This is a genomic window from Streptomyces sp. NPDC054783 (assembly GCF_053611725.1).
Genome location: NZ_JBSHAY010000025.1, coordinates 54,991 through 110,832 on the forward strand (window position 1 = coordinate 54,991; position 55,842 = coordinate 110,832).

The 55,842-nt window shown below is 71.4% G+C and carries 53 protein-coding genes (2 of these 53 cut by a window edge); 17 read left to right on the forward strand and 36 right to left on the reverse strand.

Annotated features, from left to right (window positions below; genetic code table 11):
* A protein-coding gene (locus tag ACWGJ5_RS33360; protein ID WP_453313355.1) for a helix-turn-helix domain-containing protein crosses the window boundary here: on the reverse strand, positions 1–156 show its 5' portion. The gene continues 468 nt to the left of window position 1, outside the view; only the first 156 of its 624 coding nucleotides appear in the window; the start codon lies at positions 154–156; the stop codon falls past the left edge of the window.
* A 128-nt stretch (positions 157–284) separates the two neighbouring features.
* On the opposite strand from ACWGJ5_RS33360, the gene ACWGJ5_RS33365 reads away from it, so the two are divergent.
* Positions 285–584 carry a hypothetical protein gene (locus ACWGJ5_RS33365; protein WP_453313356.1) on the forward strand — a complete coding sequence of 100 codons (300 nt, stop codon included), beginning with the start codon at positions 285–287 and terminating at the stop codon, positions 582–584.
* A 58-nt stretch (positions 585–642) separates the two neighbouring features.
* Here ACWGJ5_RS33365 and ACWGJ5_RS33370 read toward each other — a convergent pair whose 3' ends face one another.
* The 18 genes from ACWGJ5_RS33370 to ACWGJ5_RS33455 form a co-directional block, all read right to left on the reverse strand.
* A complete protein-coding gene (locus tag ACWGJ5_RS33370; protein WP_453313357.1) occupies positions 643–2,028 on the reverse strand; it encodes an aspartate aminotransferase family protein in 1,386 nt (461 codons plus the stop codon).
* Positions 2,025–3,923, reverse strand: a complete 1,899-nt coding sequence (gene dxs, locus ACWGJ5_RS33375; protein WP_453313358.1) for a 1-deoxy-D-xylulose-5-phosphate synthase — start codon at positions 3,921–3,923, stop codon at positions 2,025–2,027. Before dxs ends, ACWGJ5_RS33370 begins: the two co-directional genes overlap by 4 nt.
* Before the next feature lie 39 nt (positions 3,924–3,962).
* Positions 3,963–5,090: a flavodoxin-dependent (E)-4-hydroxy-3-methylbut-2-enyl-diphosphate synthase gene (gene ispG / locus ACWGJ5_RS33380; protein WP_453313359.1), complete on the reverse strand. Its 1,128-nt coding sequence runs from the start codon at positions 5,088–5,090 to the stop codon at positions 3,963–3,965.
* Positions 5,091–5,094: 4 nt separating this feature from the next.
* Positions 5,095–6,120, reverse strand: coding sequence for an adenosyl-hopene transferase HpnH (gene hpnH / locus ACWGJ5_RS33385; protein ID WP_228619257.1), 1,026 nt, complete (start codon positions 6,118–6,120; stop codon positions 5,095–5,097).
* A gap of 5 nt (positions 6,121–6,125) precedes the next feature.
* Entirely contained in the window at positions 6,126–6,767 is a 642-nt protein-coding gene (locus ACWGJ5_RS33390) for a phosphorylase family protein (RefSeq protein WP_453313360.1), read from the reverse strand.
* A 2-nt stretch (positions 6,768–6,769) separates the two neighbouring features.
* Positions 6,770–8,797 (reverse strand): squalene--hopene cyclase, encoded by a 2,028-nt coding sequence (shc, locus tag ACWGJ5_RS33395; protein ID WP_453313361.1) that lies wholly within the window; start codon positions 8,795–8,797, stop codon positions 6,770–6,772.
* 121 nt (positions 8,798–8,918) lie between these two features.
* Complete coding sequence (locus ACWGJ5_RS33400) at positions 8,919–9,983, reverse strand: polyprenyl synthetase family protein (RefSeq protein WP_228619747.1); 1,065 nt, start codon at positions 9,981–9,983, stop codon at positions 8,919–8,921.
* 71 nt (positions 9,984–10,054) lie between these two features.
* Positions 10,055–11,488, reverse strand: coding sequence for a hydroxysqualene dehydroxylase HpnE (gene hpnE, locus ACWGJ5_RS33405; protein ID WP_453313362.1), 1,434 nt, complete (start codon positions 11,486–11,488; stop codon positions 10,055–10,057).
* The gene (locus tag ACWGJ5_RS33410) at positions 11,485–11,613 is read right to left on the reverse strand and encodes a DUF6380 family protein (protein WP_453313363.1); all 129 of its coding nucleotides are present in this window, start codon (positions 11,611–11,613) and stop codon (positions 11,485–11,487) included. Before ACWGJ5_RS33410 ends, hpnE begins: the two co-directional genes overlap by 4 nt.
* On the reverse strand, positions 11,613–12,575 hold the full coding sequence (hpnD, locus tag ACWGJ5_RS33415; RefSeq protein ID WP_453313364.1) for a presqualene diphosphate synthase HpnD: 963 nt from the start codon (positions 12,573–12,575) through the stop codon (positions 11,613–11,615). Before hpnD ends, ACWGJ5_RS33410 begins: the two co-directional genes overlap by 1 nt.
* On the reverse strand, positions 12,572–13,468 hold the full coding sequence (gene hpnC / locus ACWGJ5_RS33420; RefSeq protein WP_453313365.1) for a squalene synthase HpnC: 897 nt from the start codon (positions 13,466–13,468) through the stop codon (positions 12,572–12,574). Before hpnC ends, hpnD begins: the two co-directional genes overlap by 4 nt.
* 360 nt (positions 13,469–13,828) lie before the next feature.
* Complete coding sequence (locus ACWGJ5_RS33425; protein ID WP_228619250.1) at positions 13,829–14,641, reverse strand: ABC transporter ATP-binding protein; 813 nt, start codon at positions 14,639–14,641, stop codon at positions 13,829–13,831.
* Positions 14,634–15,563 (reverse strand): ABC transporter permease, encoded by a 930-nt coding sequence (locus ACWGJ5_RS33430; RefSeq protein WP_453313366.1) that lies wholly within the window; start codon positions 15,561–15,563, stop codon positions 14,634–14,636. The genes ACWGJ5_RS33425 and ACWGJ5_RS33430 overlap by 8 nt, the downstream gene beginning before the upstream one ends.
* A gap of 92 nt (positions 15,564–15,655) precedes the next feature.
* Positions 15,656–16,528, reverse strand: a complete 873-nt coding sequence (locus tag ACWGJ5_RS33435; protein ID WP_453313428.1) for a glycosyltransferase family 2 protein — start codon at positions 16,526–16,528, stop codon at positions 15,656–15,658.
* Positions 16,529–16,536: 8 nt separating this feature from the next.
* Complete coding sequence (locus ACWGJ5_RS33440) at positions 16,537–17,316, reverse strand: CDP-alcohol phosphatidyltransferase family protein (protein WP_385317483.1); 780 nt, start codon at positions 17,314–17,316, stop codon at positions 16,537–16,539.
* A complete protein-coding gene (locus tag ACWGJ5_RS33445; RefSeq protein WP_453313367.1) occupies positions 17,294–18,355 on the reverse strand; it encodes an iron-containing alcohol dehydrogenase family protein in 1,062 nt (353 codons plus the stop codon). Before ACWGJ5_RS33445 ends, ACWGJ5_RS33440 begins: the two co-directional genes overlap by 23 nt.
* The gene (locus ACWGJ5_RS33450; protein WP_453313368.1) at positions 18,343–19,095 is read right to left on the reverse strand and encodes a phosphocholine cytidylyltransferase family protein; all 753 of its coding nucleotides are present in this window, start codon (positions 19,093–19,095) and stop codon (positions 18,343–18,345) included. The genes ACWGJ5_RS33445 and ACWGJ5_RS33450 overlap by 13 nt, the downstream gene beginning before the upstream one ends.
* Positions 19,092–20,897, reverse strand: a complete 1,806-nt coding sequence (locus tag ACWGJ5_RS33455; protein ID WP_453313369.1) for a DUF5941 domain-containing protein — start codon at positions 20,895–20,897, stop codon at positions 19,092–19,094. Before ACWGJ5_RS33455 ends, ACWGJ5_RS33450 begins: the two co-directional genes overlap by 4 nt.
* A gap of 359 nt (positions 20,898–21,256) precedes the next feature.
* Between ACWGJ5_RS33455 and galE the strand changes: the two genes are divergently transcribed.
* The 3 genes from galE (at position 21,257) to idi (ending at position 24,132) form a co-directional block, all read left to right on the forward strand.
* A complete protein-coding gene (gene galE, locus ACWGJ5_RS33460; RefSeq protein WP_453313370.1) occupies positions 21,257–22,228 on the forward strand; it encodes a UDP-glucose 4-epimerase GalE in 972 nt (323 codons plus the stop codon).
* Positions 22,229–22,419: 191 nt separating this feature from the next.
* Entirely contained in the window at positions 22,420–23,361 is a 942-nt protein-coding gene (locus ACWGJ5_RS33465; protein ID WP_453313371.1) for a cation diffusion facilitator family transporter, read from the forward strand.
* A 177-nt stretch (positions 23,362–23,538) separates the two neighbouring features.
* A complete protein-coding gene (idi, locus tag ACWGJ5_RS33470; RefSeq protein ID WP_453313372.1) occupies positions 23,539–24,132 on the forward strand; it encodes an isopentenyl-diphosphate Delta-isomerase in 594 nt (197 codons plus the stop codon).
* A gap of 480 nt (positions 24,133–24,612) precedes the next feature.
* Here idi and ACWGJ5_RS33475 read toward each other — a convergent pair whose 3' ends face one another.
* Positions 24,613–25,107 (reverse strand): ATP-binding protein, encoded by a 495-nt coding sequence (locus ACWGJ5_RS33475; protein ID WP_453313429.1) that lies wholly within the window; start codon positions 25,105–25,107, stop codon positions 24,613–24,615.
* A 174-nt stretch (positions 25,108–25,281) separates the two neighbouring features.
* Positions 25,282–25,881, reverse strand: coding sequence for an HdeD family acid-resistance protein (locus ACWGJ5_RS33480; protein ID WP_453313373.1), 600 nt, complete (start codon positions 25,879–25,881; stop codon positions 25,282–25,284).
* Positions 25,882–26,009: 128 nt separating this feature from the next.
* On the opposite strand from ACWGJ5_RS33480, the gene ACWGJ5_RS33485 reads away from it, so the two are divergent.
* On the forward strand, positions 26,010–26,765 hold the full coding sequence (locus ACWGJ5_RS33485) for an enoyl-CoA hydratase/isomerase family protein (RefSeq protein ID WP_453313374.1): 756 nt from the start codon (positions 26,010–26,012) through the stop codon (positions 26,763–26,765).
* Here ACWGJ5_RS33485 and ACWGJ5_RS33490 read toward each other — a convergent pair.
* Entirely contained in the window at positions 26,752–27,387 is a 636-nt protein-coding gene (locus ACWGJ5_RS33490) for a DJ-1/PfpI family protein (protein ID WP_453313375.1), read from the reverse strand. The genes ACWGJ5_RS33485 and ACWGJ5_RS33490 overlap by 14 nt on opposite strands.
* 188 nt (positions 27,388–27,575) lie before the next feature.
* Positions 27,576–28,535 (reverse strand): GlxA family transcriptional regulator, encoded by a 960-nt coding sequence (locus ACWGJ5_RS33495; RefSeq protein ID WP_453313376.1) that lies wholly within the window; start codon positions 28,533–28,535, stop codon positions 27,576–27,578.
* 129 nt (positions 28,536–28,664) lie between these two features.
* Here ACWGJ5_RS33495 and ACWGJ5_RS33500 point away from each other — a divergent pair, with 129 nt between their 5' ends.
* The 4 genes from ACWGJ5_RS33500 to ACWGJ5_RS33515 all read left to right on the forward strand — a co-directional run bounded on the left by ACWGJ5_RS33500 (position 28,665) and on the right by ACWGJ5_RS33515 (position 32,850).
* Positions 28,665–28,796 (forward strand): LPFR motif small protein, encoded by a 132-nt coding sequence (locus ACWGJ5_RS33500; RefSeq protein ID WP_453313377.1) that lies wholly within the window; start codon positions 28,665–28,667, stop codon positions 28,794–28,796.
* A gap of 103 nt (positions 28,797–28,899) precedes the next feature.
* A complete protein-coding gene (locus ACWGJ5_RS33505) occupies positions 28,900–31,296 on the forward strand; it encodes a Tex family protein (RefSeq protein ID WP_453313378.1) in 2,397 nt (798 codons plus the stop codon).
* Positions 31,297–31,387: 91 nt separating this feature from the next.
* Positions 31,388–31,963, forward strand: a complete 576-nt coding sequence (locus ACWGJ5_RS33510) for a DinB family protein (protein ID WP_453313379.1) — start codon at positions 31,388–31,390, stop codon at positions 31,961–31,963.
* Between the two features lie 98 nt (positions 31,964–32,061).
* Positions 32,062–32,850, forward strand: coding sequence for a calcium-binding protein (locus ACWGJ5_RS33515; protein ID WP_453313380.1), 789 nt, complete (start codon positions 32,062–32,064; stop codon positions 32,848–32,850).
* 11 nt (positions 32,851–32,861) lie between these two features.
* Here the strand turns inward: ACWGJ5_RS33515 and ACWGJ5_RS33520 are convergent, their stop codons facing one another.
* Both ACWGJ5_RS33520 and ACWGJ5_RS33525 read right to left on the reverse strand, forming a co-directional pair.
* Positions 32,862–34,502, reverse strand: a complete 1,641-nt coding sequence (locus tag ACWGJ5_RS33520; protein WP_453313381.1) for an ABC-F family ATP-binding cassette domain-containing protein — start codon at positions 34,500–34,502, stop codon at positions 32,862–32,864.
* A gap of 279 nt (positions 34,503–34,781) precedes the next feature.
* A complete protein-coding gene (locus ACWGJ5_RS33525; RefSeq protein ID WP_453313382.1) occupies positions 34,782–35,813 on the reverse strand; it encodes an oxidoreductase in 1,032 nt (343 codons plus the stop codon).
* A 101-nt stretch (positions 35,814–35,914) separates the two neighbouring features.
* Between ACWGJ5_RS33525 and ACWGJ5_RS33530 the strand changes: the two genes are divergently transcribed.
* The gene (locus tag ACWGJ5_RS33530; protein ID WP_453313430.1) at positions 35,915–36,841 is read left to right on the forward strand and encodes an FAD-dependent oxidoreductase; all 927 of its coding nucleotides are present in this window, start codon (positions 35,915–35,917) and stop codon (positions 36,839–36,841) included.
* Between the two features lie 133 nt (positions 36,842–36,974).
* Here ACWGJ5_RS33530 and ACWGJ5_RS33535 read toward each other — a convergent pair whose 3' ends face one another.
* Positions 36,975–38,948 (reverse strand): Xaa-Pro dipeptidyl-peptidase, encoded by a 1,974-nt coding sequence (locus ACWGJ5_RS33535; RefSeq protein WP_453313383.1) that lies wholly within the window; start codon positions 38,946–38,948, stop codon positions 36,975–36,977.
* Positions 38,949–39,147: 199 nt separating this feature from the next.
* On the opposite strand from ACWGJ5_RS33535, the gene ACWGJ5_RS33540 reads away from it, so the two are divergent.
* The gene (locus ACWGJ5_RS33540) at positions 39,148–40,650 is read left to right on the forward strand and encodes a M1 family metallopeptidase (RefSeq protein ID WP_453313384.1); all 1,503 of its coding nucleotides are present in this window, start codon (positions 39,148–39,150) and stop codon (positions 40,648–40,650) included.
* 191 nt (positions 40,651–40,841) lie between these two features.
* On the opposite strand, the gene ACWGJ5_RS33545 is transcribed toward ACWGJ5_RS33540, so the two are convergent.
* From ACWGJ5_RS33545 to ACWGJ5_RS33555, 3 genes are read right to left on the reverse strand one after another with little or no spacing between them, the layout of a single operon-like run.
* Positions 40,842–41,759 carry an adenosine kinase gene (locus ACWGJ5_RS33545; protein WP_453313385.1) on the reverse strand — a complete coding sequence of 306 codons (918 nt, stop codon included), beginning with the start codon at positions 41,757–41,759 and terminating at the stop codon, positions 40,842–40,844.
* On the reverse strand, positions 41,756–42,241 hold the full coding sequence (locus tag ACWGJ5_RS33550; RefSeq protein WP_453313386.1) for a macro domain-containing protein: 486 nt from the start codon (positions 42,239–42,241) through the stop codon (positions 41,756–41,758). Before ACWGJ5_RS33550 ends, ACWGJ5_RS33545 begins: the two co-directional genes overlap by 4 nt.
* A gap of 42 nt (positions 42,242–42,283) precedes the next feature.
* Entirely contained in the window at positions 42,284–43,759 is a 1,476-nt protein-coding gene (locus ACWGJ5_RS33555) for an amino acid permease (protein ID WP_453313387.1), read from the reverse strand.
* A 234-nt stretch (positions 43,760–43,993) separates the two neighbouring features.
* Between ACWGJ5_RS33555 and ACWGJ5_RS33560 the strand changes: the two genes are divergently transcribed.
* Entirely contained in the window at positions 43,994–44,731 is a 738-nt protein-coding gene (locus ACWGJ5_RS33560; RefSeq protein ID WP_453313388.1) for a MerR family transcriptional regulator, read from the forward strand.
* Here the strand turns inward: ACWGJ5_RS33560 and ACWGJ5_RS33565 are convergent.
* From ACWGJ5_RS33565 to ACWGJ5_RS33575, 3 genes are all read right to left on the reverse strand, one after another.
* Positions 44,717–46,900, reverse strand: a complete 2,184-nt coding sequence (locus ACWGJ5_RS33565; RefSeq protein ID WP_453313389.1) for a 3-hydroxyacyl-CoA dehydrogenase NAD-binding domain-containing protein — start codon at positions 46,898–46,900, stop codon at positions 44,717–44,719. The genes ACWGJ5_RS33560 and ACWGJ5_RS33565 overlap by 15 nt on opposite strands.
* Positions 46,901–46,950: 50 nt before the next feature.
* Positions 46,951–48,165 (reverse strand): acetyl-CoA C-acetyltransferase, encoded by a 1,215-nt coding sequence (locus tag ACWGJ5_RS33570; protein ID WP_453313390.1) that lies wholly within the window; start codon positions 48,163–48,165, stop codon positions 46,951–46,953.
* Between the two features lie 72 nt (positions 48,166–48,237).
* The gene (locus ACWGJ5_RS33575) at positions 48,238–49,395 is read right to left on the reverse strand and encodes a CaiB/BaiF CoA transferase family protein (protein WP_453313391.1); all 1,158 of its coding nucleotides are present in this window, start codon (positions 49,393–49,395) and stop codon (positions 48,238–48,240) included.
* Positions 49,396–49,764: 369 nt separating this feature from the next.
* Here ACWGJ5_RS33575 and ACWGJ5_RS33580 point away from each other — a divergent pair, with 369 nt between their 5' ends.
* Together ACWGJ5_RS33580 and ACWGJ5_RS33585 are read left to right on the forward strand one after the other, a co-directional pair.
* Positions 49,765–50,964, forward strand: a complete 1,200-nt coding sequence (locus ACWGJ5_RS33580) for a saccharopine dehydrogenase family protein (protein WP_453313392.1) — start codon at positions 49,765–49,767, stop codon at positions 50,962–50,964.
* A 116-nt stretch (positions 50,965–51,080) separates the two neighbouring features.
* On the forward strand, positions 51,081–51,269 hold the full coding sequence (locus tag ACWGJ5_RS33585) for a hypothetical protein (protein ID WP_453313393.1): 189 nt from the start codon (positions 51,081–51,083) through the stop codon (positions 51,267–51,269).
* On the opposite strand, the gene ACWGJ5_RS33590 is transcribed toward ACWGJ5_RS33585, so the two are convergent.
* Positions 51,233–51,973: an endonuclease V gene (locus tag ACWGJ5_RS33590; protein WP_453313394.1), complete on the reverse strand. Its 741-nt coding sequence runs from the start codon at positions 51,971–51,973 to the stop codon at positions 51,233–51,235. The two genes, ACWGJ5_RS33585 and ACWGJ5_RS33590, sit on opposite strands and share 37 nt — an antisense overlap.
* A 62-nt stretch (positions 51,974–52,035) precedes the next feature.
* Between ACWGJ5_RS33590 and ACWGJ5_RS33595 the strand changes: the two genes are divergently transcribed.
* Complete coding sequence (locus tag ACWGJ5_RS33595) at positions 52,036–52,332, forward strand: YciI family protein (RefSeq protein ID WP_453313395.1); 297 nt, start codon at positions 52,036–52,038, stop codon at positions 52,330–52,332.
* A 10-nt stretch (positions 52,333–52,342) separates the two neighbouring features.
* Here ACWGJ5_RS33595 and ACWGJ5_RS33600 read toward each other — a convergent pair whose 3' ends face one another.
* Positions 52,343–52,681, reverse strand: coding sequence for a plasmid stabilization protein (locus ACWGJ5_RS33600; protein WP_453313396.1), 339 nt, complete (start codon positions 52,679–52,681; stop codon positions 52,343–52,345).
* Between the two features lie 59 nt (positions 52,682–52,740).
* Positions 52,741–53,844, reverse strand: coding sequence for a WD40/YVTN/BNR-like repeat-containing protein (locus tag ACWGJ5_RS33605; protein ID WP_453313397.1), 1,104 nt, complete (start codon positions 53,842–53,844; stop codon positions 52,741–52,743).
* Between the two features lie 207 nt (positions 53,845–54,051).
* Here ACWGJ5_RS33605 and ACWGJ5_RS33610 point away from each other — a divergent pair, with 207 nt between their 5' ends.
* On the forward strand, positions 54,052–54,468 hold the full coding sequence (locus ACWGJ5_RS33610; RefSeq protein WP_453313398.1) for an SsgA family sporulation/cell division regulator: 417 nt from the start codon (positions 54,052–54,054) through the stop codon (positions 54,466–54,468).
* Between the two features lie 316 nt (positions 54,469–54,784).
* Here the strand turns inward: ACWGJ5_RS33610 and ACWGJ5_RS33615 are convergent, their stop codons facing one another.
* Positions 54,785–54,985 (reverse strand): isocitrate lyase/phosphoenolpyruvate mutase family protein, encoded by a 201-nt coding sequence (locus tag ACWGJ5_RS33615; protein ID WP_453313399.1) that lies wholly within the window; start codon positions 54,983–54,985, stop codon positions 54,785–54,787.
* A gap of 431 nt (positions 54,986–55,416) precedes the next feature.
* On the opposite strand from ACWGJ5_RS33615, the gene ACWGJ5_RS33620 reads away from it, so the two are divergent.
* Positions 55,417–55,842, forward strand: partial view of an ABC-F family ATP-binding cassette domain-containing protein gene (locus tag ACWGJ5_RS33620; RefSeq protein WP_453313400.1) — the start only. 1,200 nt of this gene lie beyond the right edge of the window; the window shows 426 of its 1,626 coding nt (coding positions 1–426); its start codon is at positions 55,417–55,419; its stop codon lies off the right edge, out of view.

Here is a 55,842-nt window from a genome sequence, read left to right on the forward strand (position 1 = left end):
CTCCAGGCGGGACAGATGCGCCGGTGAGAGCCCCGCGGCGCGGGCCGCGGCCTCCAGGGTGAGGCCGGCGCTCCGGCGCAGTGCCCGCAATTGCGGTGCGACGGCCGACAGGTCGTCGCCCGGGCCCGCCGGTGGCCCGGCGTCTGAGGCGTTCATGCCTCCATTCAGCCCCAGGCTTGCCCCAACGGCAATTTTTTTGCCTCACAGACAAACCGCGCCGGCCCCTCGACGCCTTGCTACGATCGAGGCGGAATTTTGAACACGTTCAAAACCTGGGGGATCGCATGTCCGGAAGCACCACGCCCGAGCCGGTCGACTCACCCGCGGGCGCCCTGGGCTGCACCGCCCTGTTCCTGGGACTCGCGGCCGCGGCGGACCTGTGGCCGACGCTCACGTTCGGCCTGTTCCCCGTGTCGGTCATCGCCGGCGGGCTCGCCGTTGTCCTCGGCCTCGCGGGCGTCCACTACGCGCGCCGCGGCATCGGCCGGATGTGGATCGCCGTCACGGGAACCGTCCTGGGCGCAATCGGTTTCGCCTGGCCCGTCGCCCTGTTCCTGACGTTGTTCGCGCCGGTCGTCCCCTGAAACGCCGACGTCCCGCACCAGGCCGTGCCGGTGCGGGACGCAGGCGGAGACAGCGGGCTCAGCGGCCCGCCACCGCCTGCTTGATCAGGGTCTTGCCGAAGTCCCACATCAGGCCGCCACCGCTGTGCGCGTCGTCCATCACCGCCGCGAACGCGTCCGCGAACCGCTCGACGTCAGCCTCGTCGATGATCAGTGGCGGGATCAGCTTGATCACCTCCAGGTGGTCGCCGGAGACCTGGGTGAGGATCCGGTGCCGCTGCAGCAGCGGTACGACGACCATCTGGGCGAACAGGCCCTTGCGGGCGGCCTGGAGCATGGTCCAGCGGCTGCGCAGCTTCAGCGAGGAGGGCCGGCCGAACTCGATGCCGATCATCAGGCCCCGGCCGCGGACGTCGGCGAGCAGCTCGTACTTGCCGACCATCGCAGTCAGCCGGGACTTCAGCAGCTCGCCCGTCTTGCGCACGCCCGCGACGATCTGTTCGTTCTCCATGACCGACAGCACGGCGAGCCCGCAGGCCATCGCCTGGGCGCCCGAGCCGAAGCTCGCCGAGTGGACGAGCACCCGGTCCATGGACGAGTAGACCTTCTTGAAGATCCAGTCCCGGCCGAGGGTGGCGCCGACCGGGACGTATCCGCCCGACAGGGCCTTGGCCACGCACACCAGGTCGGGTTCGACGCCGTCCTCGTGCTGGTAGGCGTAGAAGTCGCCGGTGCGGCCGAGGCCGGTCTGCACCTCGTCGGCGATGAGCAGCGCCTTGTGCTTGTGCAGCAGCTCCTGGGCGGCGCGCAGATAGCCGGGCGGGGCCTCGTGCACCCCCTTGCCCTGGATCGGCTCCACGATCAGGGCGGCCACGTCGCCCTTCTTCAGCTCCCGTGCCAGCGCGTCCAGGTCGCCGAGTGGTACGGCAGTGTCGGGCAGCAGTGGGGCGAAGCCGTCGCGGAAGCCGCTCTCGCCGTTGACCGACAGGGAGCCGGTGGTCAGTCCGTGGAAGGCGTGGTCGCAGTAGAGGACGCGGGGCCTGCCGGTGGCGTACCGGGCGAACTTCAGGGCCGTCTCGACGGCCTCCGTGCCGCTGTTTCCGAAGAACACCCGGTCCAGGTGCGGGCTGTGGGCGAGGAGCCGTTCGGCGAGCAGACCGGGCAGCGGCTGGCAGTCGAACCGGGTCAGGTCGGCGAGGTCCAGGTCGAGCACGTCGTGCAGCGCCTTGCGGACGACCGGGTGGTGGCGGCCGAGGCCCATCACCCCGAACCCGGCGAGCATGTCCAGGTAGTCGTTGCCTTCGGCGTCGAAGAAGTGGGCGCCCTCCGCCCGCTCGTAGACCTTGTCGAAGCCGATGGTGTGCAGCATGCGCGGGAGCTGCGGGTTGAGGTACTTCGTGTGCAGCTCGTAGCGTTCGGCTCCGCGCTCGGCGAGCAGGGCGCCGAGGTCGAACTCCGTGCTCATGCACTCTCCTTGGCTGTGCCGCCCGCGTCCTGGACGGCCAGGCTCCCACTGATCCGCCCGGCGATCTCGACGGGCGTGAGACCGATGTCGGCCAGCACCTCACCGCGCTTGGCGTGCGCGAGGAACTGCTCCGGGATGCCGAAGCGCCGCACCGGCACGTCCACGTCGGCGTCGCCGAGGGCGAGGGCCACGGCCGAACCGACGCCCGCCGATCGGCTGTTGTCCTCCACCACGGCCACCAGCCGGTGTTCGGCGGCGAGGCCCGGCAGCAACGGGTCGACGGGCTTGACCCAACGGGGGTCCAGCACCGTGCAGTTGATGCCGCGTGCCTGGAGCAGGTCGGCGGCCTGCAGGCACACCGGGGCCATCACGCCGACGGCCACCAGCAGCACCTCGGGACGTTCGGCGCGGTGCAGGACGTCCATGCCGCCGACCCGGTCGACCGCCGGGATGTCCGGGCCGACCGATTCCTTCGGGAAGCGGACCAGGGTGGGCGCGTCGTCCACGGCGACGGCTTCGCGCAGCTGGGCGCGCAGCCGGCCCGCGTCGCGCGGCGCGGCGATCCTCAGGCCGGGGACGACCTGGAGGACCGACATGTCCCACATCCCGTTGTGGGATGCCCCGTCGACGCCGGTCACGCCGGCCCGGTCCAGGACGAAGGTGACCCCGCAGCGGTGCAGCGCGACGTCCATCAGCAGCTGGTCGAAGGCGCGGTTGAGGAAGGTGGCGTAGACGGCGACGACCGGGTGCAGCCCGCCGGTGGCGAGGCCGGCCGCGGAGACGGCCGCGTGCTGCTCGGCGATGCCCACGTCCCACACGCGGTCGGGGAAGCGCTCGGCGAACCGGCCGAGGCCGACCGGGTGCAGCATGGCCGCGGTGATGGCGACGACGTCGTCCCGTTCCTCGCCGATCTTCACGATCTCGTCGCCGAACACCGAGGTCCAGGAAGGGCCGTTGGACGGTGCGAGGGGCTCGCAGGTCAGCGGGTCCATGACGCCGACGGTGTGGAAGTGGTCCTCCTCGTGGTTGAGGGCGGGCTCGTAGCCGCGGCCCTTCTCGGTGAGGCAGTGGACCAGGACCGGGCCGTGGAAGCGTTTCGCCCGGCGCAGCGCCGACTCGACGGCCTTGACGTCGTGCCCGTCGATCGGGCCGACGTACTTCAGGCCCAGGTCCTCGAACATGCCCTGCGGGGCGAAGGCGTCCTTGAAGCCCTTCTTCGCGCCGTGCAGGGACTCGTAGATCGTGTTCCCCACGACCGGGGTGCGCAGCAGTACGTCCTTGCCCCAGGCGAGGGCCTTCTCGTAGCTGTCGGTGGTGCGCAGGGTGGCCAGGTGGTTGGCAAGGCCGCCGATGGTCGGGGCGTAGGAGCGCTCGTTGTCGTTGACGACGATGATCAGCGGGCGGTCCTTGGCGGCCGCGATGTTGTTCAGCGCCTCCCAGGCCATCCCGCCGGTCAGCGCCCCGTCGCCGATGACCGCGACCACGTGGCCCTTCTCCCCCTGTACCTGGTTGGCCTTGGCGAGGCCGTCGGCCCAGCCGAGCGCGGTGGAGGCGTGGCTGTTCTCGATGACGTCGTGCTCGGACTCCTCGCGCGAGGGGTAGCCGGACAGTCCGCCCTTGCCGCGCAGCTTGGAGAAGTCCTGACGTCCTGTCAGCAACTTGTGGACATAGGACTGGTGCCCGGTGTCCCACAGGATGCGGTCGACCGGCGACTCGAAGACCCGGTGGAGCGCGATGGACAGTTCCACCACCCCCAGATTGGGCCCGAGGTGACCGCCGGTCCTCGATACCGCTTGCACCAGGAACTCGCGTATCTCGTGGGACAGTTCACCGAGTTCCGCCTCGGACAGCGCCTTCAGGTCGCGTGGTGTCCGGATGGTCTCCAGAATGGTCACGCTGGGCCCCCTCTCGGTCCGTGCCGTGCTGTGCTCAACTCATTCGTCTGCGGGGCTCGTCCGTTCTGCGAGCTTCATGGCCTCCTCGATGAGGGTCTCGACGATCTTCGACTCGGGTACGGTCTTGATGACCTCGCCCTTGACGAAGATCTGCCCCTTTCCGTTGCCCGAGGCAACTCCGAGGTCGGCCTCACGGGCTTCGCCCGGACCGTTCACCACGCACCCCATCACCGCGACCCTGAGCGGCACTTCCATGCCGTCCAGGCCCGCCGTGACCTCCTCCGCGAGCTTGTAGACATCCACCTGGGCCCGCCCGCAGGACGGACAGGAGACGATCTCCAGGCGCCGCTGTCGCAGGCCGAGCGACTCCAGGATCTGGATGCCGACCTTGACCTCCTCGGCGGGCGGGGCGCTCAACGACACGCGGATCGTGTCGCCGATCCCCCGGCTGAGCAGCGCCCCGAAGGCCACCGCCGACTTGATCGTGCCCTGGAACGCCGGGCCGGCCTCGGTGACCCCGAGGTGCAGCGGGTAGTCGCAGCTCTCGGCGAGCTGCCGGTAGGCCTCGACCATCACGACCGGGTCGTTGTGCTTGACGGAGATCTTGATGTCCCGGAAGTCGTGCTCCTCGAAGAGCGACGCCTCCCACAGCGCGGACTCGACCAGCGCCTGAGGGGTGGCCCTGCCGTACTTCTGCAGCAGCCGCCGGTCCAGGGAACCGGCGTTGACCCCGATCCGGACCGGCGTGCCGTGGTCCTTGGCGGCGCGCGCGATCTCCTTCACCTGGTCGTCGAACTTCTTGATGTTGCCCGGGTTCACCCGGACCGCCGCGCATCCGGCCTCGATGGCCGCGAAGACGTACTTCGGCTGGAAGTGGATGTCCGCGATCACCGGGATCTGCGACTTGCGCGCAATGGTCGCGAGGGCGTCCGCGTCGTCCTGGGTGGGGCAGGCGACGCGGACGATCTGGCAGCCGGACGCGGTGAGTTCCGCGATCTGCTGCAGGGTGGCGCCGATGTCCGACGTACGGGTCGTCGTCATCGACTGCACCGACACCGGGGCTCCGCCCCCGACCGCCACCGGCCCGACGTGGATCTGCCGCGACTGCCGCCGCGGCGCGACCGGCCGGGCCGGCACCTCGGGAACGCCCAAGGGGACGGCGGTCATCGCGTCAGCCCTGCTTTCCGCTCGTCATCGTCTCGCGCGCGGCCCGCAGGGACTCCTTCAGGGAGCCCATCGTGGCGAGTACGGCGGTCGGCTCGTAGCCGCAGTGCGCCATGCAGTTGGCGCAGCGCGGGTCCTTGCCGCGGCCGTACTTGTCCCAGTCGGTCTCCTCGACGAGTTCGCGGTACGTCGACACGTATCCGTCGCTCATCAGGTAGCAGGGACGCTGCCAGCCGAAGAGGGAGTAGCTCGGGATCGCCCAGGCCGTGCAGGGGAAGTCGACCTTGCCCTCAAGGAAGTCCAGGAAGAGCGGGCTCTGGTTGAGCCGCCACTTCTTGCGGTTGCCGCCCGCGAAGGCCTTCTTGAACAGTTCGCGGGTCTGCTGCACACCGAGGAAGTGCTCCTGGTCGGGGGCCTTTTCGTAGGCGTAGGCGGGCGAGAGCATCATCTCGTCCACCTTCAGGTCGTCGTTGAGGTAGTTCAGCACCTCGATGACGGTCTGCGGGGTGTCGGTGTTGAAGAAGGTGGAGTTGGTGGTCACCCGGAAGCCGCGCCGCTTGGCCTCCCTGATGGCCTCGACCGCCTCGTCGAAGGTGCCCTCCTTCGCCACCGAGGCGTCGTGCCGCTCGCGCAGCCCGTCGATGTGCACGGCCCACGCGAAGTACGGCGAGGGCTTGAACTTGTCCATCTTCTTGCGCATGAGAAGGGCGTTCGTGCACAGGAACACGAACTTCTTCCTGGCGACCAACTGCCGTACGATCTCGTCGATCTGAGGGTGCATCAGCGGCTCACCACCGGCGATGGACACCATCGGCGCACCGGATTCCAGCACCGCGCCCACGGCTTGGGCGACGGGCATGCGCTGTTTGAGGACGCCTGCCGGATGCTGGATCTTGCCGCAGCCCTCGCACTTGAGGTTGCACGCGAACAGCGGCTCCAGCTCGACCAGCAGGGCGAACTTGTCCCTCTTCCTGAGCTTCTGTTCGAACAGGTATGTAGCGACCTTGATTGTCTGGCGCAACGGCATGGCCATCTGGCTCACCTCCGGGGGAGCAGCAAAGAACGGTGCCATTCAAAAAATGCGGGAAGAACGGAACGAAGAACGCGGAAAGCCGATATTCCACCGCGTACCGTGCCGATCCGGACGAGTTCGTGTTCGGGAGCGTCCACGACCACCCTTACGGCCGCAACCGGGCGCTCACCGCCCCGGACGGCCGTGAGGAGCGTGGCCGCCGACTCCATGTCGACCGCGATCGCGCCGGTCGCGAGCAGGTCGGAGCGCTCATGGCCCCGGACGACATGGTCGGAGCCGGTGAGCGGGCCGGTGTGGACCGTGCGTCCGGGCAGGATGCGCACGAGTTCCTTGACGAGCAGTTCGGTGCCCACGCAGGCGACGGCGCCGCGCGGGTCCCGGGTCTCCTCGGCGACCACCAGGTCGCCCGGGTGCATGCCGGGGGCGAGCCCGGCGCAGAAGCCCGTGGCCAGTACGGCCGCGCCGGCCAGCGCCGGGACCGCGAGCTGCCGGGTGAGGGAGCGCTCCGCCGCACGGGGGCCCATGCCCGTACGGAGGAAACTGACCGGCCCGTCCGCCCCGCTCCTGTCCCCGCTGCGCAGGGCGAGGTTCTCGATGCCGAGCGCGCAGGCGATCAGCAGCGGGGCCGGGGCGGGCTGGGTGCTCAAAGTCAGCTCCCCTTCGCCTCGGGCAGCGGTTTCTTGGCGAGCAGGCCGCGCTCGAAGGGGTCGCCGTGCAGGTACCGGCCGAGCGCGGTGAGCGGGAAGACCTGCCGGTACAGGTGGTAGTTGATGGAGAAGTCCCAGGGGAAGCCGGTGCCGGTGAAGTACGGCTCGTCCCAGGTGCCGTCCTCCCGCTGGGTGTCCGCCAGCCACCGGATGCCGCGCTCGACGGCCTTGGAGTCCTTCTCCCCCGCCGCGAGCAGCGCCATGAGCGCCCACGCCGTCTGCGAGGCCGTGGAGGCGCCGCGCCCGCTCCACTCCTTGACGTACTTGTAGGAGCGAAGGTCCTCGCCCCAGCCGCCGTCGTCGTTCTGCACGCTGTCCAGCCAGCCCACCGCCCGCCGGATCGCCGGGTGCGAGCCGGGCAGGCCGGCCGCGGCCAGCGCCGGCACCACCGAGCCCGTGCCGTAGACGTAGTTGACGCCCCAGCGTCCGAACCACGAGCCGTCCGGCTCCTGTTCGGCTAGCAGCCAGTCGATGCCGCGCCGGGTGCGCGGGTCGTGGGCGAGCCCTTCTGCGGCGAGCATTTCCACGACGTGCGCGGTGACGTCGGCCGAAGGCGGGTCGATGACCTCGCCGAAGTCGCAGAACGGCAGCCGGTTCGGAAACGGGCTGGTGTTGTCGACGTCGAAGGCGCCCCAGGCGCCGTTCTTCGACTGCATCCCGAGGTTCCAGCGCACCGCGCGCCCGATCGCCCGGTCCACGCGTTCGGGGTCGTGATGCCGGACCCGGCGCAGCGCGAGGGAGACCTCGGCGGTGTCGTCGATGTCGGGGTAGTTGTCGTTGTGGAACTCGAATGCCCAGCCGCCCGGCGGCAGTTGGGGGCGTCGTACGGCCCAGTCGCCGGGCCGGACGATCTCCTCGCCGAGCATCCAGTCGGCCGCCTTGACCAGCTGTGGATGGTCGGCGGGCAGACCAGCGTCGGCGAGCGCGATGGTGGCGAGGCAGGTGTCCCACACCGGGGACTGGCAGGCCTCGATCATCCGGGCGCCGTCCTCGCGCCAGACGGCGAAACGATCCAGCGAGGCCAGTCCCTCGCGCATCACGGGATGCTCGAGGTCGTAGCCGAGCAGGTGCAGGGCGATGACCGAGTACACGGCCGGGGGCTGGATGCCGCCCCAGCAGCCGTCGTTCTCCTGCCGCTCGATGATCCACCGGGCCGCCGAGTTCATCGCGGCCCTGCGGAGTCTGCGCACGGCGACCTTGCGGTAGCCGCGGACAACCTTGTCGAGCCGCTGGAACAGGCCGTCCCAGCTCACCACCGGGGCGAGCGGCTGCGGCGGGTTGGGGTTCGCCGGGTCGGTGTGCAGCTCGTCCAGCGGGAACGGCGCCGGGCGCACCGGGCGCTTGGCGGACACGACGGTGAGCGGCACGATCGTCTGCCGCGCCCAGCAGCCGAAGTCGTAGATGTTGAGCGGAAACCAGGTGGGGAAGTAGATCAGCTCCGGCGGGAGTTCGGGCAGGTCCTCCCACTTCCACCAGCCGAACAGGGCGAGCCAGATCCGGGTGAAGACGCGGGAGGCGGCGATACCGCCGCGCTCACGGATCCAGGCGGAGGCCTTGGCCATGTGCGCCTCGTCGGGCGCGTCGCCGGCCAGGCGCAGGGCGACGTAGGCCTCGACGGTGGTGGACAGTTCGCCGGGTCCGCCGTAGAAGGTGGCCCAGGTGCCGTCCTCGCGCTGCTCGCCGCGGATGAACTTCGCGGCGGCCTGCGTGGTCCGCTCGTCACGGATGCGCAGGAACTGGCGGAGCAGCAGATCCTCGGCGTCCATGGTGACGTTCGTCTCGAGGTCGCCCTTCCACCAGCCCTCGGCGTCCTGGTGCGCGAGCAGGAAGTCGGTGGCGCGCCGGGCGGCGCCTGCGGCGGCTTCTTGTACCCCGGCCGCCTCGGGTGTGGTGATCGCGGTGGTGTCGCTGGCCGCGGCAGCGCGGGGCGGCACGGTCGCCCCGGTGCTTCCGTCGGTCGTCGCTGTCATGGCTTCCCCTTCGTGCAGTCGTGCGAGTCGTGCTGCTGTGGGTCCGCCGTCGGCCGGTGTCCTGATGTCGATCCTCGGACACCGGCCGGCGACTACGCGAGGCGTGTTGGGCCGATAGTGATCATCTCTTTCGTACGACGACGAAGTCGGCGAGCGCCGTGAAGGAGTCGCGCACCCGGCCGGGCATGTCGACGGCGTCGAGGGCTTCGATGGCGATGGTGTGCTGACGGCGCGCTTCCTCCGCTGTCCAGTCACGGCCGCCGGCCCGCTCGATGAGAGCCGCGCGGGCCGCGAACTCCTCCTCGGAGAAGTTCTCGAAGTCACTGCTCTTGGCGTCCGCGGCGAGGATCTCGCCGAGCTGCTCGGAGGCGGAGCCGCCGGCCGCGAGGGCGGCGACGACCGGCAGGGACTTCTTGCGCTGGCGCAGGTCGCTCCAGGTCTGCTTGCCGGTGGCCTCCGGGTCGCCCCAGATGCCGAGCAGGTCGTCGATGGCCTGGAAGGCGAGGCCGAGGTGGTAGCCGTACCGTTCCAGCGCGTCGGCGGTGTCGTCGTCCGCCCCGCCGAGGACCGCGCCGATGGAGCTGGAGGCGGCGAGCAGCGCGCCGGTCTTGTTGCCCTCCATCTCCAGGCACTCCTCGACGCTGACCCGGTCGCGGTGCTCGTAGGAGATGTCCTGCGCCTGACCGTCGATCAGGGCGCGGGTGGCGGTGGTCAGCCGGCGGGTGGCGCGGCCGGCCTCGACGGTGCCGAGCTCCAGCAGGATCTCGTTGGCGAGGGCGAACAGGGCGTCGCCGACCAGGATGGCCTGGGCGGGGCCGTGCACCTTCCAGACGGTGTCGCGGTGCCGGCGCTGTTCGTCGCCGTCCATCAGGTCGTCGTGCAGCAGCGAGAAGTTGTGGACGAGTTCGACGGCGACGGCGCCGGGGATGCCCACCTCGGGCGCGGCGCCGGTGACCTCGGCGGAGAGCACGGCGAGCGCGGGCCGCACGGCCTTGCCGCCGTCGCCGTCCGCCGGGTTGCCGGCGGCGTCGATCCAGCCGAAGTGGTAGGCGGCGACGGTGTCCATGGGAGACGCCAGCCGGTCGACGGCCGCACGCAGGACCGGAGTGGCCAGGGTGCGGCCGCGCTCCAGCAGCGCGGTCACGTCCACCGCGGCCCGCGGGGCGGGCGTCGAGGCCGGGGGCACAGTGGGCACAGTCTCTCCTCTTGTTGCGGTACCGGGGGTGCGGGGGCCTGCCGCGCGCTCGTGATCGGGCGTCACGCCGCCTCCTCGAACTCGAAGAGGTGGCGGGGGCGGGGCCGGCCCAGGGCACTGAGGGCGGCGTCCGCCGCGCTCACTCCACTGCGGACCGCACTCTCCATGGTCGCGGGCCACCCTGTGGCGGTCCACGCTCCGGCCAGATACAGGCCGGGGGCCTTGGTGCGGGCGCCGGGCCGCAGCCGCCCGACGCCGGGGGTGGGTGCGAACGTGGCCGTGCGCTCCCGGGTTACGAAGAAGTCCCTCACCACGGCGCGCCGGGTACCCGGAATGAGCCGCTCCAGCTCCGGCAGATAGCGCTCGCGGAGTTCGGCGACCGGCAGATCGATCTCTTCATGCGCGGCCGACTGGGAAAGCGCCAGGTACTGACCCTCGGTCAGCCCGGAGGCGTCGGTGCGGTCGAAGACCCACTGCACGGGCGTGCCGAGGGCCGCGAAGAAGGGGCGCGCGAGCACCCTGCGGTCGTAGACGACATGGACGTTCAGGATCGGCGCGGTGCCGATTTCCAGCAATTTCTCGGGCGCGTCGAGGGCGCCGGGCGGCAGCAGGTCGTGGGCCTCGCGCTGGGGTACGGCGAGGACGACCGCGTCGGTTTCCAGCTTCTCGCCGGGAACCTGAACGCTCCACGTGCCGTTTTCGTTGGTAGAGACGGAGGTGACGCGTGTACGGACCTCGGTACGGACGCCCGCGGAGTCGAGCGCCTTGCGGGCCAGCCGGTCGTGCAGTTCGCCCAGCGGGACGTGGGCCCAGCCGATGTCGGCCGCGCCCGGGTCGGACAGCAGACCGGTCTTGAACACCATCGCGGCGAGCCCCAGCGAGGCGTCGCCCGCGACCGCGTTGAGGGTGGCGACCCCGACCAGGTCCCACAGGGCCTCGACGGCGCGCTCCGACTGGCCGTGCGCGGCCAGCCAGCCGCCGAAGTCCTGGGTGTCCAGGGTCGGATCGGCGAGGTCGAGCCCCTTCAGCGCGAGCGCGGCCCGCCCGACCGCGGCGCGCTCGGCGAGTGAGAGGTGCGGATAGGCGGCCAGGCTGCGCCCCAGGTGGAGGGGGACGGGCAGCGGGTCGCGCCGCAGCCGGCCGAGCCGCCTGCCCTCGGGCTTGGCGACGTCGACGACGGGCACGTCCAGGCGGTCCTGCAGCGGTGCCAGCGCCGCGCCCTCGATCCGGTCGAGGAACCAGCGGTAGGCGGTGCAGCAGCGCAGGTACACGTGCTGGCCGTTGTCGACGGTCAGGTCGCCGCGCTGGAAGGAGAAGGCGAGGCCGCCCAGCCTGGGCCTGCCTTCGAGCAGGGTGACGCGGACGCCGGCGTCGGCGAGCGCGAGCGCCGCGGTGATGCCGGCGAGCCCGCCGCCGACCACGACGGCACTACGGCCTGCCGCGCCCTCTTCTCCCGCAGTGGCGTGCCGCTGTGCGGGGCGTGAGCCGTCGCTCATCGTGCGTCCTTCCATGCGTGGCGAGCGTGCAGGTTGAACGGTGCACGGTCGGCCGTCGCAGTCAGGGACGCCACGCCGCAGCGGAGGGTTGCCTGCCGCGTGTCCCCTGGTTCGGTGAGGTCCATCAGGGGCGCCTCCTGACGGAACGCGGGGAGACATGGCGCGTCACATGCCGGGTGTCCAGACCGGACAGTCCGCGTACGGCGACATAGGCCTTCTCGCGTCCGGGCAGCGAGACCCGGCCGCGCAGCACGGCCTCCGGGTCGCGCTCGATGCGGTCCAGCAGCCGGCGGTAGATGCCGGCCATGGCGGCCACGCAGGCGCCGCTGCGCCGGTCGAGCATGGGGAGCAGCCGGTAGCCCTCGGCGAAAAGGGCGCGGGCCCGACGCACTTCGAAGTGCACGAGGCCCGCGAAGTCGGAGCCCTCCGGTGGCGTCGGCCCGTCGAACCCGGCCGAGCAGCCGAACTTGGCGAGGTCGTCGGCGGGCAGGTAGGTACGGCCGCCGGCCGCGTCCTCGCGGACGTCTCTGAGGATGTTGGTGAGCTGCAGGGCGAGGCCGAGGGTGTCCGCGTACTCGGATGCGCGCTCGGCGCCGCGCGCTCCCGGTTCGGTGCCGAACACGCCGAGCGAGAGACGGCCGATGGCACCGGCGACACACCGGCAGTAGACCTTGAGGTCGTCCCAGGTCTCGTAGGTCTCGCCGCGTACGTCCATCTGGACGCCGTCGATGAGCTCGTCGAGGCCGCCGAGCGGGATCGGGAAGGCGCGCGCGGCATGGGCGAGGGCGACGGCGACCGGATCGGTGTCGTCCTCCTCGACCTGGTCCTCCCGGACCCGGGCGAGCAGCGCCCTGGTGTCCTCGAGCCGCTTCAGCTTCACCTCGTCGGCCAGGTCGCCGTCGCCGATGTCGTCCACGCGCCGGGAGAACGCGTACAGCGCCGACATGGCGCGGCGCTTGGGCGTGGGCAGCAAGCGGATGCCGTAGGCGAAGTTGCGTGCCTGCTGCCCGGTGACGGTCTCGCAGTAGCTGTAGGCGGCGAGTACCGGTGCGGACACGTGCGACGGAGAATCCACGGTCCGGATCACCCCTCTCCTCGCAGGATCACGCCCGCCTCACGCAGCAACTGGAGCTTGCGGGGTCGGGGCGGGCCGGGAAGGACGTCGTATTCGGCGGCGGCGATCGCCCGGACCGCCGCCCTTCCCCCCGCCACGAACCCCGCGAGCAGCAGCTTCAACCTGCCGTGGACGCTACCCACCAGGGGGGCGCCTTCATTCAGCAGATCGCGGGCGCGTTGTGCCTCGTATGCAACCAGGGCGCGCACCGATGCGCTCGCGGTTTTTGCGCCAAGATCCGTTTCCTGGACGTGAAAGCGCTTCACGTCCTCGGCCGGGAGGTAGATCCGGTCGCGGCCGAGGTCCTCGGCGACATCCTGGAGGTGTTCCACGATCTGCAACGCGGTGCAGATCGCGTCGGAGAGCCGGATCCGCTCGGGGGTGGCGGTGCCGGTGACGGCGAGGACGAGGCGGCCGACGGGGTTGGCGGACAGTTCGCAGTAGGCGAGGAGGTCGTCGTAGGTCTCGTAGCGGGTGACGAGCTGGTCCTGGCGGTTGGCGGCGATCAGGCCGAGGAAGGGCTCGGGGGTGAGGGAGCGACGGCGGACGGTGTCCTGGAGGCGGCGCAGCAAGGGGTGGCGCGGGGCGCCGTCGAAGACGCGGTGCAGGTCGGCCTCGAAGGCGTCGAGAAGGAGCAGGCGGTCCTCGGCCTCGGCGGGCGACACGCCGAGCAGCCGGGCGTCGGCGCCGCCGGGGGCGAGGTCGCCGTCGCCGATGTCGTCGACGAGGCGGGCGAAGCCGTAGACGGCCATGAGATCGGCGCGCCAGGCCCTGGGCAGGAAGAAGGGGGCCACGGGGAAGTTCTCGCTCGTGGCCTTGTCGAGGGTGGCGCGCTCCGGGTCTTGCGCCGTCTCGGTGGCCGTCATCGGGCGCTGCCCGGCGCGGGGACGGCACATGCTGCGTTGAGCTGGGGAGTTTCCGTAGCCATTGCCGTCACATCTCCCGTTCTACACTGCCGATCCAACACACACTATTTCGGACACGCCGCCCGGCAATTCGGGGGGTCGCCCTGGCGCGGGGTGTCGCGCATTATCACCCCACTTGCCGCTTTCCGGCACCGGTACAGCTTACGTTGTACAACGCAGCAAGGTCCGTCCGGGTGTCCTGCACATCACAACAACACACCGATTGGCGCCAAAATTCCTCACGCCGAACGGAGTTGACGGTTCCTTTGTAGACGCGGGGCCCGGCCGGACGGCTTCCGGCGGGGCCCTGGCCGAAACGGGCTACTTGCCCGTGAACTTCTCGTACTCCTTCAGGACCTCGTCGGTCGGTCCGTCCATGCGCAGTTCCCCCCGCTCCAGCCACAGGACGCGGTTGCAGGTGTCGCGGATGGACTTGTTGTTGTGACTGACGAGAAACACCGTGCCGGCCTCCTTGCGCAGTTCCCGGATGCGTTCCTCGGAGCGCATCTGGAATTTGCGGTCACCGGTCGCCAGCGCTTCGTCGATCATCAGGACGTCGTGGTCCTTGGCGGCCGCGATGGAGAACCGCAGCCGGGCGGCCATGCCCGAGGAGTACGTGCGCATCGGCAGGGTGATGAAGTCGCCCTTCTCGTTGATCCCCGAGAAGTCGACGATCTCCTGGTAGCGCTCCTTGATCTGCTCCCGGGACATCCCCATGGCGAGGCCGCCCAGGATGACGTTCCGCTCGCCGGTCAGGTCGTTCATCAGCGCCGCGTTGACGCCGAGCAGCGAGGGCTGGCCGTCGGTGTAGACCTTGCCCTTCTCGGCGGGCAGCAGGCCGGCGATGGCCCGCAGCAGCGTGGACTTGCCGGAGCCGTTGGAGCCGATCAGGCCGATGGCCTCGCCGCGATAGGCCACGAAGGACACGCCGCGCACGGCGTGCACCTTGCGCACCCCACGTGCCGCGTCGTCGGAGCCCCGCTTCAGGATGCGGCTCAGAGCGGCCGTCGCGCTGCCCTTGCCGCCCCCGGCGCCGTTGACGCGGTAGACGATGTGCAGGTCGTCCGCGATGACCGTGGGACGGCGGTCCCCGGTGTGCTGCTCGGCGACCTGCTCGGCGTTCTGCTCAGCCACGGCCGTACCTCTCCTCCGCCTTCCAGAAGTACACGAAGCCGCCGGCGAAGACGACCACGGCCCAGAACAGCGCGATGGCCCACACGTGCGGCGGCAGGTTCGAGGCGCCGTAGCCGTCGATCAGCGCGTAGCGCATCAGGTCCATGTAGATCGCGGCCGGGTTGACCTGGAGCAGCCGGACCGCGATCTCGGAGCGGCCCTCCATGATCTTGTTGATGGAGAACATCACGCCGGAGGTGTACATCCAGGTACGCAGGATGAACGGCATCAGCTGGGCGAGATCCGGCGTCTTGGCGCCCATGCGCGCCACGATCAGCGCGAGCCCGGTGTTGAACAGGAACTGCAGCACCAGCACCGGCACGATCAGCAGCCAGGCGAGACTCGGGTAGCTGCCGAAGCCGATCGCCACGACGAACATCACGATCATCGAGAACAGCAGCTGCTGGAGCTGCTGCAGCGAGAAGGAGATGGGCAGCGAAGCGCGCGGGAAGTGCAGGGCGCGCACCAGGCCCAGGTTGCCGGAGATCGCACGGACGCCCGACATCACCGAACTCTGCGTGAAGGTGAACACGAACACACCCGTGACCAGGAACGGGATGTACACGTCCTGGGACAGACCGCGGCTCGCGTGCAGGATCACGCCGAAGATGAAGTAGTACACGCCCGCGTTCAGCAGCGGCGTCGCCACCTGCCACAGCTGGCCGAGCTTGGCCTGACTGTACTGCGCCGTCAGCTTCGCCTGGGAGAAGGCGAGGACGAAGTGGCGCCGCCCCCACAACTGGCGGACGTACTCGGACAGCGAGGGACGGGCGCCGCTCACGGCGAGCCCGTACTTGGCGGCGAGCTCCGCCGCCGGCAGCCCCTCGTCGGGCGACGGTATCGCGCTCACCGCGACACCGCCGTCATGGGTTGTGTGACTCACGAGTGGAAATCCGGACTCTCTTGGTAAGAAGCTTGCTCTCTTCGGGTAAGAGAAGCTTCTCAGATCACCCGGAGACGGCCCAGCCGGGTCGGTCAGATCACCGGAGGCCGGCCCAGCCGGGTCAGCCGCCACACCGTGCGCCAGCGCATCGGGCGGCGCGGACCGCACGGAGCGGTCCAGCCCTCCTTGAACCCGCCGAACCACGCCCTCAGGGCGGGTCCGGAGGGGCGGCGCAGCAGGGTGAGCAGCAGCCAGACCCCGAGGTAGACGGGGACCAGCAGGGCGGGGAGGTTGCGGCGGGCCAGCCAGACGCGGTTGCGGGCGACCATGCGGTGGTAGACCGCGTGCCGCGAGGGCGCGGTCGTCGGGTGGTACAGCACCATGTCCGACCGGTAGTCGATCATCCAGCCGGCGTCGAGGGCCCGCCAGGCCAGGTCGGTCTCCTCATGGGCGTAGAAGAACTCGTCCGGCAGGCCGCCGACCTCGGCGAACACCCGGGTGCGGACGGCGTTGGCGCCGCCGAGGAAGGTGGTGACCCGGGAGGAGCGCATCGGGTCGGAGGCACGCAGCCGGGGCACGTGGCGGCGCTGGGTCTCGCCGGTCTCCGGGTCGGCGATGCGGAAGCTGACGATGCCGAGCTCCGGATCGGCCTCGAAGGCCTCACGGCACAGCTGGGCGGTGTCGTGGCGGGCGAGGAGCCCGTCGTCGTCGAGGAAGAGCAATATGTCGACATCCCGGCCGCTGGGCCCGAAGGCCTCTATGCCGACGTTGCGGCCGCCGGGGATGCCGAGGTTCTCCGGCAGCTCGACCGTCCGCACGCCCTCGGGCACGTCCGGGACCGGCGAGCCGTTGCCGACGACGACCACCTCGACGGGGTCGCCGTCCTGCTTGGCGACCGAGTCGAGCAGGGCCCGCAGTTCCTCGGGCCGGTTGCCCATGGTGATGACGACGGCGCCGACCCGCATGGCCGTGCTCACTTCAGCCTGCTGGAGGCGAGGATGGACACCAGGTGCAGCAGGGTCTGCAGCAGCGCGATGCCGGCCAGCACCGCGACACCCAGCCGGGAGAAGAACAGGTCGCCGCGCACCTGGTCGACGATCGCCAGGACCAGGATCAGCAGGGACGCCTCGATGCCGAGGATCAGCCGGTGGAACTTCAGGGCGGCGGCGGCCCGGCGTGCCAGCGCCATGCCGGAGGAGCGCATCTCGGCGGCGGCCTCCTTGACCGGCGGCTTGCCGGCCTGGTGGCGGGCCACGCCGACCAGGTCGGTCTCGGCCTTGATGAGAATCGCGCCGAGCGCGGCCAGGGTGCCGAGGAAGGCCCACAGCCAGTCGATCCGGCCGCCGCCCCACAGGTCGGCGGCGCGCAGGCCGAACCCGACGAGCACGGCGGCGTCGGTCAGGTAGGCGCCGACCCGGTCCAGGTAGACGCCGTTCAGCGAGTACTGCTTCTTCCAGCGCGCGATCTCGCCGTCGACGCAGTCCAGCAGGAGATACATCTGGACGCACACCACGCCGAGCACGGCGCCCCAGATCCCCGGCACCAGGAGCGCAGGGGCCGCGAGCACGCCGAAGACGGTCATCAGGTACGTGAGCTGGTTGGGCGTGACCCTGGTGTTGACCAGGTAGCGGTCGACCCGCAGGGACACCTCACGCATGTAGAGGCGTCCCATCCAGTGCTCACCGCTGCGCCGGTCCTTCACCCCCGCGGGGTGGACGACCGGACGGAGTTCAGCTACCGATGGCCTTGACATAGTCGGCGTAGACGTCCTTGATCTGGTTCGGCTTGAGGTCGAGGTGTTCGAGGATCGTGTAGCGGCCGGGACGGGTCTCGGGGGCGAACTCCACCACGCGCACGAACTCGTCCACGGTGAAGCCGATCTCCTCCGGCAGCACGGGCAGCCCGTGCCGGCGCAGCACCTCGGCCGTGTGGACCGCCTCCTCGTGGGCCCCGCGCAGGTACGTCGCGAAGGCCGCGCCCAAGCCGCACTGCTCGCCGTGGGCGGCCGCCCGCTTGGGGAACAGCAGGTCGAAGGCGTGGTTGATCTCGTGGCAGGAGCCGGAGGACGGCCGGGAGTCGCCGGAGATCGACATCGAGATACCGCTGAGGACCAGCGCCTCGGCGAGCACCTGGAGGAAGTCGTTCTCGCCGATGCCACCGGGGTGCCGCAGGACCGCCTCGCCCGCCTGGCGGGCCATGGCCGCGGCGAGACCGTCGATCTTCTCGCCGTTGACCCGGTTCGACAGCTCCCAGTCCGCGACCGCGTTGATGTTGGAGATCGCGTCGCCGATGCCGGCCCGGACGAAGCGGGCCGGGGCCTCGCGGATCACGTCCAGGTCGATGACGACCGCGATCGGGTTCGGCACACCGTAGGAACCGCGCCCGGCGTCGTTGTCGAGCGTCGCGACCGGCGAGCACAGGCCGTCGTGCGCGAGGTTCGTCGGCACGGCGACCAGGGGCAGGCCGACCCGGGCCGAGGCGAATTTCGCGCAGTCGATGATCTTGCCGCCGCCGAGCCCGACCACCGCGTCGTAGTGGCCGGACTTCATCTCGCCGGCCAGCCGGATCGCGTCGTCGAGGGTGCCGCCGCCGACTTCGTACCAGGAGGCACCCGGCAGCGAGGGGGCGATGCGCTCGCGCAGCTTGGCGCCGGAGCCGCCGCTGACGGCGATGGCGAGCCGGCCGGACTGCGCGATGCGCTCGTCGGCGAGGACGCCGGCCAGGTCGTCCAGGGCACCCGGGCGGATGTCCACGACGACCGGCGAGGGAATCAGCCGGGTCAGTAGCGGCACGAGATCTCCCGTCCCTTGGCGAGGTCGTCGTGGTTGTCGATCTCGACCCACTGGACGTCGCCGATCGGCGCCACGTCGATCTGGAAGCCGCGGTTGACCAGCTCCTGGTAGCCGTGCTCGTAGAACTGCTGCGGGTCGGTCTCCCAGACCGTCTTCAGCGCGTCGGCCAGCTCGAGGGCGGCGTCGCCCTCGATGAGCGTGACGCCGATGTACTCGCCGGTGGCCTCGGCGGGGTCCATCAGCTTGGTGATCTTCGTCATGCCCTTCTCGGGGTCGACGACGACCTTCATCTCCTCGTCGGCGAGGGACTTCACGGTGTCCAGCGCGAGGATGATCTTCTTGCCGTCACCACGGGCGGCGAGCAGGGTCTTCTCGACGGAGACCGGGTGCACGGTGTCGCCGTTGGCGAGGATCACGCCGTCCTTGAGGGCGTCCCGGCCGCACCACAGGGAGTAGGCGTTGTTCCACTCCTCGGCCTTGTCGTTGTCGATGAGGGTGAGCTTCAGGCCGTACTTCTGCTCCAGGGCCGCCTTGCGCTCGTACACGGCCTCCTTGCGGTAGCCGACGATGATCGCGACCTCGGTCAGGCCGACCTCGGCGAAGTTGGCGAGGGTGAGGTCCAGCACGGTCGGCTCGCCCTCCACGCCCGCGGGCCCCACCGGCACCAACGCCTTGGGCAGGGTGTCGGTGTAGGGGCGCAGACGGCGTCCGGCGCCGGCTGCCAGCACGAGGCCGATCATGCGGGTTCTCCTTCATCGTGTACGGCTGGGGCCCCTGCGGAGACCCAGAAACGGATGCTCTCGACGAGCACCACGAGGGCGACGGCCACGGCGAGGACCGTGAGCGCGACCGTGAACTGCGAAGCGGTGAGCAGTGCGGCCAGGACGGTGACGAGCAGCGTCCGCCCTTCGTGCCCCCCGATGGAGCGCACCAGCCAGGCCGGGGGCGCTCCGGCGTTGCCGCGGATGCGGTACACCGTGTCGTAGTGATGGTAGGCGACTGCGGCCACCAGGCCGAAAGCAGCAGGAAGGGCGCCGTTCACCGCTGCTTTACCGGCCAGGGCGAGCACGGTGCCGTACTCGGCGGCCCGGAAGAAGGGCGGGACCAGCCAGTCCAGGGCGCCCTTGAGCGGGCGGGCGACGGCGAGGGCCGAGGTGAGGACGTAGACCAGGGCGCCGACCACCGGCAGGAGCGAGCCGTAGCCGGTGAGGGCGGAGCAGGCGACGACCGCGGCGCCGCCGAGGAACGCGACGGCGGGCACGGCGAGACCGGGCAGCCCCCGCTTGACCACGCGCCGCACGGCATCGCTGAGCGGACCGGGGTCGGCGAGGTCCGCCAGCGCCCGGGCGGCCCGGTCGGTGCGCCGGGCCTTGCGGGTCAGGGAGCGCAGCACACGTCCGGCCGTGGTGTACGTCGCCGCGAAGGCGCAGCCGATGAGCAGCGCGTAGAAGGTGATGCGCGGGGTGGTGGCCGCGGTGAGGACCGCGATCATCGCCCAGCGTTCGCCGATGGGCAGCACGATCATCCGCCGCACCCACACCGTCCAGCCGACGCTGTCGAGCTTGTCGGAGAAGGCGGCGGTGGGGCTGGTGTTGGCGGAGGCGTCGTGGTTGGCCTCGTTGAAGGAGAAGTCGACCACGTGCCGACAGGTCTGCAGGACCATCGCGCCGAGGGCGAGGGCCCATACGTCGTCATGGCCGCCGCCCCGGGCCGCTCCCAGCGCGAGGCCGGCGTAGTAGGCGTACTCCTTGGCCCGGTCGAAGGTGGCGTCGAGCCAGGCACCGAGCGTGGAGTACTTCAGGGCGTAGCGGGCGAGCTGGCCGTCGGTGCAGTCCAGCACGAAGGAGGCGATCAGCAGCACACCGGCCGCGACGAAGCCCGCGCGGGAGCCGGTGGCCGCGCAGCCCGCGGCTATCAGAGCGGTGAGCAGGGAGGCCGTGGTGACCTGGTTCGGGGTCAGGCCGCGGCGGGCGCACCAGCGGGCGAGGTAGCGCGAGTAGGGGCTGATGAAGAACGTGGTGAAGAAGCCGTCGCGGGACTTCACCGCCGACTTCAGGCGCACGGCCTCCTCGTCGACGGCGGCGACGGCCTGCCGCGCCTCGTTGCGCGCCTGGGGGTCGGCGGGGACCGCGGCGACCAGGCTGCCCAGCTCCGGCTTGTGCACCTCGCAGCCGTCGGCGTCGAGGGCGGTGACGACGCGCTCGGCGAGGCTGTCCACCGCGAGCGCGGTCCCGCCGCCGGTGGAGTTCTCGCGGACCACGGCCCGGGTCAGCGCCTGCCGGGCTTCCGGCTGTGCGGTGACGGCACCGGGCACCGCGGAGAGCGGGAAGCGCGGGTCGGTCAGGCCGAGACGCAGGGCGTGCTGGTGGCCGACGAAACGGGCATCGACCAGGGCCACGCGGTCGTCGGCGGACGCGGCGGCGAGCAGGGTCTCGGCCTCGGCTGCGTCCGCTGCCGACCGGACGTCGAAACCGAGCGACCGCAGATCGTTCTCGAGCGACGATCCGGGGACCGGCTGACCGGTGACGATGGCGGTCGACAACCGAACTCACTCCCTGGGTTCCGGCGCGGTGGCGCCGGTCTCGTGCGTGGTGGGGCGCGCCCTGCCGGCGGCACCCGGGCGGCATGTCGGCAGAGGCTATCCGATGGGCGCGAGCCCTTGTTCACCGGCCGTTCACGGCCCGGCCCACGGGGGCTGCCTCGGCCTTTGCCGCGATCATCATCGGTGATCCGGGGCCCGGCCACAAACCCGGCGGCCCAGAACCGGGCGAAGCGCCCCGAAGGGGCGCGGGTCTGAAACGATGTGCGGCTACCGGCGCGTGGGCACGGCCGGCCACACACGCCCCGCACCCGGCACACGACATCGCCTGCCGAGCTCCGCCCCGCATAGGGTGAACAACCATGACGTGGCTGATCACCGGCGGAGCCGGATACATCGGGGCGCATGTGGCACGGGCCATGACCGGCGCCGGAGAGAAGGTCGTGGCGCTGGACGACCTGTCGGCGGCGGTGCCCGCGCGACTGCCTTCGGACGTCCGGCTGGTCGAGGGGTCGACGCTGGACGGGGACCGGCTGCAGCGGGTCTTCCAGGTGTACGGCGTGACCGGCGTCGTCCACCTCGCGGCGCGCAAGCAGGTCGCCGAGTCGGTGGCGCAGCCCACCCGCTACTACCGGGAGAACGTCGGCGGTCTGGCCACGCTCCTGGACGCCATTGCCGGGGCGGGCATCCGTCGGCTGGTTTTCTCCTCGTCGGCGGCGGTGTACGGCAACCCGGACGTGGACCTGATCACCGAGGACACCCCGTGCGCGCCGGTGAACCCCTACGGCGAGACCAAGCTGGCCGGTGAGTGGCTGGTACGGGCGGCCGGAAAGGCGCACGGAATCTCCACCGTGTGCCTGCGCTATTTCAACGTGGCGGGCGCGGCGGCGCCGGAACTCGCGGACACCGGTGTGTTCAACATCGTGCCGATGGTCTTCGACCGGCTCACCCGCGACGAGGCCCCGCGGATCTTCGGTGACGACTATCCGACGCCGGACGGGACCTGCATCCGGGACTACATCCATGTGTCCGACCTCGCCGAGGCCCACCTCGCCGCGGCGCGCCGGCTCGCCGACGGTTCCCTGTCCGGCGATCTGACGCTGAACATCGGGCGGGGCGAGGGCGTCTCGGTGCGCGAGCTGGTCACGGTCATCGGGGAGGTCACCGGCGACCGCCGGGAGCCGCTGGTGGAGGTGCGCCGGCCGGGGGACGCGCCACGCGCGGTCGCCTCGGCCGAGCGGGCCGCCGAGCAACTGGGCTGGCGGGCCGGGCGCGGGGTGCGCGAGATGGTGGAGTCGGCCTGGCGGGGCTGGCAGCTGCACCACGGGCGCTGAGCCGCCGGGCCGAGCCGGGGGCCGAGCGGGGCCCAGCCGGGGGCCGAGCCGGGGTTGCGCGCACCCACCCTGACCTGCGTAACGTTTCCGCAGGTCAGGGCACATGACAACGGTGTTCAATGCCGCGTTGCCCCATACCCCCCACCCGTAGTTCACTGGCCCTGCCGGACGGATACGGAAGGGCGGATGTCATGGGGGCAGGGCACGACCACGGGCACGCACACAGCCATGCGCCGCCCACGGGCACGGCCGCGGCGGCGTACCGGGGCCGGCTGCGGATCGCGCTGGGCATCACGCTCACGATCATGGTCGTGGAGATCGTCGGCGGCCTGGCCGCGGACTCTCTGGCGCTGATCGCGGACGCGGCGCACATGGCGACCGACGCGGTGGGACTCGTCATGGCCCTGCTCGCGATCCACTTCGCCAACCGCCCGCCGAGCACCAACCGCACCTTCGGTTACGCCCGCGCCGAGATCCTCGCCGCCCTGGCCAACTGTGTGCTGCTGCTCGGGGTCGGCGGCTATGTCCTGTACGAGGCGATCGAGCGGTTCGTGACGCCCGCGGAGACCCGGGGCGGCCTGATGGTCGTGTTCGGTCTGATCGGCCTGGTGGCGAACTCGATCTCGCTGACCCTGCTGATGCGCGGGCAGAAGGAGAGCCTGAACGTGCGCGGCGCCTTCCTGGAGGTCGCCGCCGACGCGCTGGGCTCGTTCGCGGTGCTGGTCTCGGCGGCGGTGATCCTGACCACAGGGTGGCAGGGCGCCGACCCGGTCGCCTCGCTGGTCATCGGCGTGATGATCGTGCCGAGGACGCTGAAGCTGCTGCGCGAGACACTGGACGTGCTGCTGGAGGCGGCCCCGAAGAACGTCGACATGGCCGAGGTGCGGGCGCACATCCTGGCACTGGACGGCGTGGAGGACGTACACGACCTGCACGCGTGGACGATCACCTCCGGAATGCCGGTCCTGTCGGCCCATGTGGTGGTCAGCTCGGACGTGCTCAGCGCCATCGGCCACGAGAAGCTGCTGCACGAGCTGCAGGGCTGCCTCGGCGACCACTTCGACGTGGCGCACTGCACCTTCCAGCTGGAGCCGAGCGGGCACGCGGAGCACGAGGCGCGGCTGTGCCACTGACGGAGCCGGACACGCGTTCGGCACCCGACCCGGACGGTTCCGTGATCTCCTGACCGGGCACGATGATCTACCGGGTCCGCCTTCCGGGCGCGCCGCGCGCGGACGTGTGGGGAAGTGCCGGGAGTGCCGGATTCGTACGGCAGACTTGGGGTGCGAAGACCGAGGCGAAGGATGGGTATGCCGATCACACCTGCCACCGCGACGCACAGCTCGTCGAATGGCACCACAGAGGCGATTTTGCTGGAACTGGTCGACGAGAAGGGTGTGACGATCGGCACGGCGGAGAAGCTCGCCGCCCACCAGCCGCCGGGACAGCTGCACCGCGCGTTCTCGGTGTTCCTCTTCGACGAGCAGGGCCGGCTGCTGCTCCAGCAGCGGGCGCTCGGCAAGTACCACTCCCCCGGTGTGTGGTCCAACACCTGCTGCGGCCACCCGTACCCGAGCGAGGCTCCGTTCTCCGCCGCGGCCCGGCGCACGTTCGAGGAGCTCGGCGTGTCCCCGTCACTGCTGGCGGAGGCGGGTACGGTCCGCTACAACCACCCGGACCCGGCCTCGGGCCTGGTCGAGCAGGAGTACAACCACCTGTTCGTCGGCCTGGTGCAGGCGCCGCTCGCGCCGGACCCGGAAGAGGTCGCCCAGACCGCTTTCGTCACGGCCGCCGAACTGGCCGACCGGCACGCCCGCGACCTTTTCTCGGCCTGGTTCATGACCGTCCTCGACGCGGCCCGCCCGGCGATCAGGGAACTGACGGGCCAGTCCACGGGCTGGTGACCCCGCCTGCGGCGCCACGCCGGCGTAGGCGGGTATGCGGCACTACGACGGCGTCGACGGGTGTTCCACACTAGGACGGCGCCGGCGGGCCTGGAGTTCAGCAGTCCCCCGCCGACCGGCGGGCGCCACGGCAGTCTCGCGGGCCCGCAGCGCCAAGTCGGCGACGACGGGCCTGGAGCGCCACGACGGCGCAGGCGGACCTGCCGGTTCAGCAGTCTCGCCGAACAGCGCGGGCCATGACGGTCTCGCGGACCTGGAGTGCGGCGGCAGTCTCCGGGCCTCCAGGACTCCGACAGTCTCGCCGACCGGCGCGGACCGCGGCAGCCTCGCGGACCTGGAGTGCGGCGGCAGTCTCCGGGCCTGCAGCGCCAGGAAAGTCTCGTCGGGCTCGGGGCCACGCACTCTCGCGGGGCTCCCGTTCGGCAGCCCCGTCGGCCTCGGGGTCACGGCGTCTCGCGGGCCTGTGCCGTCGAGGCTGTTCTACGGCAGCGCCGTGGGCTTGAGTGGGAGGGCGGCCCAGATGACCTTGCCGCCGCTCGCGGTGTGCTCCACGTCGACCGTCCCGCCGGCCTCCCGCGCCACCTCGCGGACCAGCAGCAGGCCCCGGCCACCGGTCTGGCCGTGGTCGGCCTCCAGGGCGGTCGGGCGGTAGGGGTGGTTGTCCTCCACGGACACCCGCACCCACTCGGCCCCGACGGCGACCTCCACGGCCAGCATCGGCGACAGCAGCGCCGCGTGCCGTACCGCGTTGGTGACCAGCTCGGAGACGATCAGCAGCAGGCCGTACACCAGCTCGTCGGAGACCGGCACGCCCTGGCGCAGCAGCAGGTCCCGTACGGCGTGCCGGGCCTGCGGGACCGAGGCGTCCACCGCGGCGGCGGTGAACCGCCAGACGCCTTCGTACGGCAGTGGATCGGGCGGCCGCTCGGCGCCCCACGCTGGGCGCGGCCCGTCCCCGCGCCCGTGGTTGTCCATCGTCCGGTCGCCACCCTCGCGCTCGATTGTCACCACACGTCGAGTGTTGGTAACGATCCGCTGCGGTCCGCAGGACTGAACACAAGTCAGCGGGTATCGAACGGTTTTTGACCGAGTGCGTATGACACGGTCACGTGTGGGACTGTTCCTGTCGCCCGGACGCCGGTTCGCGAACTAGTCGGGTCGTAGGGGTTTGGCCTGCCCCTGTTCCGAGACGAGACCGACGATACGGCGCCCACCGTACCCGGTGGCCACGAGGCCGAGGCCGTCGAAGAGCAGGGCGAGCGAGAAGAAGGCGCCGATGACGTACTGGCTGCTGCTCGGCCAGGAACCGAGGACCAGGATCCCGAGCAACAGGTCGAAAGCGCCGAGCAGGAGCGTCCAGCCCAGCTGCGGTCCGCGCACGACCAGGCCGCCGACCAGCCGGAAGAAGCCCGCGGAGAGAAACAGCAGCGCGGCGAACATGGTGAGCGCGGCGGCCGTGGCGTGCGGCAGGCGGATGACGACGATGCCGGCCGCGATGTTCAGGGCCGCGACGACGACACCGAGCCAGAAGAAGCTGGTGCCGCGGGCCTGGATCGCGTGCAGCAGGCCGACGATCCCGCCGATCAGCAGCAGCCAGCCGAACAGCAGCATCGAGGTGAGCGTGGCGGCCGCGGTGTAGATGAGCCCGACGATACCGGCGAGCACGAGGAGCACGCCGAGTGCGGTGAGCCAGCTGAAGCCGCGGTGGAGTTTCGTCGCGCTGTCTCTGCGTGTGCCGGCCCTGGCCATCGCCGCCTCCTCGGTCCACGCCGTACACCACCCCCTCCCTCTTTGTCCCCATTGGGCGGGTTTAGTAACGCACGCGTCCGCCGACCCGCACCCTCCGTGCCAGTCGGACCCCCCGATACGATCCGCGCATGGAGCCCCAGCTGTCGCACCGCATCGAAGGCGCTGTCGCCACCGTCGTCATCGGCAATCCGGCCAAGCGCAACGCCATGACCGCCGCGATGTGGCGGGCCCTGCCGCCGCTGCTGGACGAGTTGGCGCGCGACCCCGGCGTACGGGCGCTGGTGCTCACGGGCGAGGGCGGGACCTTCTGCGCGGGCGCGGACATCAGCACGCTCCAGGGCTCCCCGGAAGAGGCACAGCGGCTCGCCGTGGCCGCAGAGGAGGCGCTCGCCGCGTTCCCCAAGCCGACCGTGGCCGCCGTGCGCGGGCACTGTGTGGGCGGCGGGGCACAGCTCGCCGCGGCCTGCGATCTCCGCCTGGCGGAGGAGGGCGCGCTGTTCGGGGTGACTCCGGCACGGCTCGGCATCGTGTACCCGGCCTCCTCGACCCGCCGCCTGGTCTCGCTGGTGGGTCCGGCCACCGCCAAGTACCTGTTGTTCACGGCCGAGTTGATCGACACCGGCCGGGCGCTGACCACCGGGCTGGTGGACGAGGTGCTGCCGGAGGGCGAACTGGGCAAGCGGGTCGCGGAGTTGGCTCGGGTCCTGGTGTCCCGCTCGCAGCTCACCCAGGCCGCCGCGAAGGAGTTCACGAGCGGCCGTACCGACCGGGACGCCCATTGGACGCGGGCGGCCCGCGGCAACCCCGACACCGCGGAGGGGGTCGCCGCGTTCCTGGAGCGCCGGCAGCCGCGCTTCACCTGGAGCGTGTCTACGTCAGGCTGAACCGGCTGCCCGCGCGGAACTCCTCGACGAGGTGCGCGGGCGCCTTCTGCGGGGAACCCGCGTCATACGGCGGCTGGGGGTCGTACTCCGTCAGCAGTTGGACGGCCTGGGCGTGTTCGTCGCCCGCGATCCGCCCGGACAGGGTCAGGGCCATGTCGATGCCGGAGGAGACCCCGGCGGCGGTGACGTACTTGCCGTCGGTCACGACCCGCTCGCCCGTCGGTTCGGCGCCGAACTCCTTCAGCAGGTCCAGGGCCACCCAGTGGCTGGTGGCCCGGCGGCCTCGGAGCAGTCCGGCGGCGGCGAGCAGCAGAGAGCCGGAGCAGACGGAGGTCGTCCAGGTGCTCGTCGCGTCGGCGGCGCGCAGCCAGTCCAGCAGGGCCGGGTTCTTCAGCTGGTCCATGGTGCCGGGACCGCCGGACACGACGACGATGTCGGGGCGGGGCACCTCGTCGAGGGCCTTGTCCGCCGTGAGGGCGAGGAAGCCGGTGTCGGTGCGGACGGGTCCGGGCTGCTCGGCGACGAAGTCGACCCGCGCGTCGGGGAGCCGGCTGAGGATCTCGTAGGGGCCCACGACGTCCAGGGCGGTGAAACGGTCGTACACGAGCATGGCGATCTGCATGGTGTGTCCCTTCGGTGGTCGAAGCGGCGTTGCGGGCGGGCCGCGGATCCTCGGTGGCCGCGGTCTGTGGGCACTCGCCGTCGTCCGTCAGTGGCCGGGGTCTGTGGGCGATCGCTGTCGTCGGCATGCGTCAGTGGCCGGCTCCACGGGAGGACACCGGTCGTGAGCGGCCGTCGGCGATGGCGGGCTCAGTGGGCCGTGGCCGGGCGGAAGCGGCGGCGGTACTCGGCGGGGGCCGTGCCGAGGGCCTTGACGAAGGCGCGGCGCATGGCCTCGGGGGTGCCGTAGCCGCTGGCGCGGGCGACCTCCTCGATGTTGTCGGGTGTGTCCTCCAGCAGACGGCGGGCGTGTTCCAGGCGGACCCTGTCGACGTAGCGGCCGGGGGTCGTGCCGGTCTCCTCGCGGAAGGCGCGCGCGAAGTGGCGCGGTGAAAGGCGGGCGCGGGCGGCGAGCGCCTCGACCGTCAGGTCACCCGCCGGATGCTCGGTGATCCATCGCTGCACCTCCCGCAGCGGTGCGCGCTGCGCGGTCTGCGCCGCGAGCTGAGCGCTGAACTGCGCCTGGTTGCCGGGCCGGCGCAGGAAGACCACCAGGTGCCGGGCGACGGCGAGCGCGACGTCCCGGTCCAGGTCCTCCTCGACCAGGGCGAGGGCCAGGTCGATGCCGGAGGTCACCCCGGCCGAGGTGGCGACGTGCCCGTCCCGGACGAAGATGGGCTCCGGGTCCACGACGACGGCCGGGTGGTCGCGGGCGAGCTTGTCGCAGTAGGCCCAGTGGGTCGTCGCCCGGCGGCCGTCCAGGAGATTGGCGGCGGCCACCAGGATGGCGCCCGTGCACACCGAGACCAGGCGCGGGACACGCGGTCCGCGGGCACGCAGCCAGTCGACCAGCCGGGGGTCGGGGTGGCGCGTGCCCTCGCCGCCGGGCACCAGCAGGGTGTGCGGGTCGGTGGCGGCGGTGAGCGCCTCGTCCGGTACGAGGGTCAGGCCGCTGGACGTGCGCACCGGGCCGCCGTCCAGGGAGGCAGTACGGATCCGATACGTGCCCGGCGTGTGCTGCTCGGCGCCCGCGAACACCTCGAGCGGCCCGGTGACGTCGAGGCTCTGGACGCCGTCGAAGAGGACGAAGAGAACGGTTCGCTGGGCCATGCCCCAGATTCTTCGCCCCAAAAAGTGTGGCCGCAATGACGTGATTCCCACCTTTTCTGCCATGCGCGGGGGATGAGAGCCGGTCGGTGAGGCGCCCGGACCCCAGTCGGCCGACGGGAGGAGATCTTCGTGTTCGCTGCCATCGCGGACGTACCGCGCCAGGTCGGCGGGGCCGTCGCCACCGTGGTCACGCTGCCGTTCAGGGCCGTGGCCCGGCTGTTCGGCGGGGCCTTGGCCGGCGCGGGCGGGAGCCGGGCCTGAGAAACGGCCCGGCGGCCCGCCGGGATGTCGCCCTGATCCCCGGTTGTCGGTGTCACCTGCCACAATTGCCGCGCAACCTCAGTGGAGAAGGCGGTACGGGATCGTGACGACACCCGGGTCCATCGAAGCAGGATCCATCGAAGGCAGGATCGCCGAGGAACTCGGCGTACGGGAGCGGCAGGTGAAGGCCGCGGTGGAACTGCTCGACGGCGGTTCGACGGTGCCCTTCATCGCCCGCTACCGCAAGGAAGCGACCGAGATGCTCGACGACGCGCAGCTGCGCACGCTCGAGGAGCGGCTGCGCTATCTGCGGGAGCTGGAGGAGCGGCGGACCGCGATCCTGGAGTCGGTGCGCGAGCAGGGCAAGCTCACCGACGAGCTGGAGGCCCGCATCCGCGGCGCCGAGACCAAGGCGCGCCTGGAGGACATCTACCTCCCGTACAAGCCCAAGCGGCGCACCAAGGCGCAGATCGCGCGCGAGGCGGGCCTGGAGCCGCTGGCGGAGGGCCTGCTCGGCGACCCGGCCGTCGAGCCCCTCGCCGCCGCGGCCGCGTTCGTGGACGCCGACAAGGGTGTCGCCGACCCGCAGGCCGCCCTGGAGGGCGCGCGGGCGATCCTCACCGAGCGGTTCTCGGAGGACGCCGACCTGATCGGCGAGCTGCGCGAGCGCATGTGGGTGCGCGGGCGGCTGGCCGCGAAGGTGCGGGAGGGCAAGGAGGAGGCCGGCGCCAAGTTCGCCGACTACTTCGACTTCGCCGAGCCGTTCACCGAGCTGCCCTCGCACCGGATCCTCGCGATGCTGCGCGGCGAGAAGGAGGAGGTCCTGGACCTCGCCCTGGAGCCGGAGGAGCCCACGGAGGGTCGCTCCTCGTACGAGGGCATCGTCGCGAACCGGTTCGGGATCGCCGACCGGGGCCGGCCCGCCGACAAGTGGCTGACGGACACGGTCCGCTGGGCCTGGCGTACCCGCATCCTCGTCCACCTCGGCATCGACCTGCGGCTGCGACTGCGGACGGCCGCGGAGGACGAGGCGGTCGATGTCTTCGCCGCCAACCTGCGCGACCTGCTGCTGGCAGCCCCGGCCGGCACCCGCTCGACGCTGGGCCTGGACCCCGGTTTCCGTACGGGCGTGAAGGTCGCCGTGGTCGACGCCACCGGCAAGGTCGTCGCCACGGACGTGATCTATCCGCACGTCCCGGCCAACAAGTGGGACGAGGCCCTCGCCAAGCTGGCCCGGCTCGCGAAGGAGCACGCGGTCGAGCTGATCGCGATCGGCAACGGCACGGCCTCCCGGGAGACCGACAAGCTCGCCGGCGAACTGATCGTCGGGCACCCGGAGCTGAAGCTCACCAAGGTGATGGTGTCGGAGGCGGGGGCGTCGGTGTACTCGGCCTCGCAGTACGCCTCGCAGGAGCTGCCGGGCATGGACGTGTCGCTGCGCGGCGCGGTGTCCATCGCCCGGCGGCTGCAGGACCCGCTGGCCGAGCTGGTGAAGATCGATCCGAAGTCCATCGGCGTCGGCCAGTACCAGCACGACCTGTCCGAGGTGAAGCTGTCCCGCTCGCTGGACGCGGTCGTGGAGGACTGTGTGAACGGCGTCGGCGTGGACGTCAACACCGCGTCCGTGCCGCTCCTGTCGCGGGTGTCGGGCATCTCCTCCGGTCTCGCCGAGAACATCGTGGCGCACCGGGACGCCAACGGCCGGTTCAAGTCCCGCTCCGAGCTGAAGAAGGTGGCGCGGCTCGGCCCGAAGGCGTACGAGCAGTGCGCGGGCTTCCTGCGCATCCGCGGCGGCGACGACCCGCTGGACGCGTCCAGCGTGCACCCCGAGGCCTACCCGGTGGTCCGCCGCATGGTGAAGACCAGCGGCCAGGAGGTCGCCTCCCTCATCGGAAACACCGGTGTGCTGCGCTCGCTGAAGCCCACCGAGTTCGTGGACGACACGTTCGGTCTGCCGACCGTGACGGACATCCTGAAGGAGCTGGAGAAGCCGGGCCGCGACCCGCGTCCCGCCTTCAGGACGGCGACCTTCAAGGAGGGCGTGGAGAAGATCTCCGACCTGTCCGCCGGGATGGTCCTGGAGGGCGTGGTGACGAACGTGGCCGCGTTCGGCGCGTTCGTGGACGTCGGCGTCCACCAGGACGGCCTGGTGCATGTGTCGGCCATGTCCAAGACGTTCGTCAAGGACCCGCGCGATGTCGCCAAGCCGGGTGACATCGTCAAGGTGAAGGTCCTCGACGTGGACATCCCGCGCAAGCGGATCGCGCTGACCCTGCGCCTGGACGAAGAGGCCGCGCCGCAGGGACAGGGCGGCGGCCGGCAGCAGCGCGGCGGCGCCCGGCCGCCCCAGCAGCGGCAGGGCGGCGGCCAGGGCCGGCGCGAGGGCCGTGGTGGCGACCGTGGCGGCGACCGGGGCGGCCGCCAGGCCCCGCCGCCCGCCAACAGCGCGATGGCCGACGCGTTGCGGCGGGCCGGTCTGCTGGATCCGAAGAAGCGCTGACAGAAGGGGGTCCGGGCCGGGCGGGTCACACCGTCCGGCCCGGACCCGCAAACCACATGCCCAGTGATCACCTGGCTGTCAGACTCGCCCCATGACCGTCACGGATCCCAAGCACGACCTCCAGGTGTATCTGCAGGACGCCCGCGATGTCCTGCTGTGGAAGCTGGAGGGCCTGTCCGAGTACGACGTCCGGCGTCCCGTGACCCCGACGGGGACCAATCTGCTGGGGCTGGTCAAGCACCTCACCGGCGCCGAGGCCCTGTACTTCGGCGCGACCTACGGCCGGCCCTTGGACGGAACGCCCCTGTGGCTCACCGGGGACGCGGAACCCAACGCCGACCTGTGGGCCCGGCCGGACGAGAGCCGGGAGGACATCGTCGGCCGGTACCGCGCGGCCTGGGCGCACTCCGACGAGACCATCGCCTCACTGCCCCTGGACGCGGTCGGACGGATACCCGGGGACGAGGGCAGTGAGGTGACACTGCACCACAGCCTCACCCACATGATCGCCGAGACCCAGCGGCACGCCGGACACGCCGACATCGTACGGGAGTTGATCGACGGTGCGACGGGGCAGCGGCCGGACGGAACGAACATGGCCCCCGGAGACGAAGCCGCGTGGGCGGCGCACCGGGAGCGGGTGCAGCGTGCGGCCGAGAAGGCTTGACGGAAACGTCTGTTGAGAGATCGGTCGGATCACTACTATTCGATCGGTTTCAACTTCTGCCCTCTTTCCGGGCGAAAACTCATCCTTACGGGGGACACATGTTCAGACGTACCACCGTTGCGGCGCTGTCGGGCGCGCTGGCACTGTCGGCCCTCACCGTGACGGCCGCCCAGGCCGACTCCGGCGAAGGAGACACCCACGTCCTCCTGGCCGTCGTCAACGGCGGCCAGCCGGTCGTGCTGGGCGCCATGACGAAGAAGACGGTCACACTCAGCATCAGCGCGAGCGACGACTCGGGGATCAAGGACGCCTACGGCTTCCTCTATCACGGCTCGTTCGACAACCCCGACGGCTCCGCCGGGCCCGGTTCCGACACTCCGCTGACCTGTACCCCGGTCGCCGGGAGCACCACCACCTCGACCTGCACCGCCAGCATCACCATCGACCCGAACGCGATGCTCATCAACGCCAACGCCGGTACCTGGCACATCTGGACGTCCGTGGACGCCAACGACTTCGACTACGTCAACACGGAGAACGCGGGCACCTTCCTGATGAAGCGTGCCGCCAAGCTGACCGTCGACGCCTCCCCCGAGCCGGTGGCCGCGGGCGCCACGATCACCGTCAAGGGCGCGCTGACCCGCGCCAACTGGGGCAAGGGCGGCACCTACAGCGGCTACGCGGGCCAGTCGGTGAAGCTGCAGTTCCGGAAGGCCGGCACCACGACGTACACCACCGTGAAGACGGTGACCAGCGGCACCGACGGCGCTCTCAAGACCACGGCGACGGCCACCGCGGACGGCTACTGGCGCTGGAGCTTCGCCGGGACCGGCACGACCGGACCGGCCAAGGCCTCCGGCGACTACGTCGACGTCACCACGGGCTGACCCAGCGGCCGCTAGCGCTCCGTCACCTTCCCGTCCGCCACCTCCAGCCGCCGGGTCACCCGGACCGCGTCCAGCATGCGCCGGTCGTGGGTGACCAGGAGCAGGGTGCCCTCGTAGGAGTCGAGGGCGGACTCCAGCTGTTCGATGGCGGGCAGGTCGAGGTGGTTCGTCGGCTCGTCCAGGACGAGGAGGTTCACTCCCCTGCCTTGGAGCAACGCGAGGGCGGCGCGGGTGCGTTCGCCCGGGGAGAGGGTCGCGGCCGGGCGCAGCACGTGGTCGGACTTCAGGCCGAACTTGGCGAGCAGGGTGCGGACCTCGACCGGCTCGGTGTCGGGGACGGCCGCGTGGAAGGCGTCCAGCAGGGTCTCCGGGCCGTGGAAGAGCTTGCGGGCCTGGTCGACCTCGCCGACCAGGACGCCCGAGCCGAGCGCCGCGTGCCCCGAGTCGAGCGGGACACGGCCGAGCAGCGCGCCCAGCAGGGTGGACTTGCCGGCACCGTTGGCCCCGGTGACCGCGACCCGGTCCGCCCAGTCGATCTGCAGGGACACCGGGCCGAAGGTGAAGTCGCCGCGCCGGACCTCGGCGTCCCGCAGGGTCGCCACGACCGCTCCGGAGCGCGGGGCGGCGGCGATCTCCATGCGCAGCTCCCACTCCTTGCGCGGCTCCTCCACCACGTCCAGGCGCTCGATCATGCGCTGGGTCTGCCGCGCCTTGGCCGCCTGCTTCTCGCTGGCCTCACTGCGGAACTTGCGGCCGATCTTGTCGTTGTCGTTGCCTGCCTTGCGCCGGGCGTTCTTCACACCCTTGTCCATCCAGCCCCGCTGCATCTGCGCGCGCTCCTGGAGGGCGGCCTTCTTGTCCGCGAACTCCTCGTAGTCCTCGCGCGCGTGCCGGCGGGACACCTCCCGCTCCTCCAGGTAGGCCTCGTAGCCGCCGCCGTAGAGGTTGATCTGCCGCTGGCCCAGGTCGAGTTCGAGGATCTTGGTGACCGTGCGGGTGAGGAACTCGCGGTCGTGGCTGACGACGACCGTGCCGGCGCGCAGGCCGGTGACGAAGCGCTCCAGGCGCTCCAGGCCGTCGAGGTCGAGGTCGTTGGTGGGCTCGTCCAGGAGGAAGACGTCGTAGCGGGACAGCAGGAGCGAGGCGAGTCCGGCGCGGGCCGCCTGGCCGCCGGACAGCGCGGTCATCGGCTGGTCCAGGTCCACGGCGAGGCCGAGCGAGTCGGCGGTTTCCTCCGCGCGCTCCTCCAGATCGGCGCCGCCTAGGCCGAGCCAGCGCTCCAGGGCGGTTGCGTAGGCGTCGTCGGCGCCGGGTGCCCCGTCCATGAGTGCCTGAGTGGCCTCGTCCATGACGCGCTGGGCCTCGGCGACACCCGTACGACGGGCCAGGAACTCCCGGACGGTCTCGCCCGGCCTGCGCTCCGGCTCCTGCGGCAGATGACCCACGGTGGCGGTCGGCGGGGACAGCCGCAGCTCGCCTTCTTCGGGCGCGGTGAGTCCGGCGAGCAGCTTCAGCAGGGTGGACTTGCCCGCGCCGTTGGCACCGACGAGACCGATCACGTCGCCGGGCGCGACGACGAGGTCCAGCCCGGAGAAGAGGGAACGGTCGCCGTGCCCGGCGGCGAGGTTCTTGGCGACGAGGGTGGCAGTCATCAGGACGCCGATCCTAATGGGCCGGACACCCGTGTCTCAGCCCGGCTTCCGGCGGGCCGCTCCCGCGCCCCAGCCTCTTCCGTTTCCGGGTCGACCCGCTCCCGCGCTTCAGCGCCCGTTTCCGGTGGGCCCCACCCCGCGCCTCGCCCCTGTTCCCTGGTGGGCCCCACCCCCGCGTCCCAGTCCCCGCTTCCCGGTGGCCCAGCCCCGCGTCCCAGCCCGCGTCCCCGGCGGCCCATCCCTGCGTCTCAGCCACGTCCGCGGCCGGTGACCTGTGCCTCAGCTCCGCCTCCCGTCGGTGACCGGTGCCGCGAGTGCGCCTCCCGTCGTGCGGGCGACGAGGTACGCCTCCCCCTTGACGGCCTTCGGGTCCAGTGCGACGCGGTGCCGGCCGGGTTCCAGGACGCCGTCGAACACGTCGCGGGTGTGGGTGCGGTAGAGCCGGTCGAGGCGGTAGGCGGTGATCCGTACCCGGCACGCCGAGGTCACCTCGACGTCCGCGGTGCTGTCGGCGGCGGCCAGCCCCACGAGCCGGCGCTGCGGGAGCGGGCTGGGGTCGAGGGCGTGCTCGATCTGGGCGACCAGCAGCGGCACGATCGGGGCCAGGCCGTCCACCCGGGCGATGTCGACCCCCGCACGCTCGAAGGCCTCCACCACGGCGGCGCGATCCTCCTCGCCGACCGCACGACCGAAGGCGACCGCGCCGTAACCGCGCAGTTCCTCGGCGGGGACGGCCCGGGCGTCCTGGGTGATGTCGGCGCCGATGCCGATCGTGCGCAGCGCGGCGGCAAGCTTGGCCAGGACCGCGACCCGGGCGCCGATGAGCAGCACGCGCCGGCGGGGCGCGGCGGAGCGCTCCATCAGGGCGCCGAGTGCGGCGCGGTACCCGGCGCCGTGGAAGCGGAACGGCCCTATGCCGTGGTAGCCGTTCAGTTCGAGGTCGGCGTGCTCGTCCGTCTGCCAGGCGAAGTCCCGCCAGATGTAGTCCTCGCCGTCGCGCTCGATGACGGCGGTGACCGCCCCACAGCCCAGGTCCGCGCACTCGGGACAGCCGTAGATGACGAACCGGCCGTCGGGAAGCGGCGGTTCGGCCTCCAGGAGCAGTCCGCGCACCTGCGCGGTGAAGATGGCGGGCGGGATGTCCGAGGCGAGCGGGGAGACGGCGTCCAGGTCGGAGAGCCGGAACAGCAGCGGACGGCCGTCGACGACGAAGTCCACGAAGTCGCGGTGGACCTGGTAGCCGCCGTCGGCGAGCACACCGCCGGCGCGGATCGCCGGTGCCAGGTCGAAGGTCGCGTATGCGGCAGACATGCTGTGAGTATCCCCACACCGGCACGGATGTGAGCGCAGCATGACAGAGTCGTCCGGACAGGGCCTATCGTCCTGGCGTGGACAGCGAGCCGAGTGACGCAGTGATCGTGGTCGGGAGCGGGGTCGCCGGGCTGACGACGGCCCTGGCCCTGGCGGAGTCCGGCCGCCGGGTACGGGTATGGACGCGGGAGCCCGCCGAACGTACGACCTCGGCGGTCGCGGGCGGTCTGTGGTGGCCGTACCGCATCGAACCCGAGCCGCTGGCCGGTGCGTGGGCGCTCGAGTCCCTCGCCGGGTACGAGGAGTTGGCGGACCGGCCGGACGAGACGGGCGTACGCCTGGTCGACGGCGTACACCGGGGGACCCGGCTGGACGAACTGGGCGCCTGGGCGGGCCGGGTGCCGGGACTGCGGGCGGTGGCCGACGGTCTCGCGGCGCGGCTGCCGGTGATCGACATGCCGGTGCACCTGGCGTGGCTGCGGGAGCGGCTCGCGAAGGCGGGAGGCGTGGTCGAGACGCGCGAGGTGACCGACCTCGCCGGGGTGCCCGCACCGATCGTGGTCAACTGCGCGGGTCTGGGCGCGCGTTCGCTGGTACCGGACCCGGCGGTGCGTCCCGTGCGCGGACAACTGGTGGTCGTGGAGAACCCGGGAGTCACGACCTGGTTCACCTCAGTCGGCCATTCCCCCGACCACTCCTCCGCCGCCTCCACGTACTTCATCCCGCAGCCGGGCGGTCTGCTGCTCGGTGGTACGGCGGAGGAGGACGACTGGTCCCTGGAGCCGGACCCGGCCACCGCCGCGGCGATCGTGGCCCGGTGCGCGGCGGTCCGCCCGGAGATCGCGCAGGCGCGGGTGCTGGGCCACCGGGTGGGGCTGCGCCCGGCCAGGCACGCGGTACGACTGGAACGGCAGCCGCTGCCGGACGGCCGCGTGCTGGTGCACAACTACGGCCATGGCGGCGCCGGGATCACGGTGGCGTGGGGGTGTGCCCGGGAGGCGGCCGGGTTGGCGTTCCCGGCCGCCTGAAAGGTGCCCGCAGCCACGCACCCCGAAAGGGGCGCGGGGCTGTATCGATATGCGGCTCCGCCGCGTGGGCGCGACCGGCCACAACGGAGCCGCAGCCGCCGGACGGCCCAAGCCACGCGGTGACCGGCGTCGGTCAGTTCGCCGGTATGTGCTGGGCGGCGTGCGGTGCGCGGACGCCGGTCAGCCGTGCCGGGGCGGGAGCCACGGCCGTCGTACCACCGGTGGCCCGGGCGAACGCCGGCGCCCCACCGACCAGCGGGAGCCCGGCCGTCGTACCCGACAGGGACACCGTGACGGTGGGCCTGGTGGACGGCGGGTCGATGAGGTCCTTGTCCGTGCCCGCGATGATCAGGGCCAGCCGGTGACCCTTGGGAACGACGTGGTCGGTGGCCGCGAGACGAAGAGTCATCGTGTACGCCTTGCCCGGGGTGAGCGGAACGCCCTTGCCGAGCGAGGCGTAGTGGCCGAGATCGGCCCATCCGCGGCTGAACACGGTGTAGTCGACCTTGGCCGTCCTGGCCGCCGTCTCCTTGAAGCAGGCGCTGTCCCCGGCCGTGCTCTCGCCCCAGCAGGTGCGGCTGGTGAGGGTGGTGATGCCCTCGCCGCTGTCGGCGTAGTCGCGGATGGTGTCCGGGCCGAGGTCGACCAGGACGGCGGACAGGTGGGCCGAGGTGGTGGTCGGTGTCGCGGTCACCGTCACGCTGGACGAGCCGGACAGGCGCAGGTCGTGGCTGAGCGGCGCGGTGAGGAAGCCTGTCTTCTCCGGAGTCGGCGTGGTGAGGTGTGCCGCCCAGTCGGTCTCGCTCAGCTTCGGGTCGTCGGTGATGGTCTCGGTGCCGGTGGCCGGGTGCAGGCCGAGCGTGCCGACGCCCGCCAGGGTGCCGGGAGCCGGGTGCAGAACGGTGGTCCGGGTGGTCTCCGGGGGCCAGACGCGGGAGGTGACCCACTGGTCGGGGTGGCGTTCGATGTCGGCCATCGGCTCGCGGTCGATGCCGTTGTCGTAGCCGAGGAGTTCATGGTCGAACCAGCGGTGCAGGGTGTCCACCCAGGCACCGCGCCGGTAGTCGAAGGGGTCGACGTGGCCGGTCTGGGAGAGCCAGATCTTGCGCTCGACGCCGTGCTTCGCCAGCGCGTCCCACCACTGGCCGAAGTGCTTGGTGCGGACGTTGAGGTCCTGCATGCCGTGCACCAGGAACACGCTGGCGCGCACCCTGGCCGCGTCCTTGACGTAGTCCCGCTCGGTCCACAGCGGGGTCCAGTCGCCGCTGCGGGGGCTGCCGTCGGCGAGTTTCTTCTGTACGGCGGCGCAGTGTGCGTGCGCCGCGTCGCTCTCGACGTAACCGGCCAGTTCGCCGGGGCCGCCGTCGTGCAGCGGGGCGCCCTGCGCGAAGTAGTAGTCGTACCAGGAGGAGATGCCGCTGATCGGGACGATGGTCTTCAGGCCTTTCACGCCGGTGGCGGCGACGCCGTTGGCGATCGTGGCGTCCCAGCTCTTGCCGATCATGCCCGTACGGCCGTTGGTCCAGGTCGCTCGGACGGTCTTCGTCCCGGTCCGGCTGGTGTACGCCTTGGCGCGGCCGTTCAGCCAGTCGATGACGGCCTTCGCGGACTGGACGTCGGAGCGGCCGCCGACGTCGACGCAGCCGTCGGAGCGGTTGGTGCCGGCGAGGTCGACGCCGACGAACGCGTAGCCGCGCGGCACGAAGTAGTTGTCGTAGAACAGCGGCATCTGCACGACGTGGCCTTGCGCGTCGTACGTCTTGACCTGGCTCTCGTTGCCGCGTCCGCAGCAGGAGTAGTAGGGGCTGGCGTCCATGATGACGGGCACCTTGCGGCCCTGGCGGGCGGGTTCGGCGGGCCGGACGATGTCGGCGGCGACGCGGTCGGCGTGGCCGTCGCCGTCCTCGTCGAGCCCCGTGTCCACCCATACGGACTCGCGGACGGCGTGGGCGTAGGAGTAGACGGGCCCGCTCTCGCGCGGGGCCCGGCTCCCGCCGGTGGCAGCGGCGGACGGGGTGAGGAAGGCGGCCGTCAGGATGGCGACGACCGCGGTCGCGAGCGCTCTCCAGATCGTGAAGCGCGTGCGGACGAGGATGCGAATCGGCATGCGCGGACGGTACTCCGGTGAACTCCCGCTGCAGAAGGGGGCTTTGCGGCACTCCGCGGGCACGTGACGGCTGAATGGCGATCGTGTGACAGCGGGGGCCATGGACAGAGCAGGGGCCACAGGGACTGAATAGGCTCCGAACAGCGTTCCCCGAAGGATCTTCCGAACGGACTTGCAGTCCAGACGACTTGGAGCTGACGTGCACCGCAGAATCATCGCGCCGGGCGCACTCGCGGCGGCCTCCCTTCTGCTGGCGATCCCGGCATCGGCCGCGAGCTTCTCCCCCGGCGCGCCGGGCATCGGCGACCCCTACTACCCGTACTACGGCAACGGCGGCTACGACGTCTCGCACTACGACCTGAGGCTGCAGTACCAGCCGAAGTCGGACGAGTTGCAGGGCACGGCGACGATCCTGGCGCGGACCACCCAGGACCTGTCCAGCTTCGACCTGGACTTCCTGCTGGACGTGAGCGAGGTACGGGTCAACGGCGCGAAGGCCGCCTTCACCACCTCCGGGCAGCACGAGCTGGTGATCACGCCGAAGACACCACTGGCCAAGGGCACGCCGATCACGGTGGTGGTCCGCTACAGCGGGGTGCCGTCGACGAAGAGCGCCTACGGCTTCAACACCTGGCACCGCACGCCCGACGGCGCCGTCGCGGCCGACGAGCCCGAGGCGGCCTGGTGGTGGTTCCCGAGCAACGACCACCCGAGCGACAAGGCCACCTACGACGTGTCGGTGGCCGTGCCGGACGGCACCCAGGCCCTCTCCAACGGCACCCTCCAGTCCACCAGTTCGAAGCTCGGCTGGACCCGCTACAACTGGCGGCAGAACAAGCCGCAGGCGACCTATCTGGCCACCCTCGCCATCGGCAGGTTCGACATCACGACCAGCACCTCCGACGGCGGAGTGCCGGTCGTCAACGCCTACAGCAAGGACCTCGGCGACAACGACGGCGCCGCGCGGGCGAGCGTGGAGCGCACCGGGGAGATCGTCGACTGGCTCAGCGGCTACTTCGGGCCCTACCCGTTCAGCACCGCAGGCGGATACGTGCCGAACACCACCACCGGGTACGCGCTGGAGACCCAGACCCGCGTCTACTACAGCCCGAAGCAGTTCGCGAACGGCTCCAACACCTCCGTGGTCGTGCACGAGCTGGCCCACCAGTGGTACGGCGACGACGTGTCGCTGAAGGGCTGGAAGGACATCTGGATCAACGAGGGCTTCGCCCGGTACGCGCAGTGGCTGTGGTCGGAGCACGAGGGCGAGGGCACCACGCAGGAACTCGCCGACTACGTGTACGCCTCCCATCCGGCCGACGACGCGTTCTGGACGGTCAAGCCCGGCGACCCGGGCCCGGACGACCAGTTCGACCTCGCCGTCTACGACCGTGGAGCGCTCGCCATCCAGGCGCTGCGCAACGAGATCGGTGACGACGCGTTCTTCCGCGTTCTGAAGGGCTGGCCGCAGGAGCACGCGTACGGCAACGCCTCGGTGGCCGACTTCCAGAAGTACGCCGAGCAGGTGTCCGGCAAGCCTCTCGCGGCGCTGTTCGACACCTGGCTGTTCCAGCCGTCGAAGCCGGCCGCACCCGCGGCACGCACCGCCTCCCTGGCGAAGGCGGACACGTCGGTGACCCGGCCGAAGTCGTGGAAGAAGATCGAGGCGACGAACGACATCCACGACGCCCGCGGCCACTGACCCGGACCGGTCCGGGGCCGCCTCGGCTCTGCTGTCAGGCCGGTGCAGGGGCTCGGCTCCGCCGTCCGTCGGCGCACGGGCTCGGCTCTGACATCCGGCTGGTGCAGGGACTGGCCTCGCTGTAGGGCCGGTGCACGAACTCGGCTCTGACATCCGGCGGCGCAGGAGCCCGGCCCTGTTGTCCGGCCGGTTCAGGGTCTCGGTTCCGCCGACCGTTTGAGCAGCTCGTCCCGGTCTATCGACTCCGCTCGGGAGGCCGGGACGGTGCAGGCGTAGGCGCCCGCTATCGCGCCGTAGCGGGCGCAGGCCTCGGGCGGCTCTCCGGTGAGGCGGCCGTAGAGGAACGCGGCGGCGAAGGCGTCGCCCGCGCCGTTGGAATCCACCACCGGCGCGGGCGGCAATGCCGCGGGCAGGCGGGTCAGCTCGCCGTCGGCCAGCAGATACGCGCCCTCGGCTCCGGCGGTGGCGACGACCACCTCGGCCCTGCCCCGCTCGGCGATGCGCCGCATCGTCCGCTCGGTGTCGGTCAGGGCGGCGGCCGACAGGAAGACGACGTCCGCCGCCCGGGCGAAGGGCTCGTGGTACGGGTTCTCCCCGTCCCAGTCGTGCAGATCCGTGGACAGGGGTACGCCCGTCGCCCTGAGCACCGGCAGCGCCTCGGCGCAGGGCTGGGTGATGGTCACGTGCACATGGCGGCTCGCCCCGGCCAGCGTGCGCAGCAGCTCCGGCGGGAAGCGGTCGTCGGGGCGGGCTCGGCTGGTGTCGTACAGGGACAGGCGGCGGCCGTCCGGGCCGACGAGGTTGACCGCCCGTTTGGTACCGGCGGGCTGCGGGAGTGCGGTCAGTGCGATGCCGTGCTCGCGGTGCAGGGCCCGCACGAGGTCGCCCTCGGGGTCGTCGCCGAGCAGGTCGAGGTGGTGGGTGCGCAGGCCGAGTGCGGCAAGGCTCAGCGCGACGAAGTCGCCGGTCTGCCCGGCGCGGGTGCGGATCCCGGAGTCGATCATGTAGCTGTCGGCGTACGGAAGGGGCAGCTCGGGGACGTGGATGATCGTGTCCACGCCCGCTCCGCCCAGCACCAGGACGTCCGTCGCAGGGGTGTGTGAGCTCATCCGCCCTCTCCGTGGTCGTACACCGTCACCTTGATCCCTCGCTTCACCAGCCGCTCGGTGATGAGCGGCTCTATGCGGGACCAGGTGCCGCCCGCCAGGCCGCAGCCTATGCGGGGCATGTGCACGGACGCGCCCAGTTCGATCACTTCGCCGGAGAGGCGGTCGAGGGCGGTGTCGATCGACTCGTAGCGGACGGGGACGCCCTTGCTCCCCCTCCGGATGCCACGCCGGCCGATCATGTTGGCCACCCAGACATACGGCTCGGCCCGTACCAGTTGGACGGCCCCCAGTCCGAAGTCGTTCTTCGCGCGGTCGCGGTGCCAGGCGCGGTACGCCGCCTCCGGCTCCGGCCAGCGTCGCGAGAGTGCGAGCACGAAGCCCTTGCCCCAGCCGCCGATGTCGTTGCAGACATGGGCGATCACCTTGGCGCCCTTGGCCGACGGCACGGTGGCGTCACCTCGGACATACACGATCTCCGACATGACGCCACCGTAGGCGATGCCACTGACAGTGGCGCTGAGCTGTTACTTCGTGAGTTCGGACAGCTCCTGGTCGGTGTTCTTCGACACCCGGCGGCGCACGCCGAACCAGCCGGCGACCAGCATGACGGCGATCACCGGAATCAGCAGGATGGTCTTCCGGCCCACCTCGGGGTCGTTCCACATCATGCCGAGGCAGATCAGCAGGAACGCGATCGTGGCGATCTCGGTGACCGGGCTGAACTTCAGCTGGAAGTGCGGCCGGGTCGCGAGGCCCGCACGGGCGCGGCGGACGAAGACCATGTGGCAGATCATGATGATCACCCAGGTGCTGATGATGCCGAGGGAAGCGATGTTCAGCACGATCTCGAAGGCCTGGCTGGGCATGAGGTAGTTCAGGCCGACGCCGAGCACACAGACCGCGCAGGTCAGCAGGATGCCGCCGTAGGGGACCTGGCTGCGGTTCATACGGGCGGTGAACTTCGGGGCGGAGCCCGCCATGGCCATGGAGCGCAGGATGCGGCCGGTGGAGTACAGGCCGGAGTTCAGCGAGGACATGGCCGCGGTCAGGACGACCAGGTTCATCACGTCACCGGCCGCCGGGACGCCGATCTTCGACAGGACCGTGACGAACGGGCTCTCGTCGGCGGAGTACACCGAGCCGGGCAGCAGCAGGGCGAGCAGCACGACCGAGCCGACGTAGAACAGGCCGACACGCCACATGATCGAGTTCACCGCGCGCGGGACGACCTTCTCCGGCTCGGCGGTCTCGCCGGCCGCGATACCGACCAGTTCCAGGGCGGCGTAGGCGAAGATCACGCCCTGCATGACCAGGACGACCGGCATCGCGCCGTGCGGGAAGAGTCCGCCGTGGTCGGTGACGACGCTCAGGCCGGGGGTGTGGCCGCCGACCTTGTGCTGGGTGGCGAGCAGGAAAATGCTGATCAGCATGAAGCCGACGATGGTGGCGACCTTGATGATCGAGAACCAGAACTCCAGCTCGCCGAAGATCTTCACCGAGATCAGGTTCACGGCCAGGACCACCGCGAGGGCGATCAGGGCGAGCACCCACTGGGGAATGCTGGTGAACATGCTCCAGTAGTGCGTGTAGAGCGCGATCGCGGTGATGTCGGCGATGCCGGTGGTCGACCAGTTCAGGAAGTACATCCAGCCGGCGACGTAGGCACCCTTCTCGCCGAGGAACTCGCGCGCGTAGGACACGAAGGACCCGGAGGACGGGCGGTACAGGACCAGCTCGCCGAGGGCCCGGACGACGAAGAAGGCGAAGACGCCGCAGACCAGGTAGGCCAGGGCGAGCGCCGGGCCCGCGTTGTGCAGGCGGCCGCCGGCGCCCAGGAGGAGTCCGGTGCCGATCGCGCCACCGATGGCGATCATGTTGACGTGGCGGGCCTTGAGGTCCTTGCTGTAACCGGCGTCGCCCGCGTCCGCGGGCGTCTGGGCCGCCTGCGCGGCCTGGGTGCGGGCGGGGGCCTGTGCCGATTCCACGGCGTCCTTGCTCACGGGTGGTTCACTTCCTGGTGCGCCCGGACCTCGTGGGTCCGGGGGACGTGCAGGGCTTGGTCCGCACCACCCTGTTGAGCCGCGGCACAGACCAAGCCAGCAGCTTCCCAGAAGGGATCACCCTCACGCGGTGGTCCATGTCACACAGCGTTACTTCTCACATGATCAACGCAAGGTTCACACGCCGTTCACCTCGGGTTTCACAGCATTGGTGAGACAGCGATACTGCTGCACATGACCACCGATGCCGGGGACACGCCCCTCACCGTCGACGAGCTGGCCGCCCGCGCCGGCGTCACGGTGCGCACCGTCCGCTTCTACGGCAGCAAGGGCCTGCTGCCGCCTCCGGTGATCGGCCCGCGCCGGGTGGGGCACTACGGGCCGGAGCACCTGGCCCGGCTGGCCCTGATCGAGGAGTTGCAGCAGCAGGGCATGACCCTGTCGGCGATCGAGCGCTACCTCGGGCAGCTGCCCGCCGACCTCTCCCCGCACGACCTGGCCATTCACCGTGCCGTGGTCGCGTCCTGGGCGCCGGACACGGTCGACACGGTGTCGCGGGAGGAGCTGGAGCGGCGAGCCGGACGGCCGCTCGCCGCCGAGGACGTGGAGCGGCTGGCGGCGATGAACGTCGTCATGGCGGCGGAGGGCGCGGAGGGCGACACCTTCCGGGTGGACTCCGGGCTGCTCCGGCTCGGGGTGCAGCTGCTCGACGTACCGCTGTCGCAGGAGGTGATCCTCGCGGCGCGCAAGGTGCTCATCGAGCACTCGCGCGCCGCGGCCCATCAGCTCTCCCAGCTCTTCCGCGGCGAGGTCGCGGAGCGAGACGCGCGGGACGTGAAGTCCCTGTCGGCGCACATGCACCCTCTGGTGGTGCAGTCGTTGCTGACGACGTTCCAGCGCTCGCTGCGGGAAGAGCTGAGCGAGTGGGTCACCCGGCCGGAACCGGCCGAGCCCGGCTCAGGAGTGGACTGAGTCGGCGAACGGCTCTCCCTTCTCGGCCTTCTCCACGAGCAGCGCGGGCGGGGTGAAACGCTCGCCGTAGGCCTCGGCCAGCTCACGCGCGCGTGCTACGAATCCGGGCAGGCCCCCCTCGTAGCCGTTGATGTACTGGAGCACACCGCCGGTCCAGCCCGGGAAGCCGATGCCGAAGATCGAGCCGATGTTGGCGTCGGCGACGGAGGTCAGGACGCCCTCCTCCAGGAGGCGCACGGTGTCGAGCGCTTCGGAGAAGAGCATCCGCTCCTGCATGTCCCGGAAGGGGATCTCGTACCCGGGCTTGGTGAAGTGCTCGCGCAGGCCCGGCCAGAGTCCGGCCCGCTTGCCGTCCTCGGAGTAGTCGTAGAAGCCGCTGCCGCCGCTGCGGCCGGGGCGGCCGAACTCGTCGACCATGCGGTCGATGACCGCCTCGGCCGGGTGCGCGGTCCAGGTGCCGCCCGCCTCCTCCACGGCCCGCTTCGTCTCGTTGCGGATCTTGCGCGGGAGGGTGAGGGTCAGCTCGTCCATGAGGGAGAGGACCTTGGCCGGGTAGCCGGCCTGGGCGGCAGCCTGCTCCACGGAGGCGGGCTCGATGCCCTCGCCGACCATGGCGACGCCCTCGTTGATGAAGTGGCCGATCACGCGGGAGGTGAAGAAGCCGCGCGAGTCGTTCACGACGATCGGCGTCTTGTTGATCTGACGGACCAGGTCGAAGGCCCGGGCCAGGGCCTCGTCGCCGGTGCGCTCGCCCTTGATGATCTCCACCAGCGGCATCTTGTCGACCGGGGAGAAGAAGTGCAGCCCGATGAAGTCGGCCTGGCGGTCCACGCCCTCGGCGAGCGTGGTGATGGGCAGGGTGGAGGTGTTGGAGCACAGCAGCGCGTCGGGCGCGACGACGGACTCGATCTCCTGGAACACCTTGTGCTTGAGCGAGGTGTCCTCGAAGACGGCCTCGATCACCGCGTCGCAGCCCGCGAGGTCGGCGGCCTCGGCGGTGGGCGTGATCCGGGCGAGCAGCGCGTCCGCCTTCTCCTGGCTGGTACGGCCCTTTGCGACGGCCTTGGCGCACAGCTTCTCGGAGTAGGCCTTGCCCTTGGTCGCCGCCTCCGGGGAGACGTCCTTCAGGACGACGTCGATGCCGGCGCGGGCACACGAGTAGGCGATGCCGGCGCCCATCATGCCCGCGCCGAGCACCGCGACCTTGTGGACCTTGCGGGCCTCGATGCCCTTCGGGCGGTTGGCGCCGGAGTTGACCGCCTGGAGGTCGAAGAAGAACGCCTGGATCATGTTCTTCGAGGTCTGACCGGCGGCGAGCTCCACGAAGTAGCGGGCCTCGATGACCTGGGCGGTCTCGAAGTCGACCTGGGAGCCCTCGACGGCCGCGGCGAGGATGTTGCGGGGAGCCGGGTAGGGGGCGCCGTTCGTCTGCTTGCGCAGGGTGGCCGGGAAGGCGGGCAGGTTCGCGGCGAACTTCGGGTTGGCGGGCGTACCGCCGGGGATCTTGTAGCCGGGCTTGTCCCAGGGCTGCTGCGACTCGGGGTTGGCGTCGATGAAGGCGCGGGCCTTGGCGTGCAGTTCCTCGGGCGTGGCGGCGACCTCGTGGACGAGGCCGTTCTCCTGGGCGCGGCGTGCGTTGTACTGCTGGCCCTGGAGGAGCACCTTCAGCAGGGCGTCGGCGATGCCCAGCAGCCGCACGGTGCGGACGACGCCGCCTCCGCCGGGGAGCAGGCCGAGGGTGACCTCGGGGCAGCCGATCTTGGTGCCGGAGGTGTCGAGGGCGACCCGGTGATGGCAGGCGAGGGCCAGTTCGAAGCCGCCGCCCAGGGCGGCGCCGTTGATGGCGGCGACGACGGGCTTGCCGAGGGTCTCGATGCGGCGCAGGTTGCGCTTGATGGCGAGGCCGCCGTCGAAGAGGTCCTGGGCGGTCTCCGGGGTGACCCGGATCAGGTCGCGCAGGTCGCCGCCCGCGAAGAAGGTCTTCTTGGCGGAGGTGAAGATGATGCCGCGGACGGAGTCCCGCTCGGCCTCCAGGCGGTCGGTGATCGCGGCGAGGGAGTCGCGGAACGCCTGGTTCATGGTGTTCGCGGACTGGTTGGGGTCGTCCAGGACGAGGGTGACGACACCGGTGTCGTCCTGCTCCCAGCGGATGGTGGTGCTCTCGGTCATGACAGTCGTCTCCGTTGAGGTCTCGGAAGTCTCGTGATTCCGCGGGGAGTTCAGATGCGCTCGACGATGGTGGCGATGCCCATGCCGCCGCCGACGCACAGGGTGGCGAGGCCGTAGCGCTTGTCCTGGCGCTCCAGCTCGTCGATGAGCGAGCCGAGGATCATCGCGCCGGTCGCGCCGAGCGGGTGGCCGAGGGCGATGGCGCCGCCGTTGACGTTGACCTTGTCCAGCGACAGGCCCATGTCCTTGACGAAGCGCAGGACCACCGCGGCGAACGCCTCGTTGATCTCGACCAGGTCGATGTCGTCGATGGTGAGGCCGGCCTTGGCCAGGGCCTTGCGGGTGGCGGGGGCGGGCCCGGTGAGCATGATGGTGGGCTCGGAGCCGGAGACGGCGGCGGAGACGATCCGCGCGCGCGGGGTGAGGCCGTAGCGCTCGCCGACCTCCTTGGAGCCGATCGCGACGAGCGAGGCGCCGTCGACGATGCCGGAGGAGTTGCCCGCGTGGTGGACGTGGTCGATCTTCTCCACCCAGTGGTACTTCTGCAGCGCGACCGCGTCGAAGCCGCCGAGTTCGCCGATGTCCGCGAAGGACGGCTTGAGCTTGGCGAGGGAGTCGGCGGTGGTGCCGGGGCGCAGATGCTCGTCGTGGTCGAGGACGACCAGGCCGCTGCGGTCCTTCACGGGGACGACGGAGCGGTCGAAGCGGCTCTCCTTCCAGGCCGTGGCGGCGCGCTCCTGGGACAGGGCCGCGTACTCGTCGACGTCCCGGCGGGAGAAGCCCTCGATGGTGGCGATCAGGTCGGCGCCGATGCCCTGCGGCACGAAGTTGACGGCGAGGTTGGTCATCGGGTCGTTGAACCAGGCGCCGCCGTCGGAGGCCATCGGCACCCGGGACATGGACTCCACACCGCCCGCGAGGACCAGGTCCTCCCAGCCGGCACGGACCTTGGCGGCGGCCAGGTTGACGGCCTCCAGGCCCGAGGCACAGAAGCGGTTCTCCTGGACGCCGGCGACGGTGTCGGGCAGTCCGGCGGCGATCGCGGCGATCCGGGCGATGTCGGAACCCTGGTCGCCGACGGGGCCGACGACACCGAGCACGATGTCGTCGACGGCGGCCGGGTCGAGGCCGGGGAAGCGGTCGCGGATCTCGTGGATGAGGCCGACGACCAGGTCGATGGGCTTGGTGCCGTGCAGGGCGCCGTTCGCCTTGCCGCGGCCGCGCGGGGTGCGGATCGCGTCGTACACGTACGCTTCGGTGCTCACTGGTGTGCCTTTCGGGAGGGTGGGCCGAGCGGGGTGGGCGGGGTCGGCCGGCGTCGGTGAACGGGTCGTGGTTCAGGTGTCGGTGGCCGGATGGTCGTCCGCGGGTGCGGGTATCCCCCAGTCCCGCGCCACCGCCTCCGTGTCGGCGCCCGGCAGGGCGGGGCCGGTACGGACGCACGTGGGGGTGGCGGAGAAACGGGGGGCGGGGGCCGGCTGGGTGATGCCGGCGTGGTCGGTGAAGGTGCCGCGGGCGGCCAGGTGCGGGTGGTGCGGGGCCTCGCGCAGGGACAGCACAGGGGTCACACAGGCGTCGGTTCCCTCGAAGAGGGCCGTCCACTCGTCCCGGGTCCGGGACTTGAAGCGGGCGGCGACGCGCTCGCGCAACTCGTCCCAGCGGCTCCAGTCCCTGTGGGCCGGTGCCAGGTCGTCCAGGCCGAGCAGGCGCAGGAACTCCGTGTAGAACTGTCCCTCCAGGGCTCCGACCGCCATGTACTTGCCGTCGGCCGTCTCGTAGGTGCCGTAGTAGGGGCAGCCGCCGTCGAGGAGGTTGGCGGCGCGCCGGTCCTGCCAGCCGCCGGCGGCGAGCATGCCGTGGATCATCGCCGAGAGGTGGGCCGTGCCGTCCACGATGGCGGCGTCGACGACCTGTCCGGTGCCGGTCACGCGCACGTGGTGGAGCGCGGCGAGGACGCCGACGACCAGATAGAGGGAGCCGCCCGCGTAGTCGCCGAGCAGGTTGGCGGGAAAGACCGGGGGCTCGTCCGGGTGGCCGGTCATGCCGAGGGTGCCGGTCAGCGCGATGTACGCCACGTCGTGGCCCGCGCGGTCGGCGAGCGGGCCGTCCTGCCCCCAGCCGGTCATGCGGCCGTAGACCAGGCGGGGGTTGCGGGCGTGGCACTCCTCGGGGCCTACGCCGAGGCGCTCGGCGACGCCCGGGCGGTAGCCCTCGATGAGGATGTCGGCCCGCTCGGCGAGGTCCAGCACGCGCGCGGGGCCGTCCGGTGCCTTCAGGTCGACGACGATCGAGCGCTTGTTGCGGTTGGTGACGTCGTACGCGGGGTCGATGCCGAGGCCGGGGCCGCCCGGCCGGTCCACCCGGACCACGTCCGCGCCCAGGTCCGCGAGGAGCATGGCGGCGAACGGGCCCGGACCGATGCCGGCCAGCTCGACCACGCGCACGCCGGAGAGCGGCCCGCCGCCCGGCGTCGCCGGCGTCTCTGCCGTCGTCATGCGTCCTGCCCCCAAAAGCATGTGTGACACAACTGATGTAACACCGGTGATGCTAGGAACGCGTTCCACCGGACACAAGACCTAACGAGCAAGCGCTTAGTCAAGTGCCCGGTTCCACGGGGATCACCCGGGAGGGTGAGAGACGGCGGCGCCGCGGTCCGCGCCGACGACGTCGCTCCGGAGCACGAGAGCGAGGCCCTGCAGGCGGCCACCGTCGTCCACACCGAGGAATTCGGGTACTTTCTCCCGCTTTGCCGGGGCGTTCCTGGCTGCGGCCACCACTGCCTCCGGGCTGGTCGTCGTCGCTCGTTCCCCTCACGCTAGCCTCGGCCACCGACAGCGGCGCGGGCTGCGGGACGAAGGGGTGTCATGAGCAGGCTAAATAGGACAGACCGTCCCTACGACCTCGTGCTCTTCGGAGCCACCGGATTCGTCGGCACCCTCACTGCGGAGTACCTCGCCGCGCACGCGCCGAAGGACCTGCGCTGGGCGGTGGCCGGCCGCGACGAACGCAAGCTGGAGCGGCTGCGCGAGCGCCTGCCCGGCGGGGCGGACGTCGGTGTCCTGCCGGCCGACGTGTCCGAACCCGCGACCCTGCGCGCCCTCGCCGAGCACGCGCGCGTGGTCGCCACGACCGTCGGGCCGTATGTGCTGTACGGCGAGGAGCTGGTCGCCGCCTGCGCGGACACCGGGACCGACTACCTGGACCTGACCGGCGAGCCGGAGTTCGTCGACCTGATGTACGTCCGGCACGACGCACGCGCGCGGGAGACGGGCGCGCGCCTGCTGCACGCGTGCGGCTTCGACTCCGTACCCCACGACCTGGGTGTGTACTTCACGGTCCGGCAGCTGCCCGAGGGCGTACCGCTGACCGTGGACGGATACGTGACCGCCGACGCAGCCTTCTCCGGCGGCACCCTGGCCTCGGCGCTGAACCAGTTCGCCCGCGGCCGGCAGCTGCTGGCCGCGGCGCGCGAGCGGGGCCGGCACGAGCCGCGGCTGATGGGGCGGCGGGTCGCGGCGCCGACGGGCGCGCCACGGTTCGCCAAGGAGGTCGGCGCGTGGGCGCTGCCGCTGCCGACCGTCGACCCGCAGATCGTGCGCCGCTCGGCGAAGGCCCTCGGCCGGTACGGCCCCGACTTCCGCTACCGGCACTACGCGGCGGTGCGGCACCTGCCGGTCGCCCTCGGCGGGGTCGCCGCCGTCGGCGCGGTACTGGCGGCCGCCCAGCTGCCGCCCGCGCGGCGCTGGTTGTCGGGCCGACTGCAGCCGGGGGACGGGCCGAGCGCGGAGCGGCGGGCGCAGAGCCGGTTCGCGGTGCGCTTCGTCGGCGAGGGCGGCGGGCGGCGCGTGTTCACGGAGGTCTCGGGCGGCGACCCGGGCTACGACGAGACGGCGAAGATGTTCGCCGAGGCGGCCCTCAGCCTGGCCTTCGACGACCTTCCGCCGACGGCCGGGCAGGTCACCACGGCGCAGGCGATGGGTGACGCCCTGACCGAGCGGCTGCGCGCCGCGGGAATCACCTTCCGGGTCGCGGCCACCGGCCCGGGCGCCTCCTCCCCCGTTTGAGACTTTTACAGCCGACGCCCCCGGCCACCTGCGGCCATCGCCACGAAGGTTTCACAAGGCCCGTCAATGAAACGATGGAGGCTCAAGTCCGCTGAGCCGAAGGAGGCGGGAGAGGCATGAAGTTCGTGCTCGAAGTGACCGTGGACGAGGACGCGCAGGGGCAGGAGCGCGCCGGTGAGCTGGGGCGCATCCTGCGCTACTGGGGCGGGAACCTCCACCACTACGCCCTCGAACCCGGAGACGGCTCGGCCGTCTACGACTCGGCGTATCAGGAGGTCGGCGCCTGGCGCGTCGTCGCCTCCTGAGCGCCGCCTCCGGCGTTCTGTGCCGCTTCCCGCAGCGCCCGGCGGCACAGGGCGTCCGCCCGGCGCGTGGTCTCCGGCAGCCGGTAGCGCGGGGTGAGGGCCAGCGTGTGGGCGACGGCGTCGTCCAGGCTCACCCGGTGGCCGACGGAGACGAAGACCGGTTTGACGCCGTCCCGGGTGCGCAGTGCGCGCCCGACCTCCTCGTCCCCGGCGAGCAGCGGAGCAGAAGCTCCCCGCGCCGGATCCGGATCGTCGTACGTGAAGGTGAACGGGTTCTTGGCGACGCCGATGACCGGCAGGCCGGTGAGCACGCCGAGGTGGCTCGCGAGGCCGAAGCGCCGCGGATGGGCCAGGCCGTAGCCGTCGCACACGACCAGGCCGGGCGGGCACGGCAGCCGGTCCAGGGCGGCCCGGACGGTCGGGATCTCGCGGAAGGCGAGGAGGCCGGGCACGTACGGGAAGGAGACCCGGCCGACGGCCGTCGCCTCGGCCACCACGTCCAGGGACGCGGCGTCCAGTACGACGGCCGCCGCGGCGACGAGGTCGAGCTCGTCGTCGTAGGCGACGTCGACCCCGGTGACCCGGCCCGTGCCGGGCTCGGGTCCGCGCTCGTCGAGCACCACCCGCCCGCGCAGCTCGTCCTGCACCGCGCGGGCCTCTTCCTCGGTCGCGGGCCAGCCCGCGGGTACTCCAACGGTCGTCATGGTGACCTGAACTCTACGGTTCCAGGGGCCCGTTGTCGGAGCCGGGAGGTACGCTCGCGATCATGTTCGTACTGGAATTGACCTACACCGCACCCCTCGACGCCGTGGACGCGCTGCTGCCGCACCACGTGGCGTGGCTCGAGGAGCAGTACGAGAAGGGCTTCTTCCTCGCCTCCGGGCGCAAGAACCCCCGGGACGGCGGGGTGATCCTCGCCGTCGCCGAGAACCGCGCCCGGATCGAGGAGCTCGTCGCGGGCGACCCCTTCGCCGTCGGCGGCGTGTGCACGTATCGCATCACGGAGTTCATCGCCACCAAGACGGCTCCGGAGCTGGCCCGCCACCGGCAGACGCTGGGCTGACCGCGGCCGTTCATCCCTTCTTTGCGTTCAGTGCGCGCTGCAGCTGGTCCTTGTTCATGTTCGAACGGCCCTCGATGCCGCGCTGCTTCGCCTCGTTGTACAGCTGGTCGCGGGTCGGGCCCTGGGAGCCGACCCGGTTGCCCGACCGCTGACCGCCGCGCCTGCTGGACGACATGTCCTGCGTCGAGCTGCGGCTCGCGCTCTTGGACTCGCCGGAGCGGGCGCGTTCCTTGTTCACCGTCCGCGCGGCGATCTCCTCGGCGCGCCGGGTGCTCTCGCCCCGGTCCTGCGCGCTCTTCTTGATGTGTTCGTACTGACGCTCGCGCTTGGAGCTGGAACCGGCCGGCATGATCGCTCCCTTTCTCTCGGATCCCGTGCGACTCGAGTACCCGGTTCCGGCCGCCCACCTCAGCGTTCCAGCCGCGCGACCCTCCCCTGCTCTCCGGCCGCCCAGCAGCTGAGGTCGGGCGTGCAGTCCACGGTGTCGTAGGAGCCGGTGTCGATCGTGCGCCAGGTGCGGCCCGCGTCGGTGGTGAGGTCGGTACCGGTGGGGCCGACGGCGAGTGCGGCGGTGCGGCTGTGTGGCAGCCAGGCGGCTCCGGAGCGGTAGGCGGGCGGGGGCGTGGCGGCCGGGGTCCAGGTGCGGCCGCCGTCGGCGGTGAACGCGGCGGCCTGCGGCGAGGCCTGGTCGAGCCGGTAGTCGCCGCCGACGGCGAGGCCGTGGCCGCCATCGCGGAAGGCGAGCGCGAAGACGCCCTTGGCGGGATCGCCGGCCGGCACCGGTGTGTCGGCGGCCGTCCAGGTCAGTCCGCGGTCGGCGGAGTGCAGCACGCGCGCGTGAGCGCCGCCGCCGGTGGCCAGCCAGACGTCCTTCGGGCCCGAGGTGACCAGGCACTGGCCGCTCGCGGCGAAGCCCGCCTCACCGTCCAGCGCGGGCGGCATGCCCGCCGGGGGCAGCACCCGCCAGGAGCGTCCGCCGTCGGTCGTCGACAGGATGCGGAACCTTCCGTCCACGGGGTCGCTCATCGCGAGGCCGTGCCGGCGGTCGAAGAAGGCCAGGCAGTCGTAGAACGCCTTCGGGTCGGTGTTGCGGAAGGACTCGGTCCAGGTCGCCCCGCCGTCCTCGGTGCGGTACACGCGGGACGTCTCGCCCTCGCCGATGGCCAGCACCACGGCGCGCCGCGCGTCGAACGCCTCGACGTCCCGGAACTGCAGATCGGCCGCGCCCGGCGGAGAGACGTTCCGCCAGCTCGCTCCGCCATCGGTCGTGCGCAGCACCGTGCCGCCGGTACCGGCCAGCCAGGCGGTACGCCGGTCGACGGCCGCCAGACCGCGGAAGCGGACCTGCGGGGTGCCCGGATCCTTCGGCGCCCAGTGCGGGCTCCCCTGCCCGAGGGGCCCCGCCTCGGCGGCGGGCACGGTCAGCGCGGCCAACGCCGCCCCGCACGCCACCCCCGCCGCCACCAGCCTGCTCGTACGTCCTCTGCGTCGCGTGCTCCCCAAACGCCTCATGGCGGGCGAAGCTAGCCCACCGGTCCGACTCCGTCCAGAGGCCAACTGCCGCCCGCCGCAGGCACGAACGAGCGGGTCCGCGCCATGCATGGACGCGGTGACCGAGGTCACTCGTGATTCCTGTGCACGGATCGGCCGGATCCGTCGTCTCTTCCGGTGCCGGGTGCACACCCGGGCGCAGTCCAGCCGTCACGAGGGAGCAAGGCGTTGTCCACCGTCATCGAGCAGCCCGTAGAGGCGCGTCTCGTCGCCGCCGCACCGCGCATGCCGAACATTCCCGCCACGCTGCGCTACGACCGACGCGATCCGTTCGCCGTCGTCATGACCTTCCCGGCCCCGGCCACCCTGGAGGGGGTCGAGGTGCGCTGGACCTTCTCCCGCGAGCTGCTCACGGCCGGGCTGCACCAGTCCGAGGGGCACGGGGACGTCCGGGTGCGGCCGTACGGCTACGACCGCACCGTGCTGGAGTTCCACGCCCCCGAGGGCACCGCGATCGTGCACGTGCGCTCGGGCGAGATCCGGCGCTTCCTGGAGGCGACCAGCGCGCTCGTGCCCGTCGGCCTCGAACACCTCCAGCTCGACCTGGACCACGGCCTGGCCGAACTGATGCGGGACGCCTGCTGAGCGCTCCGCGCGCGAAGCCGAGCACCACGCGCGTGTGAAGCCGAGTGTGCCGCTGCGCGCACATGGCCGCCCGGTTCGGCTCGTCGTACGCGTGCGCAAGGTGTTCAGCTCCCCGTAGTGGTATCCGTCCGCCAGCGCGCCGTACGTCCCCGCCCCCAGCAGCTCCCGGGCGGCGGCGGACCAGGACGTGGGCGGCCTGGGCGAGCCCCGAGCCGGCTGATCCTGGCGGCGCCGAGGGCGGCCGGCTCGGGGACGGTGGGCGCGCCGGGGAAGACCGACACGTTGACCGGGCCGTCGATGCCCGCGACCAGCTCCTTCACCGTCCCCGGGTCGACGGCCCCGGGGACGAAGATCCGTCGGCGCCCGCCGCACGGAAGGCCGCCGCCCGCTCCAGGGTCGTGTCCACTCCCCCGACACCGCGCAGGAACGTGTCGATCCGCGCGCTGACGAACAGCGGCACACCCGCCTCGTGCCGGGCATCCTCGATGTTGACGCCGACCGCGCCGGCGGCGAGCACCGCCCGTACCGCGTCGGCGCCCCCGGCCGGGTCGGTGGCGTAGCGGCGGGCCCGATGCCCGCGCCGACCGGGACGCGTACGACGGCCGCGATGCGGGCCACGGCCTCGCCTGCGCGGGCGCGGTCGAGGCGGTCGCCGAGAAACGCCGTCGAGGGCGGCCCGTAATTGCGTTGACAGCCCCCAGGCACCCTTCTACGGTGTACATCGGTCCTGTTGCCGTCGATTGGAGAAGGACGTTGCTCGTCTGAGGTCCTGAGGCATCGCGTCGCACCGGTTGAGGTGTGTGCGCGGCGTACGACCTCGGCGTCCGAGCCGTCCTCGGGCACAGGCCCTTTTCCGTGGCCTCCTCGTGCCCCACGACCTTTCGGTTCCCGCCTCGCGGTGTCTCGACATGCGTCCACCCGACCGCACGAACCCCTCGCGAGGCCCTCATGTCATCTTCCCTCACCTGTACGTCCCTGTCCTTCACCTGGGCCGACGGCACCGCCGTCCTCGACAGCCTCGACATCGCCTTCGGGCCCGGCCGTACCGGTCTCGTCGGCGTCAACGGGTCGGGGAAATCCACCCTGTTGAAACTGCTGGCCGGTGAACTCGCCCCGTCCGACGGCACCGTCAAGGTGTCCGGTGAGGTCGGTCACCTCCCGCAGAACGTAACCCTCGACACCGCACTCCGCGTCGACCAGGCCCTCGGCATCGCCGAACGGCGGGCCGCGCTGCACGCCATCGAGGCGGGCGACGTTGCCGAGGAGCACTTCGAGACGCTGGGCGACGACTGGGACGTGGAGGAACGCGCCCTCGTCACGCTCGGCGAGCTCGGTCTCGGTCACATCGGCCTGGACCGCACGGTCGGCGAGGTC

Coding starts and splice junctions, on each gene's coding strand:
- ACWGJ5_RS33365 (WP_453313356.1), top strand. CDS start 285: ATGTCCGGAAGCACCACGCCCGAGCCGGTCGACTCACCCGCGGGCGCC.
- ACWGJ5_RS33370 (WP_453313357.1), bottom strand. CDS start 2,028: ATGAGCACGGAGTTCGACCTCGGCGCCCTGCTCGCCGAGCGCGGAGCC.
- ispG (WP_453313359.1), bottom strand. CDS start 5,090: ATGACCGCCGTCCCCTTGGGCGTTCCCGAGGTGCCGGCCCGGCCGGTC.
- hpnH (WP_228619257.1), bottom strand. CDS start 6,120: ATGGCCATGCCGTTGCGCCAGACAATCAAGGTCGCTACATACCTGTTC.
- shc (WP_453313361.1), bottom strand. CDS start 8,797: ATGACAGCGACGACCGACGGAAGCACCGGGGCGACCGTGCCGCCCCGC.
- hpnE (WP_453313362.1), bottom strand. CDS start 11,488: ATGAGCGACGGCTCACGCCCCGCACAGCGGCACGCCACTGCGGGAGAA.
- ACWGJ5_RS33410 (WP_453313363.1), bottom strand. CDS start 11,613: ATGGACCTCACCGAACCAGGGGACACGCGGCAGGCAACCCTCCGCTGC.
- hpnC (WP_453313365.1), bottom strand. CDS start 13,468: ATGACGGCCACCGAGACGGCGCAAGACCCGGAGCGCGCCACCCTCGAC.
- ACWGJ5_RS33435 (WP_453313428.1), bottom strand. CDS start 16,528: ATGCGGGTCGGCGCCGTCGTCATCACCATGGGCAACCGGCCCGAGGAA.
- ACWGJ5_RS33440 (WP_385317483.1), bottom strand. CDS start 17,316: ATGTCAAGGCCATCGGTAGCTGAACTCCGTCCGGTCGTCCACCCCGCG.
- ACWGJ5_RS33450 (WP_453313368.1), bottom strand. CDS start 19,095: ATGATCGGCCTCGTGCTGGCAGCCGGCGCCGGACGCCGTCTGCGCCCC.
- galE (WP_453313370.1), top strand. CDS start 21,257: ATGACGTGGCTGATCACCGGCGGAGCCGGATACATCGGGGCGCATGTG.
- ACWGJ5_RS33465 (WP_453313371.1), top strand. CDS start 22,420: ATGGGGGCAGGGCACGACCACGGGCACGCACACAGCCATGCGCCGCCC.
- idi (WP_453313372.1), top strand. CDS start 23,539: ATGCCGATCACACCTGCCACCGCGACGCACAGCTCGTCGAATGGCACC.
- ACWGJ5_RS33475 (WP_453313429.1), bottom strand. CDS start 25,107: ATGGACAACCACGGGCGCGGGGACGGGCCGCGCCCAGCGTGGGGCGCC.
- ACWGJ5_RS33480 (WP_453313373.1), bottom strand. CDS start 25,881: ATGGCCAGGGCCGGCACACGCAGAGACAGCGCGACGAAACTCCACCGC.
- ACWGJ5_RS33485 (WP_453313374.1), top strand. CDS start 26,010: ATGGAGCCCCAGCTGTCGCACCGCATCGAAGGCGCTGTCGCCACCGTC.
- ACWGJ5_RS33490 (WP_453313375.1), bottom strand. CDS start 27,387: ATGCAGATCGCCATGCTCGTGTACGACCGTTTCACCGCCCTGGACGTC.
- ACWGJ5_RS33495 (WP_453313376.1), bottom strand. CDS start 28,535: ATGGCCCAGCGAACCGTTCTCTTCGTCCTCTTCGACGGCGTCCAGAGC.
- ACWGJ5_RS33510 (WP_453313379.1), top strand. CDS start 31,388: ATGACCGTCACGGATCCCAAGCACGACCTCCAGGTGTATCTGCAGGAC.
- ACWGJ5_RS33515 (WP_453313380.1), top strand. CDS start 32,062: ATGTTCAGACGTACCACCGTTGCGGCGCTGTCGGGCGCGCTGGCACTG.
- ACWGJ5_RS33520 (WP_453313381.1), bottom strand. CDS start 34,502: ATGACTGCCACCCTCGTCGCCAAGAACCTCGCCGCCGGGCACGGCGAC.
- ACWGJ5_RS33525 (WP_453313382.1), bottom strand. CDS start 35,813: ATGTCTGCCGCATACGCGACCTTCGACCTGGCACCGGCGATCCGCGCC.
- ACWGJ5_RS33535 (WP_453313383.1), bottom strand. CDS start 38,948: ATGCCGATTCGCATCCTCGTCCGCACGCGCTTCACGATCTGGAGAGCG.
- ACWGJ5_RS33545 (WP_453313385.1), bottom strand. CDS start 41,759: ATGAGCTCACACACCCCTGCGACGGACGTCCTGGTGCTGGGCGGAGCG.
- ACWGJ5_RS33550 (WP_453313386.1), bottom strand. CDS start 42,241: ATGTCGGAGATCGTGTATGTCCGAGGTGACGCCACCGTGCCGTCGGCC.
- ACWGJ5_RS33560 (WP_453313388.1), top strand. CDS start 43,994: ATGACCACCGATGCCGGGGACACGCCCCTCACCGTCGACGAGCTGGCC.
- ACWGJ5_RS33565 (WP_453313389.1), bottom strand. CDS start 46,900: ATGACCGAGAGCACCACCATCCGCTGGGAGCAGGACGACACCGGTGTC.
- ACWGJ5_RS33575 (WP_453313391.1), bottom strand. CDS start 49,395: ATGACGACGGCAGAGACGCCGGCGACGCCGGGCGGCGGGCCGCTCTCC.
- ACWGJ5_RS33580 (WP_453313392.1), top strand. CDS start 49,765: ATGAGCAGGCTAAATAGGACAGACCGTCCCTACGACCTCGTGCTCTTC.
- ACWGJ5_RS33585 (WP_453313393.1), top strand. CDS start 51,081: ATGAAGTTCGTGCTCGAAGTGACCGTGGACGAGGACGCGCAGGGGCAG.
- ACWGJ5_RS33590 (WP_453313394.1), bottom strand. CDS start 51,973: ATGACGACCGTTGGAGTACCCGCGGGCTGGCCCGCGACCGAGGAAGAG.
- ACWGJ5_RS33595 (WP_453313395.1), top strand. CDS start 52,036: ATGTTCGTACTGGAATTGACCTACACCGCACCCCTCGACGCCGTGGAC.
- ACWGJ5_RS33600 (WP_453313396.1), bottom strand. CDS start 52,681: ATGCCGGCCGGTTCCAGCTCCAAGCGCGAGCGTCAGTACGAACACATC.
- ACWGJ5_RS33605 (WP_453313397.1), bottom strand. CDS start 53,844: ATGAGGCGTTTGGGGAGCACGCGACGCAGAGGACGTACGAGCAGGCTG.